Annotated in this window: 59 protein-coding genes (1 of these 59 only partly in view); 32 read left to right on the top strand and 27 right to left on the bottom strand. The window is 62.2% G+C overall.

Annotated features, from left to right (window positions below; translation table 11 throughout):
• The 4 genes from AAFO90_RS11995 to AAFO90_RS11980 all read right to left on the bottom strand — a co-directional run.
• Positions 1-52: the start of a hypothetical protein gene (locus AAFO90_RS11995; protein WP_274827580.1), read on the bottom strand. 971 nt of this gene lie to the left of the window's left edge; only the first 52 of its 1,023 coding nucleotides appear in the window; its start codon is at positions 50-52; its stop codon lies beyond the left edge, outside the window.
• 20 nt (positions 53-72) lie between these two features.
• A complete protein-coding gene (gene greA, locus AAFO90_RS11990; RefSeq protein ID WP_065272478.1) occupies positions 73-543 on the bottom strand; it encodes a transcription elongation factor GreA in 471 nt (156 codons plus the stop codon).
• 192 nt (positions 544-735) lie between these two features.
• Positions 736-906, bottom strand: a complete 171-nt coding sequence (locus tag AAFO90_RS11985; RefSeq protein WP_274837541.1) for a hypothetical protein — start codon at positions 904-906, stop codon at positions 736-738.
• The gene (locus tag AAFO90_RS11980) at positions 893-1,264 is read right to left on the bottom strand and encodes a VOC family protein (RefSeq protein ID WP_347509563.1); all 372 of its coding nucleotides are present in this window, start codon (positions 1,262-1,264) and stop codon (positions 893-895) included. The genes AAFO90_RS11985 and AAFO90_RS11980 overlap by 14 nt, the downstream gene beginning before the upstream one ends.
• Positions 1,265-1,359: 95 nt before the next feature.
• Between AAFO90_RS11980 and soxR the strand changes: the two genes are divergently transcribed.
• The 4 genes from soxR (at position 1,360) to AAFO90_RS11960 (ending at position 6,381) form a co-directional block, all read left to right on the top strand.
• Entirely contained in the window at positions 1,360-1,827 is a 468-nt protein-coding gene (soxR, locus tag AAFO90_RS11975; protein WP_347509562.1) for a redox-sensitive transcriptional activator SoxR, read from the top strand.
• 174 nt (positions 1,828-2,001) lie between these two features.
• Positions 2,002-3,651 carry an electron transfer flavoprotein-ubiquinone oxidoreductase gene (locus AAFO90_RS11970; RefSeq protein WP_347509561.1) on the top strand — a complete coding sequence of 550 codons (1,650 nt, stop codon included), beginning with the start codon at positions 2,002-2,004 and terminating at the stop codon, positions 3,649-3,651.
• Between the two features lie 161 nt (positions 3,652-3,812).
• On the top strand, positions 3,813-5,552 hold the full coding sequence (locus AAFO90_RS11965; protein ID WP_065273704.1) for a tetratricopeptide repeat protein: 1,740 nt from the start codon (positions 3,813-3,815) through the stop codon (positions 5,550-5,552).
• Positions 5,542-6,381 carry a 4-(cytidine 5'-diphospho)-2-C-methyl-D-erythritol kinase gene (locus AAFO90_RS11960; protein ID WP_347509560.1) on the top strand — a complete coding sequence of 280 codons (840 nt, stop codon included), beginning with the start codon at positions 5,542-5,544 and terminating at the stop codon, positions 6,379-6,381. Before AAFO90_RS11965 ends, AAFO90_RS11960 begins: the two co-directional genes overlap by 11 nt.
• Positions 6,382-6,649: 268 nt before the next feature.
• Here the strand turns inward: AAFO90_RS11960 and AAFO90_RS11955 are convergent, their stop codons facing one another.
• Positions 6,650-7,648 (bottom strand): polyprenyl synthetase family protein, encoded by a 999-nt coding sequence (locus tag AAFO90_RS11955; protein ID WP_274834634.1) that lies wholly within the window; start codon positions 7,646-7,648, stop codon positions 6,650-6,652.
• Between the two features lie 57 nt (positions 7,649-7,705).
• Here AAFO90_RS11955 and AAFO90_RS11950 point away from each other — a divergent pair, with 57 nt between their 5' ends.
• The 3 genes from AAFO90_RS11950 to AAFO90_RS11940 all read left to right on the top strand — a co-directional run bounded on the left by AAFO90_RS11950 (position 7,706) and on the right by AAFO90_RS11940 (position 9,201).
• A complete protein-coding gene (locus tag AAFO90_RS11950) occupies positions 7,706-7,921 on the top strand; it encodes a DUF2007 domain-containing protein (RefSeq protein ID WP_065272484.1) in 216 nt (71 codons plus the stop codon).
• The gene (locus AAFO90_RS11945; protein ID WP_347509559.1) at positions 7,918-8,700 is read left to right on the top strand and encodes a methyltransferase domain-containing protein; all 783 of its coding nucleotides are present in this window, start codon (positions 7,918-7,920) and stop codon (positions 8,698-8,700) included. The genes AAFO90_RS11950 and AAFO90_RS11945 overlap by 4 nt, the downstream gene beginning before the upstream one ends.
• Positions 8,701-9,021: 321 nt before the next feature.
• Positions 9,022-9,201 carry a DUF465 domain-containing protein gene (locus AAFO90_RS11940; RefSeq protein ID WP_065272486.1) on the top strand — a complete coding sequence of 60 codons (180 nt, stop codon included), beginning with the start codon at positions 9,022-9,024 and terminating at the stop codon, positions 9,199-9,201.
• A gap of 161 nt (positions 9,202-9,362) precedes the next feature.
• Here AAFO90_RS11940 and AAFO90_RS11935 read toward each other — a convergent pair whose 3' ends face one another.
• Positions 9,363-10,310, bottom strand: a complete 948-nt coding sequence (locus AAFO90_RS11935; RefSeq protein WP_274831429.1) for a transcriptional regulator GcvA — start codon at positions 10,308-10,310, stop codon at positions 9,363-9,365.
• A 115-nt stretch (positions 10,311-10,425) separates the two neighbouring features.
• Here AAFO90_RS11935 and AAFO90_RS11930 point away from each other — a divergent pair, with 115 nt between their 5' ends.
• Positions 10,426-10,572 (top strand): hypothetical protein, encoded by a 147-nt coding sequence (locus AAFO90_RS11930; RefSeq protein ID WP_347509558.1) that lies wholly within the window; start codon positions 10,426-10,428, stop codon positions 10,570-10,572.
• Between the two features lie 79 nt (positions 10,573-10,651).
• Here the strand turns inward: AAFO90_RS11930 and phbB are convergent, their stop codons facing one another.
• From phbB to AAFO90_RS11900, 6 genes are all read right to left on the bottom strand, one after another.
• Entirely contained in the window at positions 10,652-11,374 is a 723-nt protein-coding gene (gene phbB / locus AAFO90_RS11925) for an acetoacetyl-CoA reductase (protein ID WP_274827588.1), read from the bottom strand.
• A 190-nt stretch (positions 11,375-11,564) separates the two neighbouring features.
• Positions 11,565-12,740: an acetyl-CoA C-acetyltransferase gene (locus tag AAFO90_RS11920; RefSeq protein WP_065272489.1), complete on the bottom strand. Its 1,176-nt coding sequence runs from the start codon at positions 12,738-12,740 to the stop codon at positions 11,565-11,567.
• Between the two features lie 290 nt (positions 12,741-13,030).
• The gene (locus AAFO90_RS11915; RefSeq protein WP_347509557.1) at positions 13,031-13,870 is read right to left on the bottom strand and encodes an EAL domain-containing protein; all 840 of its coding nucleotides are present in this window, start codon (positions 13,868-13,870) and stop codon (positions 13,031-13,033) included.
• A 141-nt stretch (positions 13,871-14,011) separates the two neighbouring features.
• Complete coding sequence (locus AAFO90_RS11910; protein ID WP_347509556.1) at positions 14,012-14,959, bottom strand: sterol desaturase family protein; 948 nt, start codon at positions 14,957-14,959, stop codon at positions 14,012-14,014.
• 13 nt (positions 14,960-14,972) lie between these two features.
• On the bottom strand, positions 14,973-15,359 hold the full coding sequence (locus AAFO90_RS11905; protein WP_065272492.1) for a hypothetical protein: 387 nt from the start codon (positions 15,357-15,359) through the stop codon (positions 14,973-14,975).
• 109 nt (positions 15,360-15,468) lie between these two features.
• Positions 15,469-16,032, bottom strand: a complete 564-nt coding sequence (locus AAFO90_RS11900) for a TlpA disulfide reductase family protein (protein WP_197492318.1) — start codon at positions 16,030-16,032, stop codon at positions 15,469-15,471.
• Positions 16,033-16,052: 20 nt separating this feature from the next.
• Here AAFO90_RS11900 and argH point away from each other — a divergent pair, with 20 nt between their 5' ends.
• Both argH and AAFO90_RS11890 read left to right on the top strand, forming a co-directional pair.
• The gene (gene argH, locus AAFO90_RS11895) at positions 16,053-17,447 is read left to right on the top strand and encodes an argininosuccinate lyase (protein ID WP_347509555.1); all 1,395 of its coding nucleotides are present in this window, start codon (positions 16,053-16,055) and stop codon (positions 17,445-17,447) included.
• A gap of 99 nt (positions 17,448-17,546) precedes the next feature.
• On the top strand, positions 17,547-17,723 hold the full coding sequence (locus AAFO90_RS11890) for a hypothetical protein (RefSeq protein WP_274827590.1): 177 nt from the start codon (positions 17,547-17,549) through the stop codon (positions 17,721-17,723).
• Positions 17,724-17,891: 168 nt separating this feature from the next.
• Here AAFO90_RS11890 and AAFO90_RS11885 read toward each other — a convergent pair whose 3' ends face one another.
• Positions 17,892-18,785: an SDR family oxidoreductase gene (locus tag AAFO90_RS11885; protein WP_347509554.1), complete on the bottom strand. Its 894-nt coding sequence runs from the start codon at positions 18,783-18,785 to the stop codon at positions 17,892-17,894.
• A gap of 141 nt (positions 18,786-18,926) precedes the next feature.
• On the opposite strand from AAFO90_RS11885, the gene AAFO90_RS11880 reads away from it, so the two are divergent.
• The 3 genes from AAFO90_RS11880 (at position 18,927) to AAFO90_RS11870 (ending at position 23,569) form a co-directional block, all read left to right on the top strand.
• Positions 18,927-19,514, top strand: coding sequence for a TetR/AcrR family transcriptional regulator (locus AAFO90_RS11880; protein WP_065272495.1), 588 nt, complete (start codon positions 18,927-18,929; stop codon positions 19,512-19,514).
• Between the two features lie 74 nt (positions 19,515-19,588).
• On the top strand, positions 19,589-20,854 hold the full coding sequence (lysA, locus tag AAFO90_RS11875) for a diaminopimelate decarboxylase (RefSeq protein WP_274827592.1): 1,266 nt from the start codon (positions 19,589-19,591) through the stop codon (positions 20,852-20,854).
• A gap of 75 nt (positions 20,855-20,929) precedes the next feature.
• The gene (locus AAFO90_RS11870; protein ID WP_347509553.1) at positions 20,930-23,569 is read left to right on the top strand and encodes a TIGR02302 family protein; all 2,640 of its coding nucleotides are present in this window, start codon (positions 20,930-20,932) and stop codon (positions 23,567-23,569) included.
• A 102-nt stretch (positions 23,570-23,671) separates the two neighbouring features.
• Here the strand turns inward: AAFO90_RS11870 and AAFO90_RS11865 are convergent, their stop codons facing one another.
• Complete coding sequence (locus AAFO90_RS11865; RefSeq protein ID WP_347509552.1) at positions 23,672-24,607, bottom strand: zinc-ribbon domain-containing protein; 936 nt, start codon at positions 24,605-24,607, stop codon at positions 23,672-23,674.
• A 205-nt stretch (positions 24,608-24,812) separates the two neighbouring features.
• Between AAFO90_RS11865 and AAFO90_RS11860 the strand changes: the two genes are divergently transcribed.
• Genes AAFO90_RS11860 through AAFO90_RS11845 form a run of 4 tightly spaced genes read left to right on the top strand, consistent with a single transcriptional unit; the run spans position 24,813 to position 27,727 of the window.
• Positions 24,813-25,490, top strand: coding sequence for an ATP-binding cassette domain-containing protein (locus AAFO90_RS11860; protein WP_065273706.1), 678 nt, complete (start codon positions 24,813-24,815; stop codon positions 25,488-25,490).
• Entirely contained in the window at positions 25,487-26,398 is a 912-nt protein-coding gene (locus tag AAFO90_RS11855) for a cell division protein FtsX (protein WP_347509551.1), read from the top strand. Before AAFO90_RS11860 ends, AAFO90_RS11855 begins: the two co-directional genes overlap by 4 nt.
• A complete protein-coding gene (locus AAFO90_RS11850) occupies positions 26,395-27,144 on the top strand; it encodes a lysophospholipid acyltransferase family protein (RefSeq protein ID WP_347509550.1) in 750 nt (249 codons plus the stop codon). Before AAFO90_RS11855 ends, AAFO90_RS11850 begins: the two co-directional genes overlap by 4 nt.
• The gene (locus tag AAFO90_RS11845) at positions 27,122-27,727 is read left to right on the top strand and encodes a pyridoxamine 5'-phosphate oxidase family protein (protein WP_347509549.1); all 606 of its coding nucleotides are present in this window, start codon (positions 27,122-27,124) and stop codon (positions 27,725-27,727) included. Before AAFO90_RS11850 ends, AAFO90_RS11845 begins: the two co-directional genes overlap by 23 nt.
• Positions 27,728-27,809: 82 nt before the next feature.
• On the opposite strand, the gene AAFO90_RS11840 is transcribed toward AAFO90_RS11845, so the two are convergent.
• The 9 genes from AAFO90_RS11840 to AAFO90_RS11800 form a co-directional block, all read right to left on the bottom strand.
• Positions 27,810-28,337 carry a hypothetical protein gene (locus AAFO90_RS11840; RefSeq protein ID WP_347509548.1) on the bottom strand — a complete coding sequence of 176 codons (528 nt, stop codon included), beginning with the start codon at positions 28,335-28,337 and terminating at the stop codon, positions 27,810-27,812.
• Between the two features lie 54 nt (positions 28,338-28,391).
• A complete protein-coding gene (gene lpdA / locus AAFO90_RS11835) occupies positions 28,392-29,786 on the bottom strand; it encodes a dihydrolipoyl dehydrogenase (RefSeq protein ID WP_347509547.1) in 1,395 nt (464 codons plus the stop codon).
• 96 nt (positions 29,787-29,882) lie between these two features.
• Positions 29,883-30,272, bottom strand: a complete 390-nt coding sequence (locus AAFO90_RS11830; RefSeq protein WP_347509546.1) for an MAPEG family protein — start codon at positions 30,270-30,272, stop codon at positions 29,883-29,885.
• Positions 30,273-30,374: 102 nt separating this feature from the next.
• Complete coding sequence (gene odhB / locus AAFO90_RS11825) at positions 30,375-31,904, bottom strand: 2-oxoglutarate dehydrogenase complex dihydrolipoyllysine-residue succinyltransferase (protein WP_347509545.1); 1,530 nt, start codon at positions 31,902-31,904, stop codon at positions 30,375-30,377.
• An 11-nt stretch (positions 31,905-31,915) separates the two neighbouring features.
• A complete protein-coding gene (locus tag AAFO90_RS11820) occupies positions 31,916-34,867 on the bottom strand; it encodes a 2-oxoglutarate dehydrogenase E1 component (RefSeq protein WP_347509544.1) in 2,952 nt (983 codons plus the stop codon).
• A 41-nt stretch (positions 34,868-34,908) separates the two neighbouring features.
• Positions 34,909-35,199, bottom strand: a complete 291-nt coding sequence (locus tag AAFO90_RS11815; protein WP_347509543.1) for a hypothetical protein — start codon at positions 35,197-35,199, stop codon at positions 34,909-34,911.
• A gap of 288 nt (positions 35,200-35,487) precedes the next feature.
• Complete coding sequence (gene sucD / locus AAFO90_RS11810) at positions 35,488-36,375, bottom strand: succinate--CoA ligase subunit alpha (protein ID WP_274866917.1); 888 nt, start codon at positions 36,373-36,375, stop codon at positions 35,488-35,490.
• Between the two features lie 540 nt (positions 36,376-36,915).
• Positions 36,916-38,109: an ADP-forming succinate--CoA ligase subunit beta gene (gene sucC / locus AAFO90_RS11805; RefSeq protein WP_065272510.1), complete on the bottom strand. Its 1,194-nt coding sequence runs from the start codon at positions 38,107-38,109 to the stop codon at positions 36,916-36,918.
• A gap of 371 nt (positions 38,110-38,480) precedes the next feature.
• A complete protein-coding gene (locus AAFO90_RS11800; protein WP_274837556.1) occupies positions 38,481-38,894 on the bottom strand; it encodes a DUF4345 domain-containing protein in 414 nt (137 codons plus the stop codon).
• Positions 38,895-38,977: 83 nt separating this feature from the next.
• Between AAFO90_RS11800 and AAFO90_RS11795 the strand changes: the two genes are divergently transcribed.
• On the top strand, positions 38,978-39,565 hold the full coding sequence (locus tag AAFO90_RS11795; protein WP_347509542.1) for a TetR/AcrR family transcriptional regulator: 588 nt from the start codon (positions 38,978-38,980) through the stop codon (positions 39,563-39,565).
• 67 nt (positions 39,566-39,632) lie between these two features.
• Here the strand turns inward: AAFO90_RS11795 and mdh are convergent, their stop codons facing one another.
• Positions 39,633-40,595, bottom strand: a complete 963-nt coding sequence (gene mdh / locus AAFO90_RS11790) for a malate dehydrogenase (protein ID WP_065272512.1) — start codon at positions 40,593-40,595, stop codon at positions 39,633-39,635.
• A gap of 160 nt (positions 40,596-40,755) precedes the next feature.
• Here mdh and AAFO90_RS11785 point away from each other — a divergent pair, with 160 nt between their 5' ends.
• Positions 40,756-41,511 carry a sulfite exporter TauE/SafE family protein gene (locus AAFO90_RS11785; RefSeq protein WP_274827835.1) on the top strand — a complete coding sequence of 252 codons (756 nt, stop codon included), beginning with the start codon at positions 40,756-40,758 and terminating at the stop codon, positions 41,509-41,511.
• Positions 41,512-41,553: 42 nt separating this feature from the next.
• Here the strand turns inward: AAFO90_RS11785 and AAFO90_RS11780 are convergent, their stop codons facing one another.
• Positions 41,554-41,868, bottom strand: a complete 315-nt coding sequence (locus tag AAFO90_RS11780; protein ID WP_065272514.1) for a hypothetical protein — start codon at positions 41,866-41,868, stop codon at positions 41,554-41,556.
• Between the two features lie 412 nt (positions 41,869-42,280).
• On the opposite strand from AAFO90_RS11780, the gene AAFO90_RS11775 reads away from it, so the two are divergent.
• The 13 genes from AAFO90_RS11775 to AAFO90_RS11715 all read left to right on the top strand — a co-directional run bounded on the left by AAFO90_RS11775 (position 42,281) and on the right by AAFO90_RS11715 (position 53,918).
• Positions 42,281-43,135 carry a CoA ester lyase gene (locus AAFO90_RS11775; protein ID WP_347509541.1) on the top strand — a complete coding sequence of 285 codons (855 nt, stop codon included), beginning with the start codon at positions 42,281-42,283 and terminating at the stop codon, positions 43,133-43,135.
• 36 nt (positions 43,136-43,171) lie between these two features.
• Positions 43,172-43,720, top strand: coding sequence for an NnrU family protein (locus AAFO90_RS11770; protein WP_347509540.1), 549 nt, complete (start codon positions 43,172-43,174; stop codon positions 43,718-43,720).
• Positions 43,721-43,727: 7 nt separating this feature from the next.
• A complete protein-coding gene (locus AAFO90_RS11765; RefSeq protein ID WP_065272517.1) occupies positions 43,728-43,931 on the top strand; it encodes a DUF1737 domain-containing protein in 204 nt (67 codons plus the stop codon).
• Positions 43,931-44,977, top strand: a complete 1,047-nt coding sequence (locus tag AAFO90_RS11760; protein WP_065272518.1) for a MaoC family dehydratase — start codon at positions 43,931-43,933, stop codon at positions 44,975-44,977. Before AAFO90_RS11765 ends, AAFO90_RS11760 begins: the two co-directional genes overlap by 1 nt.
• A gap of 299 nt (positions 44,978-45,276) precedes the next feature.
• Positions 45,277-45,660: a succinate dehydrogenase, cytochrome b556 subunit gene (sdhC, locus tag AAFO90_RS11755; protein WP_065272519.1), complete on the top strand. Its 384-nt coding sequence runs from the start codon at positions 45,277-45,279 to the stop codon at positions 45,658-45,660.
• 21 nt (positions 45,661-45,681) lie between these two features.
• Positions 45,682-46,053: a succinate dehydrogenase, hydrophobic membrane anchor protein gene (gene sdhD / locus AAFO90_RS11750; RefSeq protein ID WP_065272520.1), complete on the top strand. Its 372-nt coding sequence runs from the start codon at positions 45,682-45,684 to the stop codon at positions 46,051-46,053.
• A gap of 15 nt (positions 46,054-46,068) precedes the next feature.
• Positions 46,069-47,874: a succinate dehydrogenase flavoprotein subunit gene (sdhA, locus tag AAFO90_RS11745; protein WP_347509539.1), complete on the top strand. Its 1,806-nt coding sequence runs from the start codon at positions 46,069-46,071 to the stop codon at positions 47,872-47,874.
• A gap of 119 nt (positions 47,875-47,993) precedes the next feature.
• A complete protein-coding gene (locus AAFO90_RS11740) occupies positions 47,994-48,875 on the top strand; it encodes a hypothetical protein (RefSeq protein WP_347509538.1) in 882 nt (293 codons plus the stop codon).
• 147 nt (positions 48,876-49,022) lie between these two features.
• Positions 49,023-49,802, top strand: a complete 780-nt coding sequence (locus AAFO90_RS11735) for a succinate dehydrogenase iron-sulfur subunit (protein WP_065272523.1) — start codon at positions 49,023-49,025, stop codon at positions 49,800-49,802.
• 121 nt (positions 49,803-49,923) lie between these two features.
• Positions 49,924-50,634 (top strand): divalent cation transporter, encoded by a 711-nt coding sequence (locus AAFO90_RS11730; RefSeq protein ID WP_065272524.1) that lies wholly within the window; start codon positions 49,924-49,926, stop codon positions 50,632-50,634.
• A 187-nt stretch (positions 50,635-50,821) separates the two neighbouring features.
• Entirely contained in the window at positions 50,822-50,986 is a 165-nt protein-coding gene (locus AAFO90_RS11725; protein ID WP_156767923.1) for a hypothetical protein, read from the top strand.
• 631 nt (positions 50,987-51,617) lie between these two features.
• The gene (locus AAFO90_RS11720; protein ID WP_347509537.1) at positions 51,618-52,796 is read left to right on the top strand and encodes a type III PLP-dependent enzyme; all 1,179 of its coding nucleotides are present in this window, start codon (positions 51,618-51,620) and stop codon (positions 52,794-52,796) included.
• 264 nt (positions 52,797-53,060) lie between these two features.
• Positions 53,061-53,918, top strand: a complete 858-nt coding sequence (locus tag AAFO90_RS11715) for a DUF1989 domain-containing protein (protein WP_347509535.1) — start codon at positions 53,061-53,063, stop codon at positions 53,916-53,918.
• 174 nt (positions 53,919-54,092) lie between these two features.
• Here the strand turns inward: AAFO90_RS11715 and deoD are convergent, their stop codons facing one another.
• A complete protein-coding gene (deoD, locus tag AAFO90_RS11710) occupies positions 54,093-54,797 on the bottom strand; it encodes a purine-nucleoside phosphorylase (RefSeq protein WP_274827610.1) in 705 nt (234 codons plus the stop codon).
• 24 nt (positions 54,798-54,821) lie between these two features.
• Positions 54,822-55,142, bottom strand: coding sequence for an H-NS histone family protein (locus tag AAFO90_RS11705; RefSeq protein ID WP_065272529.1), 321 nt, complete (start codon positions 55,140-55,142; stop codon positions 54,822-54,824).
• Positions 55,143-55,392: the final 250 nt, after the last annotated feature.

Here is a 55,392-nt window from a genome sequence, read left to right as displayed (position 1 = left end):
TGCCGAGCGGCTGGTTATGGGCGGTCTTTGAGGCGGGATCCGGTGCGGTCATGGCGGATGGGTTCTGTCTTGTCAGGAATAAACGATTTGCAAAATCTCATAAGCGCGCTCCCCGCCGGGGGTGCGTACCTCCACACTGTCGCCTTCTTCCTTGCCGATCAAGGCCCGGGCAATCGGTGATTTGATGTTCAGCAGGCCTGCTTCGATATTGGCCTCGTGCTCGCCGACGATCTGCCAAGTCTTTTCCTCGTCGGTGTCTTCATCCACCACGGTGACCTTGGCGCCGAATTTCACAGACCCCGACAGTTTCGCCGGATCGATCACATCGGCGAGGCTAAGAATGCCTTCGAGTTCCTTGATGCGGCCTTCGATGAAGGACTGTTTTTCGCGCGCCGAATGGTATTCGGCATTCTCCGACAAATCGCCGAGCTCGCGGGCTTCGGCGATGGCCTGGATGATGGCCGGGCGCTCGACGGATTTCAGGTTTTTGAGTTCCGCTTCGAGGGCCTGAAAGCCCGTCGGCGTCATCGGGATCTTTTCCATGGTCTGCTCCGCTTTCGTCTGGTCGTGCCGTGCATGTGCTACGGGTCTTTTGAACGTGACAGCCCCGCCGCAGGTGCGACGGGGCATTTATTCGTGTTGGCATTTACCTGACCCAATCGCGGGGCCAAATGCAAGGGGGACCTGCGGCCACGGGCAGAGTTTTGCTGCAGGGACCGGGACTTGCTGCGGGATTTATCGCCGCTTGATATGTCGCGGTGGCAGCGGGTCCGGCACCGGCAGATGCGCTTCGATGCGCCAGAACTGTGCCTCGGCCTGATCGCCGTGGAACCGCGTGGTGTGCCTGCCCCGGGGCCGCCTGTGTGCGTCGATCCCCAACAACTCAATCATATTAAACAAGCTCATATTCCACCCCCTCTCCATCCAAGAAATAGAACCGTCGTCCGGGTTCGTAATCGGCGTGGTTCATCGGCGTGAAGCCGACCTCCCGAACCGCCTCCTCGGCGCTGTCCAGATCCTCGACGATCAGCGCCAGATGGTTGAGCGTTCCCTTGTTGGCATAGCGGGGCAGCGGATCACCCAGGTCTTCCGGTGGCGTATAAAGCGCAAGATAGCTGTCCTTGCTGCCGACGTGGACCGAAAGGCCGCCGTGGATTGCCGGACCCTGCCAGCGGATCCGCCAGCCAAAGACCTTTTCCATCCAGGCGGCGGTGGCATGGGGATCGCTGACGCAGAGGTTCGCGTGTTCAAGAATGGCGGTCATTTCGAATCTCCTTTGATAATCTCTGCATCCTGTGTAATTTCTAAACCTAACTTTAGATCAAGGTATTTCTCATCACGTCAGGGAAGGGATCCGACATGGCAAAATCCGCAGGTGTTTCGATTGGCTATCTGGCAGAGCGCACCGGGCTGGCCGTCTCTGCCATCCGGTATTACGAGGCGCAGGGTCTGGTAGAGCCCTGGCGCAATGCGGGCGGGCAGCGGCGGTTCCTGCGCTCGGATCTCAGGCGGCTCAGCTTCATCATGATCGCGCAGCAGTTCGGGTTTTCCCTGCCGGAGATCCGCGAGTACCTGAAAAAACTGCCGGGCGGGCGCACCCCGACGCAAGAGGATTGGGCGGCGATTTCCTCGGACTTCCGCGCTCATCTGGATCAGCGAATCGAGACGCTTATGAAGCTGCGTGATAACCTTGATGGCTGTATCGGATGCGGCTGCCTGTCCTTGCCGAGATGCGCGCTATATAATCCGCAGGACAAGGCAGGAGAGAAGGGCACCGGCCCGCGCTATCTGATGGGGGACAGCCCAGAGGTTGAAAATGACGGATGAGCGTCGGAAATGAGTATGTTTTATACGGAAAAGCCCGTTCTGCTGGAACGTAACGCAGAGTATGGATTGACCTTTGTAATCCCCAAACGCTAAGCAACCGCGAAAGAAAATTGCGCCCAGGACCTTCTGTCCGATGGGGACAGAAACGAACGATAGCCAAGGAGCACATCATCTATGGCCGAGATTGAACGCGAAGCGATGGAATATGACGTTGTGATCGTCGGGGCCGGCCCTGCGGGTCTGTCGGCGGCGATCCGTCTGAAGCAGTTGGACAGCGACCTTGAGGTCGTGGTGCTGGAAAAAGGCTCCGAAGTGGGCGCGCATATCCTGTCGGGCGCGGTTCTGGATCCCTGCGGTCTTGATGCGCTGATCCCCGACTGGAAGGAAAAGGGCGCGCCGCTCAACACGCCGGTCAAGGAAGACAACTTCTACATGATGGGCGAGTCGGGCGAGGTGCGGATCCCCAACTTCCCGATGCCGCCGCTGATGAACAACCACGGCAACTACATTGTCTCCATGGGCAATGTCTGCCGCTGGATGGCTGAACAGGCCGAGGAACTGGGCGTCGAGATTTTCCCGGGCATGGCCTGCTCCGAGCTGATCTACGGCGACAACGGCGAAGTCAAAGGCGTGGTCGCCGGTGTCTTCGGTCTGGAGGCCGACGGCTCTTACGGTCCCAACACCGAGCCGGGCATGGAACTGCACGGCAAATATGTCTTCCTCGGCGAAGGCGTACGTGGCTCGCTGTCCAAGGAAGTGATCGCCAAATACGGCCTGTCCGATGGCAAGGAGCCGCAGAAATACGGCGTCGGCATGAAAGAGATCTGGGAGATCGACCCGGCCAAGCACAAGGAAGGCACCGTCACCCACACCATGGGTTGGCCGCTGAATTCCAACGCTGGCGGTGGCTCCTTTATCTATCACCTGGACAACAATCAGGTTTACGTGGGCTTCGTGGTGCACCTGAACTACAAGAACCCCTACCTGTTCCCCTACATGGAATTCCAGCGGTTCAAGCACCACCCGATGGTCGCCGAGCTGCTGGAAGGCGGCAAGCGCGTGGCCTATGGCGCCCGCGCCATCACCGAAGGCGGCTGGCAGTCGATGCCGAAGCTTGTGGCACCTGGTGTGGCGCTGCTGGGTTGCGCCGCAGGCATGGTCAACGTGCCGCGCATCAAGGGCAACCACAACGCCATGCTGTCGGGCAAGGCCGCAGCCGAAGCCGCATATGACGCCATCAAGGCCGAGCGTTCCGGTGACGAGTTGTCCGCCTATGAGACAGACGTGCGCGAAGGCGCTATCGGCAAGGACCTCAAGATGGTCCGCAACGTCAAGCCGATGTGGTCGAAGTGGGGTCTCACCGCCTCGCTGATGCTGGGTGGTCTGGATATGTGGACCAACAACATCCTTGGCCTGTCCTTCTTTGGCACCCTTGGTCACGGCAAGAACGACGCCGAAGCCACCGAAGAGGCCAGCAAGCACAAGCCGATTGATTACCCGAAACCCGATGGCACCCTGTCCTTTGACCGGCTGACCAACGTCTCCTTCGCGATGACCAATCACGAGGAAAGCCAGCCTTGCCACCTGCACCTTGGCAATGCGGATACGCCGATCTCGGTCAACCTGCCAAAATACGACGAACCGGCGCAGCGCTATTGCCCGGTCGGCGTCTACGAGGTGGTCGAAAAGGACGGCAAGCCGGAGTTCGTGGTGAACTTCCAGAACTGCGTGCACTGCAAGACCTGCGACATCAAGGACCCGAGCCAGAACATCACCTGGACCACGCCGCAGGGCGGTGACGGGCCGAACTATCCCAATATGTGATCCGGTTTGGGCAGATTTGCCCGCAGCCGGGCGGATTTCCTCCGGTTTTGCCGGAAATAACGCAAAAGTGGGGCGCCTTCCGAGGCGCCCCATTGCGTGTTGTCAGCGCCCGGATTACCCTTTTTCACAATCACGAATACATACCCTTGGGGGAGGTCCCGGTGCCGGTTCAAAATCTTCGCAACCTGTCATCCGCGGCGCTGGTTGCGCTGTCTGTTTCGGTCACATCCACGCTGGGCCTTGCGGCGCCAGTTGCAGCTAACGGATTGGCGGGGGCGTACCTCGCTGGTCGGGCCGCCACCTATGAGAGTGATTTCTCGGCAGCTGCCGAATATTACACCCGCGCTCTGGTCCGCGATCCGAAGAACCCCGTGTTGATGGAAAATGTGGTCTTTGCCCAGCTGGCGCAGGGCGATCTGGATCGTGCACTGCCAGTGGCACAGCGCCTGTGGGAGATGGAGCTGCGCAGCCAGGCGACGAATATGGTCATGGTGGGCGATTTCGCCCGCCGCGGCGCCTTTGTCGACATTCTGGCGCGGGATCTGGCGATCCGCGATATTCACCCGCTGGTGGATGGGTTGCTGACAGCCTGGGCGCATATGGGCGAAGGGGCTGTCTCCGCCGCGATGCAGAGTTTCGAAGCCCTTGCCGAAGACCAGAACCTGCGCCCCTACGCGCAGTTTCATCAGGCGCTGGCGCTGGCCTCGGTCGGGGACTACGAGGGCGCAGAGGCGATGTTCGCGGCCGAGGATGGCAAGCTGACCCGCCTGTCGCGCCAATCGGTTCTGGCGCGGATGCAGATCCTGTCGCAGCTGGGGCAGAACGAAAAGGCGCTTGAGGTGCTGAGCGGGGCTTTCAGCAGCGGCTTTGATCCGGCGCTTGCGGATTTGCGGGGCCGACTTGAGGCAGGCGAGGCGCTTGGCTTTACCATGGCGCCCGGCCCGGTCGAAGGGATCGCCGAAGTCTTTTTCACCATGGGATCGGCGCTGAATGGGCAGCAGGCGGATGACTATGTGCTGATGTATGCCCGCATGGCCTCGGTCCTGAACCCGGATCACGTCGATGCGGTTCTGCTAAGCGCGGAGCTCTTGGACAAGCTGGGCCGCTTCCCGCTGTCGATTGCCACCTATAAACAGGTGCCGCGCAGCCATCCCGATTATTATGCCGCTGAAATGGGCCGCGCCGAGGCGCTGCGCCGCTCGGCCAAACCGGACGCCGCAGCCGAGGTATTGGCGCAACTGGCAGAGATCTATCCTGAACTGCCTCAGGTTCAGGTCAGCCTGGGCGACCTGCTGCGACAGCAGGAAGACTACACTGGCGCCGTGACCGCCTATGACAAGGCGCTGACCTACACGCCTGAACAATCGCCGAGCCGCTGGTTCCTCTATTATGCCCGCGGCATCTGCCACGAAAGGCTGGATAACTGGGCCGAGGCCGAGGCCGATTTCCGTGCCTCTCTGGCGCTGGAGCCGAACCGCCCGCAGGTGCTGAACTACCTTGGCTACTCGCTGGTGGAAAAGCAGAAGAACCTGGATGAGGCGCTCGACATGATCGAGCGCGCCGTCGCAGCACGTCCCGAGTCGGGCTATATCGTCGATTCGCTGGGCTGGGTGCTGTATCGTCTTGGTCGTTATAGCGAGGCGGTGGGCCACATGGAGCGCGCGGTGGAATTGATGCCGGTGGATCCGGTGGTGAATGACCATCTTGGCGATGTTTTCTGGGCAGTAGGCCGCCAACGCGAAGCGGAATTCCAGTGGAAACGAGCGCTGTCCTTCATCCACTCTGGCGAAGGCGATGGTGAAGCCGATCCCGAACGGATCCGCCGCAAGATCGAGGTCGGTCTGGATGTGGTGCTGGAAGAAGAAGGTGCGGATCCCCTGAAGGTTGCCAATGGCGGTTGAGGCTTTCGCCCCGGCCAAGATCAACCTGACCCTGCATGTGACCGGCCAGCGCGCCGATGGTTATCACCTGCTGGATTCGCTGGTGGCGTTTTGCGATGTCGGGGACCAGGTGCGGGTGCGCCCGGCTGAGGATCTGTCCCTGCATGTGACTGGGCCACGGGCGGCTGGCGTGCCCACGGACGGTTCCAACCTTGTGTTGCGGGCGGCAGAGGTTTTGAAACCTGCCGGGCCGGGCGCTGAGATTACTCTGGAAAAACATCTGCCTGCAGCGGCTGGCATTGGCGGCGGCTCTTCGGATGCGGCGGCAACGTTGCGGGCACTATCGCAGCTATGGGATGTGGAGCTCCCCGGTGAATCGGATTTGCTAAGCCTCGGCGCAGATGTGCCTGTCTGCATAGCGCCGGGAGCCTGGCGCATGGCGGGGATTGGCGAGGATCTGACGCCGCTGCCGCCCTTGCCCCCCTGCGATATCCTGCTGGTGAATCCTGGTGTGGCGGTTTCTACCCCGGTGGTCTTCCGCGGGTTGGTCTGCCGCCAGAACCCCGCAATGCCGCAGGACCTGCCGGTCTGGGGCGATGCGGTGGAGCTGTCGGAATGGCTGGCGGGGCAGCGCAACGATTTGCAGGCCCCCGCGGTGGCGGCTGCGCCCGTGATCGGAGAGGTTCTGGACGCGCTGCGTGGCTCGGGGGCGCTGTTTTCGGCCATGTCCGGCTCTGGCGCCACCTGTTTTGCGCTGTTCGAACCTGACGAGGAGCAGGCGCAAAACGCGGCAGAGGATATTCGTGCGAAACACCCTGACTGGTGGGTGGCTTCGGGGCGCTTGCTCTAGGCGCGGGGGGCCTCCCGCGCCTGTATCGCCGCATCAAAGATGCAGCAAACAGCCTTGGGCCCGGCAGCGCGCCTGCGGCGCGCTGTTTTCCAGATCTGCTGAGAGGGCCTGAAGCGCAGGTCTGCGCTGCAGGCGCTACATCGAGTGTGGAGTTCCAAAACCCGCCTCAAGGGCAAGCCGCGCGGGGCGCGGAGGCTGACGCCTCCCTTGACCCGGATTTTGGAAGAAAGGGGCTGACATGCCCGCTTTGGCGGGTTGCTCCGGCGGGTTAGTGCAGCCGCGCCACCACGTAATCGGCGAGATCATGCAACATCTGGCGGATCGGGTGCTCCGGCAGGCTTTGCAGCGCGGTCTTGGCCTTTTCGGCCCAGGCCATGGCGTCGTCGCGGGTGGCCTCCAGCGTCTTGTACTTGCCCATCAGCGCCAGAGCGTGGTCGAGATCTCCCTCTTCCTGGCGACCCTTTTCGATGGTGCGGGTCCAGAAGGCGCGTTCCTCATCGGTGGCCTGCGCCACTGCCTTGATCACCGGCAGGGTCAGCTTGCGTTCGCGGAAATCGTCGCCGACGTTCTTGCCAGTTGCCTTGCTGTCGCCCTGATAATCCAGAAGGTCATCGGCGATCTGGAAAGCGATGCCCAGGGCATCACCGTAATCGAACAGCGCCTTGATCTGCGCTTCCTCCACCCCGGCGATGACGCCACCGACCTCGGTTGCGGCGGAGAACAGCGCTGCCGTCTTGCCGCGCACCACCTGCAGGTAGATCGCTTCGTCGGTTTTGAGGTCGGTTGCTGCGGTCATCTGCAGCACCTCGCCCTCGGCGATGGTGGCGGCGGCATTGGCAAGGATGTCCAGCACACGCAAAGAGCCGGTTTCCACCATCAGCTGGAAGCTGCGGGCAAAGAGGTAATCGCCGACCAGAACCGAGCTTTTGTTGTCCCACAAGAGGTTGGCGGTGGGGCGGCCGCGGCGCTGGCCGCTTTCGTCGACCACATCGTCGTGCAGCAGGGTAGCGGTGTGGATGAACTCCACTGTGGCCGCCAGTTTGACGTGATTGTCGCCCTCGTAGCCACACATGCGCGCCGCCGCCAGGGTCAGCATCGGGCGCAGGCGCTTGCCGCCGGCCTCGACCAGATGGGCGGTCACCTCGGGGATCCGGGGCGCGTGCTCGGAGGCCATCCGTGTGCGGATCAGCGTGTTTACCGCCGCCATCTCGTCGCTGAGGGTGGCTGCCAGCATTTCATGCGGCTTTTGCGTCATGACTTGGTCCATTGCTTTCCCGGCTTTCAGGCTCGACAAGGTATTGCCCTTGCTCTTAGATCCATCCCCATGAAGGAACTTCTGCGCAGCACCGATCCAACCGTCCTGGCCTTTGCCTCAGCCCTTCTTGAGGGAGAGGATATAGACTGCTTTCAGTTGGACGTAAATATGAGCATCCTCGAGGGCGGCATCGGAATTTTTCCGCGCCGTTTAATGGTGCATCCGGATGATTATGACCCGGCTCTGCGGGTGATGCGCGACAATGACATCCCGCTGGGCCAATGAGCAATTTTGCCGACGCGGATCTGACCTGTAACGAGTTCCTGGGCGGCCGGGTGCGGCTGTATCAGCCCGTCAAAGGCTACCGTGCCGGGGTTGATCCGGTGCTGCTGGCGGCCGCTGTTCCGGCGCGGGCGGGGGAGCATGTGCTGGAGCTCGGCTGCGGTGCGGGGCAGGCGCTGCTGTGCCTTGCGGCAAGGGTGCCGGGGCTGCGCCTTACGGGCGTGGAACTGCAGGCCGCCTATGCCGACCTGGCGCGGCGCAATGGCGCGCTGAACGGGCAGGATGTCGATGTGATCGAGGCGGATCTGGCGCAGTTGCCGGTGTCTTTGCGCCAGACGCAGTTCGCCCATGTGATTGCCAACCCGCCTTACTACCGGGCAGGGGGGCACAGCCCGGCGCAGGATGCCGGGCGGCGGGTTGCCCTCGGAGAAGAGACACCGCTGCAGGACTGGATCGCCGTTGCCGCCAAACGGCTGGCGCCGCGTGGATACCTGCACATGATCCAGCGCGCGGACCGGTTGCCGGATATGCTGGTGGCCTGTGCCGGGAGGCTGGGGTCGCTGGAGGTGCTGCCGCTGGCGCCGCGACAGGGGCGGGCGGCAGAGCTGGTGATCCTGCGCGCGCGCAAGGAGGGGCGGGCGGAGTTCCGGCTGCACGCGCCGCTGATCCTGCACAAGGGTGCGCGGCACGAGCGGGACGGTGAAAGCTATCAGGAAGAGGTGGCCGATGTTCTGCGGCAGGGGGCGGCCCTGCCCTGGCCCGGGGAAAAGCGGCCAGCCTGAGGAGCCAATCCTCTATCGCGGCGAGTCGGTCGCCAAGGCGGTGACGTGGTATCGGGGACTGCCATCAGAGCGTTGCCGGGCCTGTCTGACCGGACGCCCATATGGGTAGGACCCTTGCGTCTTTCAAGCGTTACATAGTCGTTTTACCGTGGCTTTGCGCCTTTATTGCAAGGCTGAGCGGCGGTTTTTGGCAGTCTTCAGCCGATGCAACAAATTGATGACAAAACTGTGCGCCTGCAGCGTGACAGACGCATTTTCTTATGCTCCACTTGAGGTGTCCTGCTGACGCAGGGCGTATTTTGCTCAAAAAGGAGGAACGGCATGAGCCTCAGCTCGCATCTCACGGAACTGAAGAAGAAGCACGAGCACCTCAGCATGGAAGTCGAACAGGCCCAACGTGCACCCAGTACCGACGGTCTGGAAGTCGCTGCCATGAAAAAGCAGAAACTGAAGCTCAAGGAAGAGATTGAGCGATTGTCCGCAAGCGAACTGGCGCACTGACGCGCGAGCAACTCGGGCGCAGCCGCAAACCGGAGCAAAACCGACACGGGCGGCGCGCCCACGATATGTCTGATGAAATTGGGCTGCCAGATCTGGTGGCCCTTTTGCTTTTGAAAGGGCGGTCAGGGCGAACCGCGTGCGAGTGGTCAGGAATGCTGCATTCAGGGCTGGGCGATATCGGTGACCGGGATGATATCGAACCGCTCAGACACATAGGATGTCTTGTCGATCTCACCCATGAACCAGTCGCGGAACGCCTTGATCTGGGGGCGATCCTCGGTGCCCTTGGCGCAGACAAAGCGAAACCGTCCTTCGGTTTCAATCGCAGTCGCGAAAGGGGCCACCAGACGCCCGGCGTGCAGATCGGTCACCACCATGGCGCGGCGGCCAAGCACGACGCCCGCCCCGGTCAGGGCGGCATCCACCGCATGGTCGGCCTGCGAGAAATGCGCGCCATGCGTGGGGGCAAAATCGATTCCGACAGCGGCGAACCATGCTGGCCAGTCGCAGGGCGGCTGCAGGAAGTTCAGGGATTCGTCGAACAGAAGCGGCGCCTCGGTCAGGCTTTCGGGGGTTTTGTATTTCTCTGCCAGTTCCGGCGTCATCACCGGTGTCATCCATTCCTTGCGCAGGGGCAGGGACCAAAGGCCCTCGTCCGGGCCGACGCCAAACCGGATTGCCACATCGACCTCGTCACGCTGGAAGTCCATTTGCCTGAGTGTCGCGGAAAAGCGCAGGTCGATTTCGGGATGGGCGCGGGCGAATTCATAAAGACGCGGCGCCAGCCATTTCGCGGTAAAGCCTGGGCCAGCGGTCACCGTCAGTGTGCTGTTGTCCTGCAGCCGCCGGGTGGCGCGCCAGGCATCTCCCAGAACCTCGAACCCCTCGGCGGCGCCTGGGGCCAGCGTGCGGCCGGCCTCGGTCAGCTCCACCGCACGGTTGAGTCGACGGAACAGCTGCGCGCCGAGGTGCTCCTCAAGCGATTTGATCTGAAAGGACAGCGCCGCCGGGGTTACGTTCAGCTCCTCTGCCGCCTTGGCAAAGGACATGTGGCGGGCGGCGGCATCAAAAGCGCGCAGGGCTGTCAGGGGGGGCAGGCGTTCTGGCATAGTCACATAAGTAATACTTAACTGAATGAATGAAAAGTCTCGTTTGTAAGTTTTTTCACCCGCAATCATATTGGTGTCAGGTTAATGATGCTGATCCGAAACGGAGGTTTGCGAGATGGAATATACAGTCAACGCCGATATCAAACTGGCCATGCAGCGTGCACATGAAGAACGCGGCCAGGTGCTGAAATCCTTCTGGGCGCGCCTGTTCCGCCGTGGCAAGTCTTCGCTGGTCAGCACAAGAGTTTCCCGCTGGGCATAGTGCACATGTCCTTACGGGATTGAAAAAGGGCCGGTCCATCAGGACCGGCCCTTGTTGTTTTTACCATTGCGCACTCGGATCAGACGAAGAACTGACCGCCGTTGGCGGAAATGGTCGACCCGTTGATGAAGCCTGCGTCGTCAGAGGCCAGGAAGGTCACGCAGCGGGCGATTTCCTCGGGCTCGCCCAGGCGGCCGGTCGGGATCTGTGCGATGATCGAATCACGCACCTTTTCGGGCACGGCCATCACCATTTCAGTGGCGATATAGCCCGGGCAGATCGCGTTGGCGGTGATGCCTGCGCGGGCGCCTTCCTGCGCCAGGGATTTGACGATGCCCAGATCGCCTGCCTTGGTGGCAGCATAGTTTACCTGAGCGAACTGACCTTTCTGACCGTTGATCGAGGAGATCACGATGATACGGCCGAACTTGCGCTCGCGCATGCCGGGCCAGATCGGGTGAATGGTGTTGAAGACGCCGGTCAGGTTGGTGTCGATCACCTGGTGCCACTGCTCGGGCGTCATCTTGTGGAAGGGGGCATCGCGGGTGATCCCAGCATTTGCCACCACGACGTCAATGGGACCCAGATCGGCTTCGACTTTTTCGATACCCGCCTTGCTTTCTTCGTAGTCGCCCACGTTCCACTTGTAGGTCTTGATGCCGGTTTCCTCGGTGAATTTGGCCGCGGCTTCGTCATTGCCGGCATAAGTGGCTGCGACGTCATAGCCTTCGGCCTTCAGAGCCTTGGAAATTGCTGCGCCGATGCCGCGGGAGCCGCCTGTGACGAGTGCAGTTCGTGCCATTGAGTTGTCCTCCAGTGATTCATTTACTTGGTAATCTTGCTACATGCAGAGGTTAGTTTGAGCAACAATATTGCGCAACGGATTTTGCTGCGCCGCCGCATAAATTGTCGCACCCCTGACAAACCTTTGAAGCCTAAAAGAAAAGGGCGCCAACATGGCGCCCTTAGATATGTCCGGTTACGAGGCCACGTTACGGGCGCTCCACGCACATGGCGACGCCCATACCGCCACCGATGCAAAGCGTGGCGAGGCCTTTCTTGGCACCGCGCCGCTTCATTTCAAACAGCAGCGTGTTCAGAACCCGGCAGCCCGAGGCGCCGATGGGGTGGCCGATGGCGATGGCGCCACCGTTGACGTTGACGATGCTGGGATCCCAGCCCATTTCCTTGTTCACGGCGCAGGCCTGCGCGGCAAAGGCTTCGTTGGCCTCAACCAGATCCAGATCCGAGGCGCTCCAGCCTGCCTTCTCCAGCGCCTTGCGGGAGGCGTGGATCGGGCCGACGCCCATGATCGAGGGATCGACGCCAGCGGTGGCATAAGAGGCGATGCGGGCCAGCGGCTCGATACCGCGTTTCTCTGCTTCATCGGCGCTCATCAGCAGGGTGGCCGCAGCACCGTCGTTCAGGCCGGAGGCGTTGGCAGCGGTGACAGATCCGTCCTTGGTGAAGGCGGGGCGCAGTTTCTGCATGGCTTCGATGGTGGCGCCGTGACGGATGTATTCGTCGCTGTCCACCACGATGTCGCCCTTGCGGGTTTTCACGGTGAAGGGGGTGATTTCATCAACGAACTTGCCCGCCTTCTGGGCGGCTTCGGCCTTGTTCTGGCTGCCGACGGCGAATTCGTCCTGCTGATCGCGGGAGATCTGCCACTGTTCGGCGACGTTTTCAGCGGTCTGGCCCATGTGGTAGCCGTTGAAGGCATCCCACAGGCCGTCACGGATCATGGTGTCGATATACTTCATGTCGCCCATCTTGTGACCGGCGCGCAGATTTGCGGCGTGGGGCGACAGGGTCATGCTTTCCTGGCCACCGGCGCAAACGATGGCGGCATCGCCCAGCTGGATGTGCTGTGCGCCGAGGGCCACGGCGCGCAGACCGGAGCCGCAGACCTGGTTGATGCCCCAGGCGGCGCTTTCGATGGGCAGGCCGGCATTGATATGGGCCTGACGGGCCGGGTTCTGGCCCTGAGCGGCGGTCAGAACCTGACCGAGAATGGTTTCAGAGATCTCGCTTTTGTCGACGCCGGCGCGAGCAACAACGGCCTCCAGAACAGCGGCACCCAGATCATGGGCGGGCGTATTGGCGAACGAGCCGCCAAAACTGCCGACGGCGGTCCGTGCGGCGGATGCGATTACAACATTGGTCATTGATATGGGTCCTCTGCCATCAATTAACTCCGGAGATGTTGCATCCGCGCGGTCGGTGGTGAAATCAAAACCCCGCGATGGCAAACACGTCCTCCCGTACTCCGGGGCAGGCATAGCGTATTGCTGCACCTGCAGCAATCGACAGGGTGTCCCAGCGGCTGACGGGAAGTCAACCGGCATAAACGCAAAAAACCACCGGTGACGGTGGCTCTTTTTTGGGGGTCATGCGGTCAGATGCACAGAAGGCTCTGAAACAAGGAGGCTATTTCCGAGCGCTGCAGTGCAGCGGATCAGGCGCGGCTGCGTTCCTTCAGTTCCTCCAGCCAGGGCGGGCTGACCGTCGGGGCGCCGAACAGGAAGCCCTGCATGCAGTCAACGCCGATGGAAACAAGGTATTGCGCATCGGCTTCGGATTCCACCGACTCGGCCACCACCAGCATGTCGAACTGCTTGGCAATGCCGACCAGAGCGCAGGTCACGGACTGATTGTCCGGATTGCCGCTGATGCCGCGGATGAACTGACCGTCGATCTTGACCGCGTCAAAGAAGAATTCGCGAAAGTGAGCGATGGCCGTGGTGCCGGCCCCGAAGTTATCCAGCGCAAAGGCGATGCCGTGTTTCTGCAGCCGCTCCATGAAGTCGATGACCAGCTCTGGCGCGGCCATGGCCGAGGCTTCGGTGATTTCCAGAACCAGACGTTCGCCAATGGTGGAGTCTTTCTTCAGGAAGCGGTTCAGCACGTCCATCCAGCGGCCGTAGCCGATGGAGCGCGCCGACATGTTCACGGACAGGCGGATCTGGGGCGATTTCATCAGCGCCCGCAGCCCGTGCTGCAGCGCCAGACAGTCCAGTGCGCGGCCGATTTCCTTTTCCTCGACCACATGCATGAAGTCACGGGCAGGAATCACCCGACCGGTGGCATCCAGAACCCGGATGTAACCCTCATAAAAGGCGGTCTGATGCGGGGGCATGGCCTGCATGACCGGCTGGAAGGCCAGCATCGTCTGGTCATGCTTCACCGCCTCGGCAACCATATCCAATGTGGACCGGTCGCGGGATACTACCGCTGCGTTCAGTGGGTTTTCTGAGCCTTCTGGCAGGTCCGCTTTTTTCCAGCGACTGTGTTTCACTGTTTTGCCCCCTGGCTATACCTGTGCCTGATCATGTGCATGGAAACTATGCGTTGCTTTGCACTCTCGGACAAAAGGGTGAACCATGGATTAAAGTTAAAACTTTAGGAAAAGTCGCATCTGATGTCGCGGCCCGGTCTGTCAGGTCGGGTCGGCTGGTTGTTCAAATCCCGGCGTGCCGCGGTCACCCGGGTTTCGGGCCAGGTATTTCGCCTTGATGGTTTCGCTGGTGTCGCGGCTGCCATCGTGGCTGTAGCCGGGCGGCGCCAGCGCATAAAGCAGCCGTTGTTTCAGGGTCAGGCCGGGCTGGGTCATGTCACGGAAAATCCCCACCCATTCGTGAAAGGCGACCCGTAGCGGATTGAAGGTGCCGATGTTGTGGACAAGGCCGTAATCGACGCGGTCGTTCTCCTGTTCAGGGACGAAGGTGCCGAACATCCGGTCCCAGATGATGAAGACGCCGGCATAATTACAGTCCAGATAGCGCGGGTTGCGGCCATGGTGAGCGCGGTGGTGGCTGGGGGTGTTCATCACTGCCTCGAACCAGCGGGGCATCTTGCCAATCGCTTCGGTGTGGATCCAGAACTGGTAGATCAGGTTGAGGCCACCGACGAACAGTACCAGCGCCGGGTGGAATCCCAGCAGCACCAGCGGCGCGCGCACCACCATCATGAAGGTGAAGGTGCCGGTCCAGGTCTGCCGCAGCGCGGTGGTCAGGTTGTAATGCTGGCTGGAGTGATGGTTCACATGACTGGCCCAGACCCAGCGTACCCTGTGGCCGAACCGGTGCACCCAGTAGTACCGCAGATCATCCAGCATGAAACAGACCAGCACCGCCCAGATAGACGTCCCCATATCAAGCGGCGTGAGCCGCCACAGAACCATGAAGAACGCCCAGGCGATGAAACCCAGCAGGATCCCTGCCGCGACGCTGCCCGCCCCCATGATCAGCGAGGTCAGCGCATCGCGGGTTTCATAACGACCGCCCCGGCCTTTGATCGCGATCCACAGGAACTCGGCCAGGATCGCCGCGATGAAAAACGGCACCGCATATTGAGTCACATCGGGGTAAGAGATCGGATCGCTCATCGGCGGGGTTCCTTCAGGACGGGATCATCATCTGTTGCCAGTCTGCGCGTTCGTGCGGCGCAAGAGAGAGCGAGACGCCCGGCGTGCCAAAATCGTGGAACTCCAGCCTGAGGCCGGTTCCGGTTTCAAAGACATCAAAATCAATCAGATGGCGCGCCACGGTGTCGGCGCCAAAGGCCCAGAGAAGGCCGGTTCCGCCTTCGGTCTGAACCAGCGCGGCGTGGCCGTTTTCGGCGATCAGCACCTGGTGGATCACATCATCGGGGAAATGGCGATGCCACTCGGCGCGGGCGTCCTCGACCGACAGCACCGTCTGCGCCGAGCGGCCCGACAGATGCAGGATCGCGGCGACCGCGCTGACGCCGCCGATAACCATGATCAGCAGGATCTCTAGTGGCATATGCTCCTCCCTGATCCCTACATTGGCGGACCGGGAAGGAGCCTGTCAAAGGTCGCGTGAGGTCAAGCCGTGATCGGGGCGCGGCCGGACCCGTTGCGGGATGCGCAGATCAATGCGTTGCAATCATCTCTTTGATGATCGCCTTGGCGCTGTCGCTGTTCCATTCCGCATCGCCCAGAAGGCGGGCAACCTCTTCGCCTTCGCGGTTGATCAGAACGGTGATGGGCAGGCCGATCACTGCCATGTTGCGGGCCAGCGCCTGTTTCGGATCGGTGTGGCGGGGCAGGCCGGTGATACCGTTTTCCTCGAAGAACTTGACGATACCAGCAGGGGAATTGCGCCCGGTGGCGATGGTCAGAACCTCGAAGTCCTCGCCGCCGAACTCTTCCTGCAACTCGGCGATTTGCGGCATTTCCTTGCGGCAGGGGGCACACCAGGTCGCCCAGAAGTTCAGCAGAACGATCTTGCCCTGATAATCGGTCAGCGTGGCGGTGCCGCCATCGTTTTCCAGAAAGAACTCCGCGTCAGAGACGGGGCGCGGCTCGGAATGGACGACCAGCCGTTTCAGACTGTCGGCGCGCAGCGCCTCCAGCGTCGCGACATCTGCGGCGAAGGCGGCATTTGCACCCAAGGCAAGGGCCATATAAAGGGTGAGGTGACGAAACAGACGCATGTTATCTCCGGGGTTCAGCCATGACAGATCAATCCTCAAACCAGATGTGGGGCGGCCGCTTTGCCGCTGGCCCTGACGCGATCATGGAGGCAATTAATGCCTCGATCGGGTTTGACAAGCGTATGGCAGCCCAGGACATCGCAGGCTCAAGAGCCCATGCCGCCATGCTGGCCGCGACAGGCGTCATTACGGATAACGACGCCGAGGCCATTCGGGAAGGGCTACTCACGGTCTTGTCAGAGATCGAAAGCGGCAGCTTCCAGTTCTCTACCGCGCTGGAAGACATCCATATGAACGTCGAAGCGCGCCTGAAAGAGGTGATCGGAGAGCCCGCCGGGCGTCTGCACACCGGCCGGTCGCGCAATGATCAGGTGGCGACCGATTTCAAACTCTGGGTGCGCGATCAGTTCGACGCTGCCGAAAAAGGCCTGCTGGCGCTGATCAAGGCGCTGGTAGATCAGGCCGAGGCAGGCGCCGACTGGGTGATGCCCGGCTTTACCCACCTGCAGACCGCGCAGCCGGTGACCTGGGGCCATCACATGATGGCCTATGTGGAAATGTTCGGCCGCGATCTGTCCCGCGTGCGTGATGCCCGCGCCCGGATGAACGAATCGCCCCTGGGTGCGGCGGCGCTGGCTGGCACCTCCTTCCCCATCGACCGTGACATGACCGCATCGGCGCTGGGCTTTGACCGTCCTGCGGCAAACTCGCTCGATGCCGTGTCGGATCGCGATTTCGCGCTGGAGTTCCTGAGCACCGCATCGATCTGCGCCGTGCACCTCAGCCGTTTTGCCGAAGAGCTGGTGATCTGGTCCTCGGCCCAGTTCCGCTTCGTGACGCTCTCGGATCGCTTCTCCACCGGCTCCTCGATCATGCCGCAGAAGAAGAATCCCGACGCCGCCGAGCTGATCCGCGCCAAGGTGGGCCGGATCTTCGGCGCCAATACCGCGCTGATGATGGTGATGAAGGGCCTGCCGCTCGCCTATTCCAAGGATATGCAGGAAGACAAGGAACAGGTCTTTGATGCAGCCGACAACTGGATGCTGGCGCTGGCTGCGATGGAAGGCATGGTCAAGGATATGACTGGCAACCGCGAGTCGCTGGCTGCCGCCGCAGGTTCGGGTTTCTCCACCGCCACCGATCTGGCCGACTGGATGGTGCGGGTGCTGAAGGTGCCCTTCCGCGATGCCCACCATGTCACCGGCGCCTTGGTCGCAATGGCCGAGGGCCGTGGCTGCGATCTGCCTGACCTCAGCCTTGAGGACATGCAGGGCGTGCACGACGGCATCACCGAGGATATCTTCACCGTTCTGGGAGTCGAAAACTCGGTCAACTCGCGCATGTCCTATGGTGGCACCGCGCCCGCGCAGGTACGCGCGCAGGTGAAGCGCTGGAAAGAGATCCTGGCGGGCTAAGCAGCCATTCGCCGAGATCCTGTGGCGGGGGCGCTTGTGATTGGCCAGCGCCCCGCCCATATTGAATGAATACCCACCCGAGCTGAGGGCTTCACTCTGATGCGCGTTCTTGTTGTTCTTTTCGTCGCTGCCACAACACTCGCGGCCTGTGGCGTGGATGGAGAACCGGTGCGCCCCACACTCAATGCCGGGGTCGGGGTCTCTACCAGCGGTGTCCATGCCGGGGGCAGTGTGGGTGTGCAGCAGGGACCGTTCAGCCTTCTTCTGGGCTTCTGATGCCTTCTCGCGCGGCCTGCGCCGTCCTCTGGCTGCCGGTCGTGATCGCTTTGGCGGGATGTGAGCCGCTGGCCTCTGAACGCACTGCGGGTACCGCAAGCGGTAGCTCTGCGTCTCAGACACCCGGGTCGGGTGTGACAGTTTCGGGGTACGCCCGGGTTGGCGTTTCTATCGGGAACTGAACGCCGAAACCTTTGTCCCGGCACGATTTGAACAAATCCCAGCATAGTGATCGCCCAGCGACCGGCTGCCATATTGCGGTCCGATGGCGTCCTGCTGGCAGGAGGTCAGGAAAAACTCGAACGGCCCCCAGACATGACGCGGGGTGCAACGTTTCATCACTGATAGGGCCGCATGGCCCAGCCACAGTGGCAGGTGGGTAATCCGGGCGGGTTTACCGAGGGCGTCAAAGGCCAGTTCTGCGATCTGATCGAGGCTCAGCACCTGGGGCCCGCCGATCTCCACATCCGCCTCCCCGGCTTCGATGGCATCAAGAATGGCACAGGACAGATCGCGGGCATGAATCGGGTTGATCCGCTCCGAACCGTCACCGATTAGCCAGACCCGGCCCTTTTTCGCCATCGACAGGATCTCTTCCATATCGGCAAAGAACCCGTTGGGGCGGATGACGCACGCCTGCAGCGGGGCGGTTTGCAGCACGCCGACGAACCGCGATTTGGCCGCCACTAGATCAGAGGTGGGGGTGCCCCGGGTCAGCACATGCACATAGGCAAACTGACCGACCCCGGCGTTCACCGCCTCTTTCAGCAGGTTGAGGTTGGCCTGATAATCCACATCCAGATAGGTCACACGGTCGGTCTGCCGGGTCAGCCCCAAGGCCGAGACAACGAGTTCCACCCCATCCATAAGTCCGCTGAGGCTGGCCGGGTCGGTGGCCTCTGCGGTGACGATTTCAACACCTCGGGGAAACCCGGACGTATCCGAGCCGGACCGGACCAGTGCCCGCACGGAGTAGCCCCGGGCCGACAGTTGCGCCACCAGATGGCGCCCCAGATGGCCAGTTGCACCGGCGACAAATGCAATCTTCTGATTTTCACTCATTGACACTAATCCATTTTTGACCAATTGGTCAGATATAGCGCGCTATCTAGGGGCCGCATGACTGACCCGCAAGTCATTTATATGCCGGGACAGGTCAACCCCGCTATGCATTCCGTGCAATCAGGCCCAAAAGGAACGGCAATGCCGAAGATCGTCGACAAGGATAAAATGAGGGCTGAGATCCTCGAGGCGGCGATGATGTGTTTTGCGCGCACGGGCTATCAGGCCACCAAAATGACCGATATTGCCAGGGCCGCGGGCGTGGCCAAGGGCACGCTCTATCTTTATTGCGACGGCAAGGATGACCTCATCCTGAGCTTGATCGGGCAATATTTCGACGGGCTGAGGGGCCAGATCACCCTGCTGCCCGCCCCGCAGACGCTTGAGCTTTATCTGGATGGCCTGCGCCAGACGGTGATCCTGGCGCAGCGTGATATGACATCGCTGATCTTTGAAGTGCTGGGACCGGGGTTCAAGGATCCCCGTGCCGTAGAGATCATCGACGGGTTTTTCGATTGGCTGGCCCGGCACTGGGCAGAACATTTCGCAGACCTTGCCGAAGCGCAGGAAATCCGCGCCGACTGCGATCCGATGGCGCTGGCGCGGGCGGTGATCGCGATGCTGGACGGGGTTTTCCTGCATCTGAGCCTGTTCGATGCGGGGTCCAAGATCGCCACCCTGCGGCGCGAGACCGCCTTTACCATGATCGCATCGGGGCTGCGGGGATAAACGCGCAGTGGACAGCGCTGTAGCAGGACAAATTCCATTGATCCGGCGGCCTCTTTTGGTCTAATCGCCAAGACATGGATCATTTTCTTTACCGCGATGGCGCGCTCTGCGCCGAGGACGTTCCGGTGGCTGAAATCGCCGCCGCCGTAGGCACGCCGTTCTATGTCTATTCCACCGCGACGCTGCTCAGGCATTTCCGCCTGTTCGACGAGGCGCTGGAAGGCACGGAGCATCTGGTCTGTTTTGCGATGAAGGCGGCCAGCAACCAGGCCATCCTGCAGACGCTGGCGCAGGCGGGCGCGGGCATGGATGTGGTCAGTCAGGGCGAATACCTGCGGGCCAAGGCGGCTGGTGTGCCTGGCGACAAGATCGTCTTTTCCGGCGTTGGCAAAACGGCCGAGGAAATCCGCTGCGCCCTGTCCGGTGGCATCCGCCAGTTCAACGTGGAATCCGAGCCCGAGATGGAGGTGATCAACGCGGTTGCGCTGGAACTTGGCACGCGCGCCCCGATCACCATCCGCATCAACCCCGATGTCGATGCAAAGACCCACGCCAAGATCGCCACCGGAAAATCCGAGAACAAATTCGGCATCCCGATTTCCCGCGCCAGCGAGGTCTATGCCCATGCCGCCAGCCTGCCGGGGCTGGAGGTGATCGGGATCGACGTGCATATCGGCTCGCAGCTGACCGAGCTGGCCCCGTTCGAGGCCGCCTATCAGAAGGTTGCGGAGCTGACCGAAACCCTGCGCGCCGAAGGTCATGATATCCGCCGCCTCGATCTGGGGGGTGGGCTTGGCATTCCCTATACCCGCTCGAACGAGGCGCCGCCGCTGCCGGTGGAGTATGGCGCCCTGATCAAGCGTACGCTGGGCCACCTCGGCTGCGAGATCGAGATCGAACCGGGTCGCCTGATCGCGGGCAATGCCGGGCTGATGGTCAGCAAGGTGATTTATGTGAAATCCGGCGAGGGCCGTGATTTCCTGATCATTGACGGCGCCATGAACGATCTGATCCGCCCCGCCATGTACGAGGCGCATCACGATATCGTGCCGGTGATCGAGCCGGAGCCGGGCGTCGAAAGCCAGCCTTATGATATCGTCGGGCCGGTCTGCGAATCCGGCGATACCTTTGCCAAGCAGCGCGATATGCCGCCGCTGGCTGCCGGGGATCTGATCGCCTTCCGCAGCGCCGGAGCCTATGGCGCGGTGATGTCGAGCGAATACAACTCGCGCCCCCTGATCCCCGAGGTACTGGTGCATGGGGATCAATTCGCGGTTATTCGCCGACGTCCGACCTTTGACGAAATGATAAACCGCGATACCATTCCGGAATGGCTCTGATCGCGGCTGCGGACTTTTCGCGGTCGGGGCACCCCCGCAACCGCGCCCGCACCCGCGCAGAGAGGCATCGCCGAAATGGCCGCATCCGACGCTGCATTCCCCAAGGCTGACCCGCGTCTGAAACCGCTGCGCTGGCCCCTGCGCCTAACGCGGGCGGGCATGATCGCGGAGCAGCTGCTGCGCGCCCTTTGGCCTGCGGCCTCCGTGCTGATGCTGGCGCTGGCGGCGGTGATGCTGGGGCTGCACGATGAATTACCGGTCGAACTGGTCTGGTCTGGTGCCGTGCTCAGCGCGCTAGCGCTTGGGCTGGCGCTCATCTGGGGCATCAAACGGTTTTCCTGGCCAAGCCATGCGTCGGCGCTGGCGCGGCTGGACGCAACCCTGCCGGGGCGACCAGTCAGCGCGCTTCTGGATAGTCAGGCGATTGGCGCTTCCGACCCGGCCTCGGCGGCCCTATGGCAGGCGCATCAGCAGCGCATGGCGACAGCGGCGCGGCAGGCCCGCGCGCCCTCTCCAAATCTGAAAATCGCAGCGGCGGATCCCTTTGCCCTGCGGTATATGGCGCTGCTGGCGCTGGTAGTGGCGCTGGTCTTTGGCTCGTTCTGGCGGGTCAGCAGCCTCAGTGGCATGACGCCCGGCGCAGCCTCGGCGATGAACGGGCCGACCTGGGAAGGCTGGATCGCACCGCCGCGCTATACCGGCTTGCCGGTTCTTTACCTAAACGATCAGCCCGAAGGGGCGCTGACCCTGCCCGAGGGCAGTCAGATTACCCTGCGGTTCTATGGTGAGATCGGCGCATTGACGCTGGATGAAACCGTTTCCGCCCGCACAGGCGAACTGCCCCCGGCGACCGATCCGCAGCAGGAATTCGAGGTCCGTCAGGAAGGTCAGCTAGCCATCGCCGGGCAGGGTGGGCGCGATTGGCTGGTCTCGGTGACGCCGGATGCACCGCCTGCAGTTGCGGTGGCGGGCGCGCCGGATCTAGGCCCCGAAGGTGCGCTGAACCTGCCATTCGCGGCGCAGGATGATTACGGCGTCGTCGGCGGAACCGTGCGGATTTCTCTGGACCTTGCGGCGCTGGACCGGCGGCACGGGCTGCAGATCGCCCCGGACCCGCGCGAGGATATCGTACTGGACCTGCCGCTGCCTCTCACCGGCGGGCGCAGCGATTTTACCGAACGCCTGATCGAGGATTTCTCGCAGCATCCCTGGGCCAATTTGCCGGTCACTTATACCTTCACCGCGCAGGACGCGGCGGGGCAGAGCGGCACAGCGGCTCCATTTGGCGCGCCGCTGACAGCGCGGCGCTTTTTTGATCCGCTGGCCGCCTCGGTGGCCGAGCAGCGCCGTGATATCCTCTGGGCGCGGGCCAATGCGCCGCGGGTGGCGCAGATCCTGCGGGCGGTGTCGCATCGCCCCGATGGGATTTTCCGCGATGCGGGCAGCTATCTGCGCCTGCGTGGCATTCTGCGGCGGCTGGAAAGCCATCTGGCCGAGGGTGCGCTCACGGCTCCTGCGCAGGCAGACATCGCGGCGGCGCTGTGGGATCTGGCCATCGCGCTGGAGGAAGGTGACGTGGGCGACGCGCTGGAGCGGATGAAACGCGCTCAGGAGCGGCTGAGCCAGGCCATGCGCGAAGGCGCCAGCGATCAGGAGATCGCCCGGCTGATGCAGGAGCTGCGCGAAGCAACCGACGATTACCTGCGACAGCTGCAACGGCAGGCTGAACAGGATGGCGAGATGATGGAACCGGGTGAGATGCCCGAGGACATGATGCAGCTCAACCAGGACGACCTGCAGGCGATGATGGACCGCATTCAGGAACTGATGGAACAGGGCCGCATGGCCGAGGCCGAGCAGGCCCTGCGCGAATTCCAGCAGATGATGGAAAACATGCGCATGACCCGCGGCCAGCAAGGCCAGCAGGGCGGTGATCAGGGACGGCAGGCCATGGAGGGTCTGGCCGAGACCCTGCGCGAACAGCAGGGCCTCTCCGATCAGGCCTTCCGCGATTTGCAGGAACAGTTCAACAGCGATGCACAGCGCGGTCAAAGCCAGGGCAACGAGGGCCGCAACGGCGGTCAGGGCCGTGGACAGAGCCACGATGGAACCGGCGGTACCGGTGAGGGTGGCGAACAATCCGGCCAGCAGCAGGGTGGCGGCGGCGATCCGGGACAAAGCCAGCCGGGGCAGGGCGGCTCTGGCGCGGATGGCAATCCCAGCGCGGGGGATCTGGCTCAGCGTCAGCAGGCCCTGCGGAACGAGCTGGAACGTCAGCGCGACGGGCTGCCCTTTGGGGGCGAGGAAGGGCGCAATGCCCGCGATGCGCTGGATCGGGCAGGCCGCGCCATGGAGGGTGCCGAAGAGTCGTTGCGGAACGGCGATCTGGCCGAGGCCATCGACCAGCAATCCGATGCGATGGAGGCCCTGCGCGAAGGCATGCGCTCGCTTGGCGAGGCTATGGCACAGCGCCAGCAGCCGGGACAGAACCAGGGACAGCAGGGACAGGCCCAGCCCAATGGCTCGGCCGAGGGGCTGGATCCGCTGGGACGCGCCAGCGGCATGGACAATGGCGACAGAGGTGCGGTTCCGGACCGGGGTTCGGCGCATGGCCGGGCCTGGGATCTGTTGGAGGAAATCCGTCGCCGGTCGCAGGATCGCAGCCGTAGCGAGGAAGAGCGCAACTATCTGCAGCGGCTGTTCGACCGGTTCTGAAGCGGCTAGGGGGGGAATTGAGACCCTATGCACGGCATTCCCTAAGGAAATGACGGTCTCAAACGCAGTTGATCAATGCGCCTGCTGGACCAGCAGCGGTGATCAGGGCTGCGGTGTTTGCAGCGCCTTGACCTGCGCATCCAGCCACAGCCGCGCCTGATCGACCCAGGTGACATAGCTGCTGAGGTAAGGATCGGCCTGCGGTACCGCCTCGGCGATCTTGGCGGCGTTGGTGTAGATCATCATCAGGATCAACGCGAGCAGGATGGTCAGCGCAAAACCGCGTGCAAAGCCGCTTTTGCGTGGTACTGGCGTGTCCTCGGCTGCGGCCTGAACGGCGGCGGCATCCCCGGCGCGCAGGGTCGAGTTGATCTCTTCGATATCCGGCAGCACGCCCCGGCGTTGTCCGCTGGCTTCGGCTGCCAGTTGACGCGGGTCCTGCCCCTTGATCCGGGCCATCCGGTCCTTGGCCTGACGGGCGCGCAGGGCCTGTTCGTTTTCGGGCAGATCATCCAGACCCAGATTGGGCTGGCTCTCCAGCCCCTGTGCAGGCGCAGAGGCCGCGCGGAGGGAGGCTTCGCGCTCTGCCTCTTCGCGCAGGATGTCCGATAGCGCCGGGTCCAGGCCCCGCTGCCGCCGCGCGGCGCGTTCGGCTTCGTCGTCCATGTCAGGGGCGGGGGCAGGCTCTTCCGGCTCGTCCTCTTCCTCGGCTGGCAGCTCCTCGGAGGTGGTCAGATCCTCTGCCTCCTCGGGTATCTGCTCTTCTTCAACATGGGGAGCGTGTTCTGGGGGAGGTGTTTCCTCGGCTGCGGCCTCTGATGTGATGGCTTCTTCTGTGGCGACCTGTTCGGATACCTCTGGTCTGCCCTCAGGCTCTGGGGCTGTGTCCTCGGCCACAGGGGGCTCTGCGCTGGCGCCTGCAGCGGGTTGGAACCAGGTGGTGCCGCAGCTGGAGCACTGAACATCGCGTCCTTCTTCCGGGATAACGTCATCCGGCACTTCGTACTGGGCAGCGCAATTCGGACATGTCAGGCGCATTCTCGGTCTCCTTGGACCCGGAGTCTTCCGGGTGCAATTCAGCGGTATTTTCAAATGACCATAGGGAGTTCGGGGCCATCAAGGAAGGGGCAATTGCGCGGGGCGCCGCGCACGCGGGCGTGACCGGCGGCGCCCGCACGGCTGCGGGCCATTGAAACTGGCGGTGCTCTGGGGCAAAACGAGCAAGCAGCACCAGGGGGACGCCGTGATCGAGCTGGACAACGTAGGCTACAATTATGGCGGCGGAGAGCTGCTGAGCAATCTGTCGATGCAGCTGGCGCCGGGATCCTTCCATTTCCTGACTGGTCCTTCGGGCACCGGCAAGACGACCCTGCTGAAGCTTTGCTATGGCGCGCTGACCCCGACCTCGGGGCGGGTGCGCGTCTTCAACATGGATGTCAAAGGGCTGGACCGCGACCAGATGGCCTTTCTGCGCCGCAGGGTCGGCGTGGTGCATCAGGATTGCCGGTTTCTGGACCACCTGCCGGTGATCGAGAATATCGCTCTCCCGCTGACCGTCTCGGGGCGGGATCTGGGGCAGGAGCAGGCGAACCTGCGCGAATTGCTGAACTGGGTCGGACTTGCGGAACGTTCGGATGCGCTGCCGCCAGAGCTGTCCGGCGGCGAACGCCAGCGCGCGGCTCTGGCGCGGTCGGTGATCCTGTCGCCGGATGTGATCATCGCCGACGAGCCGACTGGGAACGTCGATTGGGAAATGTCGCAACGGCTGCTGCAATTGCTGGTCGAGCTGAACCGCATGGGCAAGACCATCCTTGTGGCAACCCATGACCTGTCGCTGATCCGGGCGGCCAAGAACCAGGTTCAGGCCCGGGTGCTGAGGATTTACGACAAACAGCTGCATCTTGCGGGAGCGGATCTATGAGCAGGGACGGCTTTGGCGGGCGCCTGCGGGCGCTGATCAGCGGCGATGCACAGGCCGACCGGGTGGTGCCCCCCAGTGGCTTCACGGCGCAGCTGACCCTGTTTGCCGCGGGCGCGATGGCGTTTCTGGCGGTCTTTGCGCTGGCGCTGTCGCTGGCCTCGGGGCGGCTGGCGGATCGCTGGGCGGATGAACTGGCCCGCGCCGCGACCCTGCGCATCAATGCTCCCGCCGAACAGCGTGCCGCCCAGACCGAGGCGGCCCTCACCATTTTGCGGCAGACGCCGGGCGTGGCCTCGGCACGCGCCTTTACCCCCGAGGAACAGGCGGCGCTGCTGGCGCCCTGGTTCGGCGCCTCGGTGCCGATTGATGCGCTACCGGTGCCGCAGCTGATCGAAGTGATCGAGGATGATCCCGGCTATGATGCCACAGGGCTGCGCCTGCGCCTGCAGGCCGAGGTGCCCGGTGCGGTGCTGGACGATCATACCCGCTGGCGTGCGCCGCTGGTGGATGCGGCGCAATCGCTGCGGCGTCTGGCGGTGGTGTCGATCCTGCTGATCGGTGGCGCCATGGGAGCGATGATCTCGCTTGCGGCCAATGCGGCGCTTGCGGCCAATGCCCAGGTGATCGAAGTGCTGCGCCTTGTCGGCGCGCAGGACAGCTATATCGCGCAGGCCTTTATCCGCCGCTTTACCCTGCGGGCCTTCAGCGGCGCGATTGTGGGGATGGGATTTGGCATGCTGGGCGTCTGGCTGATGCCGGCCGCCTCGGACGAGGGCGGCTTTCTGACCGGGCTTGGCTTTCAGGGCTGGGGCTGGCTGCTGCCGCTGGTCATTCCGGTGCTGGGGGCGCTGGTGGCCTATGTGGCGACGACCCGCGCGGCCAACAAACGTCTGGGAGAATTGACGTGAAGGATGCAATTCAATGGCTGCGCTCGCTGCTGTTCGTGGGCCAGATCTATCTGATGATGCCGGTGATTGGCCTTGCCTTTGCGCCCTGGGCGATCTTCAGCAAGCGCGGCGCGCGCGTCTGCTGCAAGACCTATTCGCGCTGGGTGTTCTGGAGCGCCCGCTGGATGGTCGGTATCCGCTGCGAGGTGCGCGGCACCCCGCCATCGGGTGAAGCGCTGATCGCGGCCAAGCATCAGTCGTTCCTTGATATCATGATGATCTTCACCGCGCTGCCGACGGCCAAGTTCATCATGAAAAAGGAAATCCTGCGCACTCCTGTGATCGGTCAATACGCCAAGCTGTTGGACTGTGTGGCGGTGGACCGGGGCAAGCGCGGCGCCGCCATCCAGAAGATGGTTGCCGACGTGCATGCCGGGCGGCAGGAGGCGGGCCAGTTGGTGATCTATTCGCAAGGCACCCGCGTGGCCCCGGGCGTGAAGGCCGAGTATAAGGTCGGCACCGGCGTGCTCTACGAACAGCTGCAGCAAACCTGCGTGCCGGTGGCCACCAACGTTGGTGTGTTATGGCCGCGCAAGGGTATTATGCGCCGCCCCGGCGTTGCAGTGGTGGAGTTCCTGGGCCCGATCGAACCGGGGCTGGAGCGGCAGGAATTCATGAAGATATTGGAAGAACGGGTCGAAGAGCGATCCGATGCATTGATGCGCGAAGCGGGGTTTGAACCGGATGGATTACATCGAAACACTTGAAGATCTGGAGGCGCTTTACGGGGAACCGGGAGCGCCTTCTTTACGAAAAGTGGCGCGTCGGATGACGCCGCTCTATCGCAAATGGATCATGGCCTCGCGCCTGTGTGTGCTTTCCACTGTCGGCCCCGAAGGCACCGATGCCAGCCCGCGCGGCGACGATGGCCCCTGCGTGCTGGAGCTGGACCCCGGCACCCTGGCGCTGCCCGATTGGCGCGGCAACCAGCGGATCGATTCACTTCGCAATATCGTGCGCGATCCGCGGGTATCTCTGATGTTCTTTGTGCCGGGGTCCAACAACGTGGTGCGTCTCAATGGTCAGGCACGGATCGCCGCCGACAAAGCCCTGCGCGCCCGGTTTGACAGGCAGGGCAAACAGCCCGCCACGGTTCTGGTGATCGCCATCGACGAGATCTACAGCCAATGCGCCCGCGCCCTGATGCGGGCGGGAACCTGGACGGCAGGCGATCAAAGCCAAGACCTGCCCACCATGGGAGAGATCCTTGCCGAGCAGACAAATGGCGAGGAGGGTGGCAAACCCTATGACGACGCCTGGGGCGCACGGGCTGCAAAGACCATGTGGTGAGAGGCTGTGTTCTGTTCCAACGCGAAACAACACAGTCCGGCTAGATGTCCAAGAGGCTTGGGCTCGAACTGACAAGCGTGGCTTAGCTGTCGGGCTGCGGTGCCCTGATCCAGAGCCAACTGCTGTCCCCGTCTGGATTATCCGGAAAGGCCGCAAAGAACACGCCCCAGCGCGCAAGGGAACCGCGCGGCCCAGTCAGCCATCCCTTTGAGACGCTATTTCCTCCGACGGCCGCATCCGGATCCACCGGCAGATCGGGCAATGCACTTGGAACAATGGTTTCTAGCCTTGTCAGCACGTCTTCGGCCTCTGGTCGGCTAAGTGCATGCGGAGCATGAGCTTCGATAGTGCACTTGGCTTTCTCGAGCCGCAGGAAAACACCAGTTGTCGGGTCGATCCATACCACATCCCTAAATCCATCCAACACATCTACAAGACCGTAGTCGTCTGGGGTGCCGAAATCGCGATCAAAATGGCGTGCAACGCAGATCTCTTTGAACAGCATGGTAATCCGCTCAGTGCGGCTTGGCCCCGGCCACAAGGTAGAAGCCGCGGCGAAGCCGAAGGTAAATCCGATGACTACAATAGGGGCAAGAATACGAAGCTTCAAAATCAATTCCAGATAGGCTTCGCCCCGGCAAGAAAACCGGAGCGAAGAAAGAGTTTAGCTGTGGATCGCGCCGTCGCCGCAGGCGAGCGCCGCTTCGCGCACGGCTTCGGAATAGGTCGGGTGCGCGTGGCAGGTGAGGGCCAGATCCTCGGCAGAGGCGCCGAATTCCATGGCAACGCAGATCTCGTGAATCAGATCACCGGCGCCGGGGCCGATGATGGCTGCGCCCAGAATGCGGTCGGTTTCCTTGTCCGCGATCAGTTTGACGAAACCTTCGCCCTGGTGCACGGCCTTGGCGCGGCCATTGCCCATGAAGTTGAACTTGCCGACCTTCAGCTTGCGGCCTTCGGCCTTGAGCGCGTCCTCGGTGGCGCCGACGGTGGCAACCTCGGGCGTGGTGTAGACGACGCCGGGGATGACGCCATAGTTCACGTGGCCATGCTTGCCCGCGATCACCTCGGCCACCGCCATGCCTTCGTCCTCTGCCTTGTGGGCCAGCATCGGGCCCTCGATTACGTCGCCGATGGCGTAGATGCCCGGCAGGCTGGTGGCCCATTTCGCATCGGTCGCGATCTGACCACGTTCGGTCAGTTTGACTCCCAGCGCATCAAGGCCTAGCCCCTCGGCATAGGGTTTGCGGCCGGTTGCAACCAGCACCACATCGGCGTCCAGAACCTCGGCATCGCCGCCTTTTTTCGGCTGGTAAGTCACCTTGCCCTTGGTCTTGGTGGTCTCGACGCCCTGAACGGCGGCGCCCATGATGAAGTTGAGGCCCTGCTTTTCAAGGATCCGCTTGAAGGTACGCTGCACGTCCTTGTCCATGCCGGGGCAGACCGCGTCCATGTACTCGACGACGGTCACCTCCGAGCCAAGGCGGGCATAGACCGAGCCAAGCTCCAGCCCGATGACGCCCGCACCGATGACGACCATCTTCTTCGGCACCTTGGGCAGCTCCAGCGCGCCGGTGCTGTCCACCACGATGCCCTTGTCGTTGTCCACGGTCACACCGGGCAGCGAGGAGGGCACGGAGCCAGAGGCGATCACGATATTCTTGGCTTCATGCACATCGTCGCCAACCTTGACCTGACCGGCAGCGGGGATCGACGCCCAGCCTTTCAGCCAGTCGATCTTGTTCTTCTTCATAAGGAATTCGACGCCACCGGTGTTCTGGCCGATGACATCGTCCTTGTAGGCCTTCATCTGGTTCCAGTCGACGGAGGGGCTTTTGCCCTTCAGACCCATCTTGGCAAAGTTGTGCTCTGCCTCGTGCAGGGAGTGCGTCGCATGCAGCAGCGCCTTGGACGGAATGCAACCCACGTTGAGGCAGGTGCCGCCAAGGGTTTCACGCCCTTCGACGATAGCGGTCTTCAGACCCAGCTGGGCGCAGCGGATGGCGCTGACATAGCCGCCGGGGCCGGCGCCGATGATGATCACGTCATAGGAAGCCATGGGAGGTCCTTTCGTTGGAACTAAGGAGAGGGCAGGGGCGATGGTCATGCACCGCCAGCGGCCCGTATGCGGGAATATGAGGAGGAGCGCCGCGCATCAGATCAGCGCCGCGATCAGCATGAGGGTGGTGGCCAGGAAGCCGACCGACCAGACGACCGACCGCCAGGGCGTGAGGCCGAATGCATAGGCGGGCACGTACAGAACCCGGCTCAGCACATAGACCCAGCCGCAGGCGGCGGTGAAGGGGGTGGACTGGCCGCCAAGGGTCACCACCACACATGCGATGGTGAAGAGGATCAGCCCTTCGAAGTGATTGTTCAGCGCCCGTTGTAGGCGGCCTGCCGTGCCGGTCAGTTGCACCGGCGTGTCACGCGGCCCCATTGCTACCTTGGGGCCGACCTGCCGGTTGGCGGTGATGGAATAGACGAAGAACTGCAGAACCTGCAGCAGGGCGGCAAGTGTGAGGGCGGTGAGTTCAGCGGTCATTCCTAGCCTCTTCGTTTGCCCGGCAGTGCCGGGCAGCGCCCGACCCTCCCCACGGGAGGGCGCTTTCGCACCCACCCAGGGTCGGGCGCTGCCCTATGTTCTTTACAGATCCATCAGCAGGCGGCGGGGATCTTCCAGGGCTTCCTTGACGCGCACCAGGAAGGTCACGGCGCCTTTGCCGTCGACGATGCGGTGGTCATAGGACAGCGCCAGATACATCATCGGGCGGATTACCACCTCACCGTTGATGGCCATCGGACGGTCCTGGATCTTGTGCATGCCAAGGATACCCGACTGCGGCGGGTTCAGGATCGGCGAGGACATCAAGGAGCCATAGACACCACCGTTGGACAGGGTAAAGGTGCCGCCCTGCATTTCCGCCATCGACAACTTGCCGTCACGGGCGCGCTTGCCTTTTTCGGCGATTGCCTTTTCGATCTCGGCAAAGGACATGCTGTCCGCATCGCGAATGACCGGAACCACGAGGCCGGTGGGGGTACCGGCGGCAACGCCCATATGCACGAAGTTCTTGTAGACGATGTCGGTGCCGTCGATTTCGGCGTTGACCTCGGGAACTTCCTTCAGCGCGTGGCAGCAGGCCTTGGTGAAGAAGGACATGAAGCCGAGACGCACGCCGTGCTTCTTCTCGAACTGGTCCTTGTACTGATTGCGCAGGGCCATCACCTCGGTCATGTCCACCTCATTATAGGTGGTCAGCATGGCGGCGGTGTTCTGGCTGTCCTTCAGACGCTTGGCGATGGTCTGGCGCAGGCGGGTCATCTTCACCCGCTCTTCACGCGCAGCATCATCGGCAGCAACCGGCGCGCGCGGTGCGGCCGGGGCAGCAGCAGGCGCGGGGGCCGAGGCTGCGGCGGCCACGGCGCGGGCAACGTCATCCTTCATGATGCGGCCATCGCGGCCGGTGCCTTCGACATTGGCGGCGGAGATCCCGGCCTCGGCCATGGCCTTTTCCGCCGAGGGCGCATTGGCGACGTCCTTGGACGCGGCGGCAGGTGCCGCAGCAGCAGCGGGCGCAGCAGCCGGGGCCGCCGCTGCCGCTGCACCGGAGCCGGAGATCACGCCGAGTTTCGCCGAGGCATCCACGGTGGTGCCTTCGGGCGCGGTGATTTCGGCCAGAACGCCAGCGGCGGGCGCGGGCACTTCGACAGAGACCTTGTCGGTTTCCAGCTCACACAGCATTTCGTCCTGCGCGACGGTGTCGCCGACTTTCTTGAACCAGGTGGAGACGGTTGCCTCGGTCACGGATTCGCCCAGGGTCGGCACCATCACGTCGGTGGAGGCGCCGCCAGCCGCGGCGGTCTCATCCCCGCCTGCGGGGGCTGCTTCGGCCTGGGCTGCGGCCTTGGGCTGCGGCGTTTCGGAGCCGGCACTGCCTGCTTCGGAGATATTCGCCAGCAGCGCATCAACGCCCACTGTGTCGCCTTCGGCGGCAACGATCTCGGCCAGCACCCCAGCGGCGGGGGCGGGCACTTCGACGGTGACCTTGTCGGTCTCCAGCTCGCAGAGCATTTCATCGGCAGCAACCGCATCACCGGGTTTCTTGAACCAGGTGGCCACGGTTGCCTCGGTCACGGATTCACCCAGGGTGGGTACGCGCACTTCGGTGGTCATATCTCTTTTCCTCAGATGCTCAGCGCTTCATTCACAAGCGCGGCTTGTTGGGCTTTGTGTTGGCTGGCCAGGCCCGTCGCGGGCGAAGCCGAGGTGGCGCGGCCGACGTATTTGGGCCGGGTGTGCTTGGAGCCGATGCGGGTCAGCACCCATTCGATATTGGGCTCGATAAAGGTCCAGGCGCCCTGGTTCTTGGGCTCTTCCTGGCACCAGACCACTTCGGCACCCTTGAACCGTTCCAGTTCCTTCACGAGGCTGATCGCCGGGAAGGGGTAATACTGTTCGATCCGCATCAGGTAGACGTCGTCGATGCCACGGGCGTCGCGCTCTTCCAAGAGGTCGTAATAGACCTTGCCCGAGCACAGCACGACGCGCTTGATCTTGTCATCGGCGGCCAATTTGGTTTCCGAATTGCCCTGCTGGGCGTCATCCCACAGCACCCGGTGGAAGCTGGAACCGGTGGTGAATTCCTCGGTCTTGCTGACCGCCAGCTTGTGGCGCAGCAGCGACTTCGGCGTCATCAGCACCAGCGGCTTGCGGAAGGTGCGGTGCAGCTGACGGCGCAGGATGTGGAAGTAGTTCGCCGGCGTGGTGCAGTTGGCAACGATCCAGTTGTCCTGGCCGCACATCTGCAGGAAGCGTTCCAGACGTGCCGAGGAGTGCTCGGGGCCCTGGCCTTCGAACCCATGCGGCAGCAGGCAGACAAGGCCGGACATCCGCAGCCATTTGCTTTCACCGGAGGAGATGAACTGGTCGAACATGATCTGGGCGCCGTTGGCGAAATCGCCGAACTGGGCTTCCCACAGGGTCAGCGCGTTGGGCTCGGCCAGCGAATAGCCGTATTCAAAGCCCAGAACCGCGTATTCCGATAGGGCGGAATCGATCACCTCGTATTGCGACTGGCCCGCCCGGATGTTGTTGACCGGGTAGTAGCGTTCTTCGGTGTCCTGGTTCACGATGCCGGAATGGCGCTGCGAGAAGGTGCCGCGGGTGGAGTCCTGCCCGGCCAGACGCACCGGGTAGCCTTCGGTCAGGAGCGAGCCAAAGGCCAGTGCCTCGCCGGTAGCCCAGTCGATGCCTGCGCCGTTTTCGAACATCTTGGCGCGTGCATCAAGGAAGCGGCCGATGGTCTTGTGCACCGGGAAGCCCTCGGGCAGGCGGGTCAGGGCGCCGGAGACCTCTTTGAAGGTCTCTTCGCTGATCCAGGTCTGGCCGCGCTGATAATCGTCCTTCTGCTTGTCGAGATGCGACCAGCGGCCATCCAGCCAGTCAGCCTTGTTGGGTTTGAAGTCCTTACCGGCCTCAAACTCCTCGTTCAGCTTGGCCTGGAAGGCGGCCTTCATGTCCTCGATTTCGCCCTCGGGGATCAGACCGTCCCGGACCAGACGCTCGGTATAGAGGCTGAGCGTGGTCTTATGGCTCTTGATGTTCTTGTACATCAGCGGGTTGGTGAACATGGGCTCGTCGCCCTCGTTGTGACCGAACCGGCGGTAGCAGAACATGTCGATGACCACGTCTTTGCCGAACTTCTGACGGAACTCGGTCGCGACCTTGGCGGCGTGCACCACGGCTTCGGGATCGTCGCCGTTGACGTGGAAGATCGGCGCCTCGACCACCAGCGCGTTGTCGGTGGGGTAGGGCGAGGAGCGCGAGAAATGCGGCGCGGTGGTGAAACCGATCTGGTTGTTCACCACGATGTGGATGGTGCCGCCGGTCTTGTGTCCGCGCAGGCCCGACAGGGCGAAACATTCCGCCACGACGCCCTGACCGGCAAAGGCCGCATCGCCGTGCAGCAGGATCGGCAGAACCTTGGTGCGGGTGGCGTCACTCTTCTGGTCCTGCTTGGCGCGGACCTTGCCCAGAACCACCGGGTTCACCGCCTCAAGGTGCGAGGGGTTGGCGGTCAGGGACAGGTGAACGGTGTTGTTGTCGAACTCGCGGTCCGAGGAGGCGCCGAGGTGATATTTCACGTCGCCCGAGCCATCCACGTCTTCGGGCTTGAAGCTGCCGCCCTGGAATTCGTTGAAGATGGCGCGATAGGGCTTCTGCATCACGTTGGCCAGAACCGACAGGCGGCCACGGTGCGGCATGCCGATGACGATTTCCTCGATGCCGAGGTTGCCGCCACGCTTGATGATCTGCTCCATCGCCGGGATCAGGCTCTCGCCGCCATCCAGGCCAAAGCGCTTGGTGCCCATGTATTTGACGTGCAGGAACTTCTCGAAACCTTCGGCCTCGACCATCTTGTTGAGGATCGCCTTGCGGCCCTCGCGGGTGAACTGGATTTCCTTGCCGAAGCCCTCGATCCGCTCTTTCAGCCAGGAGGACTGCTCGGGATCCGAGATATGCATGTATTGCAGCGCAAAGGTGCCGCAATAGGTGCGCTTCACGATGTCGATGATCTGCCGCATCGAGGCGACCTGAAGCCCCAGCACGTTGTCGATGAAGATCGGCCGGTCCATGTCCGCATCGGTGAAGCCATAGGTCTTGGGGTCCAGCTCCGGGTGCGGGGTCTGGCCGCGCATGCCCAGCGGGTCCAGGTCGGCGGCCAGATGGCCCCGGATCCGGTAGGCGCGGATCAGCATAAGGGCGCGGATCGAATCCAGCACCGCGCGTTGGATCTGTTCGTCCGAGACTTCAACCCCGGCCTTGGCGGCCTTTTCTGCGATCTTCTTGCCTGCGGCCTTGGCCTCCACCGGAGCGGGCCATTCGCCGGTCAGCGCACCGGTCAGATCGTCATTGGGCGCGGGCGGCCAGTCGCTGCGGGCCCAGGACGGGCCTGCGGCCTCGGCTTTCACGTCAAGCTCGGCATCGCCCATCTGGCGGAAGAACTCGGCCCAGGCGGCATCTACCGCACTCGGGTCATTGGCATACTGGGCATAAAGCTGCTCCAGATATTCCGCATTGTGTCCTTGCATGAACGAGGACGCATGGAAAATGTCATTTGGGCTTTGGTCGGTCATCTATAACTCCCGAAGAGTCGGTATGCGGTTGTGGGGTCAGATCAGGGTTCGCACTGGAACGTGACTTGTTCCTTGGTCGGGTCAAGCGCCGGTTCCGGGCCGGAGGTAATTGTTATGGAACTGGCGCCTTTGCAGATTTCGTTTGCGAGGCGGGCTTTGATGTTCTCGATGGGGGTGCCGGGTTCGAAATTCAGAACACCCTGCATCGGGGCGGTGATGGCCGCAGCGGAGGTTGCGGTCAGCACGGAAAGACACAGCGCGCCTGCAGTGGTGTGCAGCCGCGTGCGGAATGAGGACGCAGGGAAGACATCATCTGGGTTGTGTTCAGTCATTTGGGCGCCTCTTGCAGGGTGGAACCGTGTGCGACTTGGCCTGTGGTCATTCGGAGCAGACTGGCCGACCCGGGTTTCCGAAAGGTGAAGCCGCAACGGGACGCTGCTGCAAAAGACGCCGGGATGGCCTCTTCAGCAACAGGGTCCGGGTGAATGTGATTTGTCAAAACTGAAGACACCGCCCGGCGGCAACGCCGGGCAGCGCCCAACCCACTCCATGGGAGGGCGCTTTCGCACCCCCCCAGGGTCGGGCGCTGCCCGTGGCTGATATGGTCAGCCGCAGACACGTCAGCCCAGCTCGATCGCTTTCAGCACCGCTTCGCCCAGGCCCGCGGGGCTGTCGGCGACCACGATACCGGCCGATTTCATGGCTTCGATCTTGTCTTCGGCGCCGCCCTTGCCGCCGGCGACAATCGCGCCCGCGTGGCCCATGCGGCGGCCCGGAGGGGCGGTACGGCCGGCGATGAAGCCAGCGGTCGGCTTCCAGCGGCCCTTTTTCTTCTGCTCGGCGAGGAAGGCTGCGGCTTCCTCTTCGGCGGAGCCGCCGATTTCACCGATCATGATGATCGACTGGGTCTCGTCGTCATCGAGGAACATGTCCAGCACGTCGATATGCTCGGTGCCCTTGATGGGGTCACCGCCGATGCCAACCGCAGAGGACTGGCCGAGGCCGATATCAGAAGTCTGTTTCACGGCTTCGTAAGTTAGGGTGCCGGAACGGCTCACAACACCCACGCTCCCGCGTTTGTGAATGTGACCGGGCATGATGCCGATCTTGCAGGCGTCGGGCGTGATGACACCGGGGCAGTTCGGGCCGATGAGGCGCGATTTGGAGCCTTCCAGCGCGCGCTGCACCTTCATCATGTCCAGAACCGGGATGCCTTCGGTGATGCAGACGATCAGTTCCATCTCGGCGTCGATCGCCTCGAGGATGGAGTCCGCTGCGAAGGGGGGCGGCACGTAGATGACGGATGCATTTGCTTCGGTCACGTGCTTGGCCTCGTGGACCGAGTTGAAGACCGGCAGGTCAAGGTGGGTCTGACCACCTTTGCCGGGGGTCACGCCGCCGACCATCTTGGTGCCATAGGCGATGGCCTGTTCAGAGTGAAAGGTGCCCTGCGAGCCGGTGAAGCCCTGACAGATGACCTTGGTGTTTTCGTCGATGAGGACTGCCATTTTTAGGAGTCTCCTTGATTATTCAGATACGTAACGCATCGTAATGTTGTAGAAAGATGGACCGTTAGGCGAACCGCTGGACACTACACCGCCTAACTCAACCGTCGCGTCCGTCTTGCCGTAGCTTCGAAGGACTGGGAACCGATCCAACCCCTCGATACTTGGGTAGCGCACGTCAGCGAGCTTTTCCGGCCTCTTGTCGAAAGTTGCAAACGTGACCGAGCAAGAAAAGCCTGGCTTACTACTTTGAGTGAAGGCGCCGGTTTGTTGGCGTTGTGTGAAAGTGCCGGTTTTTATGCCCATGAGGAGGTTGGGTGAACGCTTCCGACCATAGTCATCTGTTGTCCAGTCCTGTGGAACCTTGGCAGATGCCGTCGAAAAATCAGGCAACGACCCACCGCAGACCTTTTCGAAGAACTCGAAGGCGGCTTCGGTGCTAATGGGCTCTCTAGGCAAACGAGTGCCAGAGGGAGTGCTCGTCGTTTGGCACGCCCCCAGTACAATTGCCATTGGCCAGGTTAGAAGCAATCCACGCACGTTTCAGCCCTTAACCGCTTTCACGATCTTCTCGGCGCCGTCGGACAGGTTGTCTGCCGCGATCACATCGAGGCCGGAGGTGTTGATGATCTCCTTGCCTGCTTCGACGTTGGTGCCTTCCAGACGCACGACCAGCGGAACCTTGAGGCCGACTTCCTTCACCGCGGCGACAACGCCCTCGGCGATGACGTCGCAGCGCATGATGCCGCCGAAGATGTTGACCAGGATGCCTTTGACGTTGGGGTCAGAGGTGATGATCTTGAACGCCTCGGTCACTTTCTCCTTGGTGGCGCCGCCGCCCACGTCGAGGAAGTTGGCAGGCTCAGCGCCGTAGAGTTTGATGATGTCCATGGTGGCCATCGCCAGACCCGCGCCGTTCACCATGCAGCCGATCTCACCGTCCAGCGCGATGTAGTTCAGGTCATACTTGGAGGCTTCGAGTTCTTTGGGGTCTTCTTCGGTCTCGTCGCGCAGGGCGGCCACATCGGGGTGGCGGTAAACGGCGTTGCCGTCAAAGCCCAGCTTGGCGTCAAGCACCTTCAGATCGCCGCCATCGGTCACGATCAGCGGGTTGATCTCCAGCATCTCCATGTCTTTTTCGACGAAGGCTTTGTAGAGCTGACCCATCAGCTGCACGCACTGCTTGACCTGCGCGCCCTTGAGACCGAGCGAGAAGGCGATGCGGCGGCCGTGGAACGGCTGGTAACCGGTGGCCGGATCGACGGAGAAGGAGAGGATTTTTTCCGGGGTCTCTGCCGCGACTTCCTCGATGTCCATGCCGCCTTCGGTGGAGCAGACAAAGGAGATGCGCGAGGTCTGGCGGTCCACCAGCAGCGCCAGGTACAGTTCGGTCTCGATGCCAGAGCCGGCTTCGATGTAGATGCGGTTGACCTGCTTGCCCGCCGGGCCGGTCTGGTGGGTCACAAGGGTGCGTCCCAGCATCTTCTTGGCTTCTTCGGCGGCTTCTTCGACCGACTTGGTCAGGCGCACACCGCCTTTTTCACCGGCGTCGGCTTCCTTGAAGGAACCCTTGCCGCGACCACCTGCGTGGATCTGCGCTTTGACAACCCAGAGCGGGCCGTCCAGCTCGCCGGCTGCGGTTTTTGCTTCATCGGCTTTCAGCACCACGCGCCCGTCGGACACCGGAGCGCCGTAGCTGCGGAGAAGGGCCTTGGCCTGATATTCGTGGATGTTCATAGAAAACTGTCCCGTCTGGCTAAATTGGTCGTCACTATAACGCCGTCATAGAGCAAAGGTTTAAAGGGTTTTCTGACGGCAGTCCGAGAAATGATGAAGTTTTTTCGCATTTGTGATCACACGTTTGAGGGCTGTGATCACAAATTTGACGGCGCGGCGCTTGATTCGTCTGGCGCTGAAAATTTATTCAAAATACCGAATGTCGTCACCCTCGCACGGGCAGCTCCGGCAAAGCCTGTCGCCATGATCCCCTCCGGATCAACGCATCGGTCAGATCGTCAGCGCAATCCCGGACAGCAAAACGGGTCTCATCCACCTAATAAATTATGATGGGATGAGACCCGCAAGACCCGGTTCTGGAGGTGGGTGGGTTAGTGCGCCGCCATCGGTTGGGCCGTGTCGACAGATCGCCCGCGCCGCAGCAGGATCAGCGCGCCAAGGACAAACGCCCATTCGGTCACAGTCACGATGATCAGTGCGGCATCTGGGGTGCCGTCAAATCCGATGCTGACGATGCGGCCCAGCCCGTAGCCTGCATAGATCAGCAGGGACAGCAGCAGGGCAGGTTGCATATCCCGTCCGCGCAGCGCCGCGCCCAGCACGAAAAGGCCGGAAATCAGTACCACCACCCCGCCTGCGCGCAGGTCCGATCGGATCATGGTGCTATCCGGCAGGATCTGGGCTGAGCTGGCATAAAGCGCTTCGGGCGCAAAGCTGAGCATCACCCCGACGAAGAGCAGGACTGCAGCGGACAGAAACAGATAGGGTTTCACGAATTTCGACATGAGAATGCCTCCTTTGACACGGTGTAAGATTTGTGATCTTGTGACGCATAATCTTACATCGTGTCAAGCTGGAATCTTACATCGTGTCAAATAAGCGCGTGCAAACCCGCAATCTACTCCTTGAAACCGTCCTATCGTTGCTTCTGGCCCCCGGGGGATCGCCCCTGCGGATGGTGGATGTGGCCAAGGCTGCCGGGGTGACCCGGCAAACGGTCTATGCCCATTTTTCTAATCGTTCGGAGATGCTGATCTCGGCGATCCTGCATTTCGGCGATCAGCTCGATATAGAGGCGCGGCTGGCGCCCAGCCGCACGGCGCCGGACGGGCGCAGCCGCCTAGAGGCCTACACTCGGGCGATGCTGGAGTTCTTTCCGGAGATCTACCCACTGAAACAGTCGTTGATGCGGATGGGCGCGAGTGATGAAGAGGCGAAATCCGCTTGGCAGGACAGGATCCGTGCCATGAAGGAAGGCTGCGCCGAGGCGGTGAAGGCGCTGAAATCCGATGGCGACCTGCTGGATCATCTGAGCGAAGAACAGGCGACGGATCTCTACTTCACCCTGCTCAGCATGGATGGATGGGCGCATTGCGTGCTGGAAAACGGCTGGTCCGATGTGGGCTACCTGGCCGAGATGCAGCGGGTGATCACCCTGGCGCTGGTCAAGCAGTGAGCCGCTGATCCGCAACGAAAAAGGGCCCGGAAAACCGGACCCTTTTCCAAATCGCTTGATGCTGGTCTTAGGCCAGCGAGGCGTCGATGCCTTTGCAGGCGTCGACCAGACCTTTGACTGCGTTGACCGAGTTGTCGAACATGGCTTGCTCGTCTTTGGTCATCTTGATGTCGATGACGCGCTCGACGCCGCCGGCGCCGATCACGGTGGGCACGCCCACGTACATGCCGTTAAGGCCCAGGGCACCGTCCACATAGGCGGCGCAGGGCAGAACGCGCTTCTGGTCTTTCAGGTAGGCTTCGGCCATTTCGATTGCCGAGGTCGCCGGTGCGTAGAAGGCGGAGCCAGTTTTCAGCAGGCCAACGATTTCGGCGCCGCCATCACGGGTACGCTGCACGATGGCGTCCATCTTCTCTTGCGTGGTCCAGCCCATCTGCACCAGGTCGGGCAGCGGGATACCGGCAACGGTGGAGTAGCGGGTCAGCGGAACCATGGTGTCGCCGTGGCCGCCCAGAACAAAGGCGGTGACGTCTTTCATGGATACCTTGAATTCTTCGGCCAGGAAGTGGCGGAAGCGGGCGGAGTCCAGCACGCCGGCCATGCCGCAGACTTTCTCGTGGGGCAGGCCCGAGAATTCGCGCAGAGCCCAGACCATCGCGTCCAGCGGGTTGGTGATGCAGATCACGAATGCGTCGGGCGCGTTGTCGCGGATGCCTTCGCCAACGGATTTCATGACTTTCAGGTTGATACCCAGCAGGTCATCGCGGCTCATGCCCGGCTTGCGCGGCACGCCGGCGGTGACGATGCAGACGTCTGCGCCCGCGATATCGGCATAGCTCTGGGTGCCCTTCAGCGAGGCGTCAAAGCCTTCGGAGGGACCGGATTCTGCGATATCCAGCGCTTTGCCTTCCGGGGTGCCTTCGGCAATATCGAAAAGAACGACGTCGCCGAGTTCTTTCAGAGCTGCGAGATGGGCAAGGGTGCCACCGATCTGACCTGCGCCGATAAGGGCGATTTTGGGTCGTGCCATGGGGATGTCTCTCCGGTCCGGTTGAATTTGCAGCGATGCCTAAGCCCTAACGCGCCGCCACGCAAGCCTTCTGCGCTGCGGCGTGGGCTTTACGCGGCTTGCGGGCCTGCCGATGGGCGGGCTAAATGATTTTGAAATAAAGGAGTTCTGCTGCGTGCCGATGGTGGATGTCAGCCCGATGTTTTTCGCCGTTGCGGTGCCTGCCGTGGTCTTTGCCGGGGTGTCCAAGGGCGGCTTTGGCTCGGGCGCGGCCTTTGCCGGAGCTTCGATTCTTGCGCTGATTGTCGAGCCGGGTCAGGCGCTTGCGCTGATGCTGCCGCTGTTGATGCTGATCGATGTGGCGTCTCTCAGACCCTATTGGCGGCGCTGGAATGGGCGCGATGGTCTGTTGCTGATCGCGGGCGGGTTGCCGGGGGTGGCGCTGGGGGCCTGGCTGTTCTCCGCAATCGAGGCCGATACCATGCGGCTGTTGATTGGGGGGCTGTCGATTGCCTTTGTGATCTGGCAATTGCGCGGCCGCATCGGGCTGGCCATGCGGGCGCAGCGCGATCTGCCGGGCTGGAGCGGGGTCCTGGCCGGGGGCGTTGCGGGCTTCACCAGCTTCGTCAGCCACGCGGGCGGGCCGCCCGCCGCGGTCTATCTGCTGAGCCGCCGCCCAACGAAAACCGAATATCAGGCAACCACGGTGCTGGTCTTCTGGGTGCTGAACATCGCCAAGGCCGTACCCTATGCCGGGCTGGGCCTGTTCAGCGCCGAGACGCTGAAACTGGATCTGATGCTGGCGCCCTTTGCCCTATTCGGGACATGGGCGGGGGTGCGGCTGCACCACAGCATTCCCGAACGGGTATTCTTTGCCTTGGCCTATGTCCTGCTGACGGTGACGGGCGTCAAACTGATCTGGGACGGGCTGACCTGAGGGCTACGCCCTGCGCATCACGGCCCGTGTCAGCAGGCCGTATCAGGCGTCGTTGTCTGCGTTGGGCAGGGCTTCGGCCAGCGCCTCGTAGGATTGGCCCGAGGCCATCAGGCAAGTCATGCCATTGGGCATCGTCACGGTGATGGTCCAGGTGCCGGATTCGGTCGAGGCAAAGGTCTCCATCACCACGCCCTGACCGCCAATGCCGATGCTTTGGCGGCTTTCGCCGTATTTCTCGGCCAGTCGTCCGACGACGACCTCGCGCGGGGCGCAGTTGCGGCCCTGGGCGAAGGATTGCGTTGCGGTCAGCACCAGGATGGCCAGACCTGCGGTTGTTTTGAACATCGTCTTCTTCATGGGTTTTACCCTTTCCCGAACGGCCTGACAGGGAAAGAGAAAGCAACCTGCGCTCTTCCGAAGTCCCATGTGTGGGCCGGTGTGTGAGTGACGTAATCGTTATGCGGGCCTTTGGCCCAGGGGAGTGCTGCGGACCGCCGGGTCAGCAGGTTCAATGCAGGCCATTCCGGCCCCGTGCGGGCGGATCACAGTCGGACTGAAATGGGCTGGCCGTGATCACCTGCGCGATAGGTAAACTGTGCCAAGAAGGTGCTGATAACAGGTTAACCCTGTGCGCGCCCACGATTCGGTTGGAAATTCAAGGACTTTGTTGCGCGGATTTTGTGCTTTCTGCACTGCGGCAGGATTTTTCTTGAAAGTATCTGGCCGAATCTGTACCGGTTTGCGCAACAAAATAACTTGGAGAGATCAGATGGACCCGCGCACCCGCCCTTATCGTTCGGTTCTGTATATCCCCGGCTCAAAGCCGCGCGCGCTGGACAAGGCTCGCAACCTGCCGGTTGATGCGGTGATCTTTGACCTCGAGGACGCGGTTTCGGTCGAGGAAAAGGAAAACGCCCGCGACACACTGGCTGCCGCGCTGGCCGAAGGGGGGTATGGCGCCCGGGTGCGGATCGTGCGGATCAACGGGCTGGACACCCAGTGGGGCCGCGCCGATGCCGAGGCGGCGGCAAAGATGGATTGCGATGCGATCCTGCTGCCGAAGGTTTCCTCGCCGGCTGATCTGGACGCGCTGGCCGAAATCACCGGTGACAAGCCGCTCTGGGCAATGATGGAAACCCCGCGCGGCATGCTGAATGCGGCGGAGATCGCAGCGCATCCCAAATTGCAGGGCATGGTGATGGGCACCAACGATCTGGCCAAGGAGTTGCAGACCCGGTTCCGCGCCGACCGCCTGCCGATGATGGCCGGGCTGGGCCTGTGCCTGCTCGCGGCCAAGGCCGAAGGTAAGATCATCGTCGATGGCGTCTACAATGCCTTCAAGGATGATGAGGGGCTGAAAGTTGAATGCGATCAGGGCCGCGACATGGGCTTTGACGGCAAGACGCTGATCCACCCCGCGCAGGTTGATGTGACCAACACCGCCTTTGCCCCGTCTGAGGCCGAGATTGATCTGGCCCGCCGCCAGATTGCCGCCTTTGAAGAGGTCGAAGCCTCGGGGCAGGGCGTGGCCGTGGTTGATGGCAAGATCGTCGAGAACCTGCACGTTGCGACAGCGCGGGAGATTCTTGCAAAAGCGGATGCAATCGCAGCCATTTCGGCCTAGGTGTGAATCAGTTTAACACCTAAATCGGAGACTGATATGGCACTTCTGGTCCTGGGCATCCTGCTTTGGTGGGGCGGGCATATGTTCAAACGCCTCGCCCCCGACGCGCGCGCCTCCCTTGGCGATAAAGGCAAGGGGATCACCGCATTGGCCATCGTGGCGGGCATTGTCCTGATGGTCATCGGCTATCGCGCTACAGATTTCATCTACGTCTGGGCGCCGCCGTCCTTCATGGTGCATATCAATAACCTGCTGGTGCTGATCGCCATCTATATGATGTCTCCGGCCCCGAAAAAGGGCGCCCTGCTGTCCGGTATGCGGCATCCGATGCTGACGGGTTTCGCGCTTTGGGCGATTGCGCACCTTCTGGTCAATGGCGATCTCGCCTCGATCGTGCTGTTTGGCGGTATGCTGCTTTATGTGCCGGTGCAGATGATGCTGATCAACCGTGCAGAGCCGCAATGGACGCCCGGCCCCAAGGGCAGCATCGCCAAGGATGGCATGTTCTTTGTCGCCTCGATCGTGCTGCTCGCGGTGATCGGCTATATTCACAGCCTGATCGGCCCCTCACCATTTCCGGGATAACTGAGCCATGAAACTTTACCGCTTTCTGAGCGAAGACGACACTTCTGCCTTTTGTCACAAGGTGACCGATGCGCTGAACAAGGGATGGGAGCTGTATGGCAGTCCCACCCAGACCTTTGACCCGGTCAAGGGCATCATGCGTTGCGGCCAATCCGTGGTGAAAGAGGTGGAGGGCACATACACACCTGACACAAAACTAGGAGAGCACTGATGGCCAAGACCACAGCTGCGAAAACCAATCCGGGGCGCTTTTTCGAAGACTACAAAGTGGGGGATGTGATCGCCCACGCGGTGCCGCGCACCGTTTCGGGGGGCGAACGGGCGCTGTATCACGCGCTCTATCCGGCGCGTCATGCGCTCTATTCCTCGGATGAATTTGCGCGCGGCTGTGGTCTGCCTGCAGCGCCGCTGGATGATCTGGCGGCCTTCCACATTGTATTCGGCAAGACGGTACCGGATATCTCGCTCAATGCCGTGGCGAACCTGGGCTATGCCGAGGGCCGCTGGCTCTTGCCGGTCTATGAGGGCGACACGCTGCGCTCGGAATCCGAGGTGATCGGGGTCAAGCAGAACTCCAACGGCAAATCGGGCGTGGTCTACGTGCGGACCCGCGGGCTGAACCAGAACGACGATGTCGTGATGGAATACGTGCGCTGGGTGATGGTGCGTAAGAAGGACCTTGATGCGCCCGCGCCCGAAACTGTGATCCCCGAGCTGAGCAAAGTGATCCCGGCCTCGGATCTGAAGATCCCTGGCGGGCTTGATTTCAGCGACTACGATTTCACCTTGGCGGGTGAGGCGCATCGCTGGGGCGACTACGAGGTGGGCGAGACCATCGACCACGTCGATGGTGTGACGGTAGAAGAGGCCGAGCATATGCTGGCCACCCGTCTGTGGCAGAACACCGCCAAGGTGCATTTCGACGCCACCGCGCGGCCCGATGGTACTCGGCTGATCTATGGCGGTCACGTGATCTCCATGGCGCGGGCGCTGTCCTTCAACGGGTTGGCCAATGCGCAGATGATCGTCGGGCTCAACGGCGGTGCGCATGCGAACCCCTGCCTGTCCGGCACCACCATCCGCGCTTGGTCCGAGGTACTGGACAAGGCCGATACCGAAGCCCCCGGCGTCGGTGCCATCCGCCTGCGCCTGGTCGCCACCAGCGGCGGCGCCCCCTTCGCGCTGAAGGGCGAAGACGGCAAATACCTGCCCGAGGTCCTGCTGGATCTCGACTACTGGGCGCTGATGCCCAAGTAAGCTCAAAAGGCACGCCCCCGCTTGCGACCCGGCTGTTGCCCGGGACGGTGCGGGGGCACTACACTTCTGACATCGAAATACGGATATATCGTCGGCCAGGCGGAGCAGAAGCGCCGCAGCCGTGATTCTGCGCAATTTTTGGGAAACCAAGATTTGTGATCACTTATCTGACCCGCGTGATCACAAAATCCGGCTTTTCTGCGATGCAGTACAAATATGACCCGATTTTTACCACTCGTTTGCGTGACAGCGCGCAAAAATCCGCTAAAACGTGAGCAGCTAACCGGAAAGGAGCCAACATGGCCGATGTAAATCGGGGCAATCGCCCGCTTTCGCCGCATCTGTCGATTTACCGCCCGCAGATCACCTCTGTCACCTCGATCCTCACGCGGATCACAGGCAACGCCCTGATCGTGACCGCATTGCTGGTTGTCTGGTGGTTCCTCGCTGCGGCGACCTCTGCTGAATATTTCGCAATCGCCAACGGAGTGCTGACCAGCTGGTTCGGCGATCTGGTCCTCAGCCTGTCGGTCCTGGGCATGTGGTATCACCTGCTGGCCGGTGTGCGTCACCTGCTCTGGGACAACGGCAAGATGATGGATCTGGAACCCGCGCAGAAACTGGGCTGGGTTGTCGTCATCGGGTCGGTCGTCCTGACCGCCATCACCCTGATCATCGTCTGACGCCAAGGGAGAGAGAAAGCTATGCGATATCTTACAGACCGCAAGCGCGCCATTGGCATGGGCGCCGCGAAATCCGGAACCGAGCATCATTGGTCGATGCAGGTCAGCTCGGTCGCGCTGCTGATCCTGGTGCCGCTGTTCATCTTCACCTTCGGCTGCGCGCTGGGCGGATCCTACGAAGAGATCACCGCCTATTACGCGCGTCCTTTCCCGGCGATCATCGCCGCGCTGACCATCTGGGTCGGCATGATGCACTTTAAATCGGGTGCGCAGATCATGCTTGAGGATTACGTCCACGGCTTCAAGGGCCGCTTGGCGATCATCCTGATGACCTGCCTGTCCTACGCCGTCGCCGTGACCGGGGTTTACGCCCTCGTCCGTCTGGCCCTTTAATCCCCGAGGTTCCCAATGGCTGCTTACGAATACGAAACACATGACTATGACGTGGTCGTGGTGGGTGCCGGCGGCGCCGGTCTGCGCGCGACCCTCGGCATGGCCGAACAGGGTCTGCGCACGGCCTGTGTGACCAAGGTTTTCCCGACCCGCTCCCACACGGTTGCGGCGCAGGGCGGTATCGCCGCCTCCCTGTCGAACATGGGCCCGGACCACTGGCAGTGGCACATGTATGACACCGTCAAAGGCTCGGACTGGCTGGGTGACACCGACGCGATGGAATACCTCGCCCGTGAAGCGCCCAAGGCGGTTTACGAGCTGGAACACTATGGCGTGCCGTTTTCGCGTACCGAAGAAGGCAAGATCTACCAGCGTCCGTTCGGTGGCCACACCACCGAATTCGGTGAAGGCCCCGCCGTGCAGCGGACCTGTGCCGCGGCTGACCGGACCGGTCACGCCATCCTGCACACGCTTTATGGTCAGAGCCTCAAGAACAACGCTGAGTTCTACATCGAGTATTTCGCCATCGACCTGATCATGTCCGAAGACGGGCAGTGCCAGGGCGTTGTCTGCTGGAAACTCGACGACGGCACCATGCATGTCTTCAACGCCAAGATGGTCGTTCTGGCCACTGGTGGTTATGGCCGCGCCTATTTCAGCGCCACCTCGGCCCACACCTGCACCGGCGATGGTGGCGGCATGGTGGCCCGTGCGGGTCTGCCGCTGCAGGACATGGAATTCGTGCAGTTCCACCCGACCGGCATTTACGGTTCCGGCTGCCTGATCACCGAAGGCGCGCGCGGCGAAGGTGGCTATCTCACCAACTCCGAAGGCGAACGGTTCATGGAGCGTTACGCGCCCCAGTACAAGGACCTTGCCCCGCGCGACTATGTCTCCCGCTCCATGACCATGGAGATCCGCGAAGGCCGCGGTGTGGGCGAAAATGGTGATCACATTCACCTGAACCTGTCGCACCTGCCGCCCGAGGCCTTGGCCGAACGTCTGCCGGGCATCTCGGAAAGCGCCAAGATCTTTGCCGGTGTCGATGTCACCAAGGAGCCGATCCCGGTTCTGCCGACTGTGCACTACAATATGGGCGGCATTCCGACCAACTACTGGGGCGAAGTTCTGAACCCCACCGCCGAAGACCCCACCGCCGTGGTGCCGGGCCTGATGGCCGTGGGCGAAGCGGGCTGTGCGTCGGTGCACGGTGCTAACCGTCTGGGATCGAACTCGCTGATCGACCTCGTCGTGTTCGGCCGCGCCGCTGCGATCCGCGCCGGCAAGGTGGTCGACGCAGACGCGCCGAACCCGGTGCTGAACCAGTCCCAGATCGACAAGGCCTTTGATCGCTTCGACGGGCTGCGCAACGCGAGTGGCGGCATCCCGACCGCGGATCTGCGTCTGGAAATGCAGCGCACCATGCAATCGGATGCGGCCGTGTTCCGTACCTCGGAAACCATGGCCGAAGGCGTCGAGAAGATGACTGCCATCGCTGCGAAACTGGGCGACCTCAAGGTTACCGACCGCTCGCTGGTCTGGAACTCTGACCTGATGGAAACGCTGGAGCTGACCAACCTGATGCCGAACGCGCTGGCCACCATTGTTGGCGCAGAGGCCCGCAAGGAAAGCCGCGGCGCCCACGCGCATGAGGATTTCACCACCCGTGACGACGAAAACTGGCGCGTCCACTCGGTTGCCCGCGTCGAAGGCAACTCGGTCGACCTCAGCTATCGTCCGGTGGTCGTGGATCCGCTCAGCACCGAAGCCGAGGGCGGCATCAGCCTCAAGCGGATCGCGCCCAAAGCGCGGACCTTCTGAGGCAGAACACCCATGCCTCTGGTCGCATATCCCTTGCTTCATGCAGCGCGTCCCCTTCCGGGGGGGCGCCTGCCTGCATGCGGGGCTATGCGGGCCTGTGACAGTGCGGGGGGCATCTGATGGCCTCTGTCGCATCGCAACCGGTCTCTGCATGGCAGCAACTGGGGATCATTCCGGGCGTTGCCCTGCGCCTGTTCGGCATGCGCCGCTCGGGCAACCACGCCATCGTGGGGTGGATGCAACGCAATGCGCCGGGCGGACGGTCGGTGTTCCTTAACAATTGCAAGCCGGGCAGCGATCCGTTCCGGTCCTTTCGCGGGATCGAAGTGGATGGTGCCCACGCGCCCCAGCACAAGGCGCTGCGTGACATGGCTTCGGTTGCAGGTACGGCAGGCAATGGTGCTCTTCTGGTGATGTCCTACGAGGATACCTCTCCGGCTGAATTCACCGGCGAGCGGCAGGTCTCTGGTCCCTTTGATGAGGGGCTCTTGACCCGCAACGTGGTGATCTATCGCAGTTTCCTAAACTGGTCCGCCTCGCTTTTGAAAAAGATGCAGGGCAATTCCGGGTACAGCCTGGTGCGGCGCAACGCGATCCTGCTGCGCGCCATGGACACCTATACCCGGCTGCTGGGACTGGTCGAACAGGCCCGCGATCTGGCGATCAGCTGCATCTCTTATGATCGCTGGTGCGGTGACGCGGCCTATCGCGCCGCGTTGCTGGGTGAGTTGGGTCTTGAGGCGCGCGACAATACCCTTGGCACGGTGCAGCGCTATGGCGGTGGCTCCTCTTTCCAGAAAGAGGCGCAGAGCGCCGAAGACCTGCAAACCGATCAACGCTGGCGCCAGATGGCCGGGGATGCGGAATATCAGGCGGTGCTGCACCTTGCGGCGCGCGATACCGCGCTCACCGACCGGCTGTCGCGCCTGTTCCCCGCAGATGCTGCCGTGCTGTCCGGCATCGCGGCCAAGGCGCCAATGGCAAACGGAGGGCTGGCATGATGGCCCCCGCAGATAACAACGCTGACGCCCTTTTGGGCGCAACACTCGCTTTCCGGCAGGGTCGCCCCGCGCCGGTTCATCCGATCTCCTGTCTGCAGGCACCGCTTTGGTCCCTGACGATGGGCGGCTAAGCAAGGAGACAGATCTATGGTCGAATTCGCACTTCCGAAAAACTCCAAGATCACCACGGGTAAGACGTGGCCCAAGCCTGAAGGCGCAACCAATGTCCGCAAGTTCCAGATCTATCGCTGGAACCCGGATGACGGCAAGAACCCGCAGGTCGACACCTATTTCCTGGACATGGACAAATGCGGTCCCATGGTTCTGGACGCGCTGATCAAGATCAAGAACGAGATCGATCCGACGCTGACCTTCCGCCGCTCCTGCCGCGAAGGCATCTGTGGCTCCTGCGCGATGAACATCGACGGGATCAACACGCTGGCCTGTATCTATGGCCTTGATGAGGTGAAGGGCGATGTGAAGATCTACCCGCTGCCGCATATGCCGGTGGTGAAGGATCTTATTCCCGATCTCACCCATTTCTACGCCCAGCATGCCTCGATCATGCCCTGGCTGGAAACCAAGACCAACCGCCCCGCCAAGGAGTGGAAACAGTCCATCGAGGACCGCAAGAAGCTGGACGGTCTTTATGAATGCGTGATGTGCGCCAGCTGCTCGACCTCCTGCCCGAGCTACTGGTGGAACGGTGATCGCTACCTCGGCCCGGCCGCGCTGCTGCACGCCTACCGCTGGATCATCGACAGCCGCGATGAAGCCACTGGCGAGCGTCTGGATCAGCTGGAAGATCCGTTCAAGCTTTATCGCTGCCACAGCATCATGAACTGCGCCAAGACCTGCCCGAAGGGCCTGAACCCGGCCAAGGCGATTGCTCATATCAAGCAGATGATGGTCGAACGCGCCGTCTGATCCCAAAAACGGTTTTGAAATCTGATCCGCCGCGACGAGTCCCTCGTCGCGGCGGTTTCTTTTGGGCTGGGGGCGCCGCTCCTCCTTGCCGCGCTTTGCCAAACCTGTCTAAGTCACCGGCATGGATCCTTTCATCTCTGCCCTTGTTCTGGCTGGTTTTGCCGGCTTGGCGCTGCCGATTGGTGGTGTGCTGGCGTGGATCGAGAACATCCGCGATGCAGAGCTTCACAAAGCGGTGCTGTCCTGGGTTACCTCCTTTGGCGGTGGCGCCCTGCTGAGCGCGGTAGCGCTGGTGCTTATCCCCGAGGGAACAAGAATGCTGACGCCGATGGAAGCCCTGTTCTGGCTGGGGGCAGGCGGGCTCGCGTTCTACTGGATCGACAAGGGCATGTCCCGGGGGCAGGGCAGCCTGGCGCTGCTGTTTGCCATGCTGCTGGATTTCCTGCCTGAGGCGCTGGCCCTTGGCGCCATGTTGAGTGCGGAGGACGGCACCGCGCTGTTGCTGGCGCTGATGATCTTTTTGCAGAACGTGCCCGAAGGCTTTGCCGCATTCCGCGATATCTGGCGTTGCGACAGTCCTGCCTGGCACGTGCTGCTGCTGTTTGTCGGCCTGGCAGCCCTTGGCCCGCTTTGTGCCGCAGTGGGGCTGATCTGGCTGGAACAGCAGTCGCATATCCTGGACGTGATCATGGTCTTTGCCTCGGGCGGGATCCTGTATCTGCTGTTTCAGGACATTGCTCCGAAAGTGCATGAGGCGGGCAGTTCGGCGCCGTCTCTGGGGGCCGTGGCAGGCTTTGCGCTTGGGCTGGCCGGGCATCTGCTGATCGGATGATGTGCGGGCTGTTCAGCCATGGCCCGTTTGTGGGGCGGCAGAGTTGCCGCCGCGCCAGGTCTTCTTGGATCAAAGGTTTGTCATTTCTGCATGGCGACTTTGCTCAAAAGCGACCTGCTCACGCCTGCGTTCCTTGCATATGTTCTGGCCAAGGGAGGAAGCAGCCTGAACACAAGGACATGTTTCCATGGAAAATACCGTCGCACAGACCGCCAAACTCATCGAAGACAAAGCCGCCGCAGCGCTCAAGGATCTGGAGCAGGCATGGGCCTATTTCACCCCCGCTGCCCTGCCGCAGCCGCGTGAAGAGCAGCCGGTTGCCGCCTACGCACCTTACTACGAGGCAGCCTGACCCGGGCACCTTGGCTGAGGCCGGATTGATAGGCTTGCAGGAGGGCGCTAGACAGCGCGTATGCCCATTCTTCTGCTGATCCTTCTCGCCGGTGTCTTTGCTTATTTCATTTGGCGCCATAACACGTCTTCGCTGACCCGCAACTGCCGCTGGCGCGCCGAGCGCAGCAAGGGCCAGTGGCGCTGCACCTTTTGCGGAGCGGTGCAGCCGGGCGATGCGGCGCCGCGCCAATGCCTAAACCCCGCAAGACAGAGTGGGGCAGGGCGCTGATCGGGGCGCCGGGGGATCTCCCGCGCACGATACGGCAGCCAGAGGCTGCCTTTCGCCCTTGGGCGTAGCGCCGCGCGATGCGCGGCGCGGGACACGCGGCAGATGGCGTATTTCTGACGCGAGGGTTGCACCTCTGGGGTAGGGCCGGGCGTTGCCGATTCAGTGCAGCTTTCGGGGCGCTGAAAAAATCCGCAGCCTCGTGCAGAAAACCACTTGAACGACTCAAAGGTTTGCCCGATATGCGCGCTTAAGACGCCAACGCACGCGCCTCTGTCGAAAGGGTTCAGATCCCTAGGGTTACGTAGCGACGGTAACGTCTCTGATGGAACTGAGCGGTCATATATGGCCGGGTCTTTTGGAGATGACCATGAATGTAAATGTGACCGGACCGGATGTCCGCGACGACGCGCACCCTGTCCCCCGCCACCTCACCTACATTGCCAACACCTGTTTTGAGCGCCCGACGCTGGTCATCGACAGTGAGGCAGTGGCGCGTCAGTATATGGGGCTTGCCCGTGGTCTGGGCCGTGCCCGCATCCACTATGCTGTGAAGGCCAACCCGGCGCCTGACATCCTGCGCCGGCTGTGCGCGCTGGGCTCGAACTTTGATGCCGCCAGCCGCGCCGAGATCGAGATGTGCCTGGCCGCCGGTGCCGCGCCGCATCAGATCACCTTTGGCAACACCATCAAACGCCCGGCTGACATCGCCTTTGCCCATGGCATTGGCATCCGCCATTTCGCGGTCGACGCGGTGGAGGAACTGGAGAAACTGGCCGAACATGCCCCCGGCGCCCATGTCTGTGTGCGTCTTCTGGTGGATGCGACCGGCGCGGACTGGCCGCTCAGCCGCAAGTTCGGCTGCACCCCGGATATGGCGCTGGCGCTGATGGATCGTGCGCGCACGCTGGGCCTCGTGGCCGATGGTCTGTCCTTCCATGTCGGCTCGCAGACACGTGACCCGATGATGTGGGGGGCGACGCTCGATCAGGTCCACGTTGTCTGGCAGGCCGCAAAAGATGCAGGCCATTCCATGCGCCTTCTGAACATCGGTGGCGGTTTTCCGGCGTCTTACGTCAATACTGTGATGGGGCCGAGTAATTATGCCAGCGCGGTGATGGCGCAGGTTGATGCACGTTTCCCCGATGCGTCCGAGGTGATGGCCGAGCCGGGCCGCGGTCTGGTGGCCGAGGCAGGCGCCATTGTGGCCGAGGTGCTGCTGGTGTCGCGCAAACACGACAGCGACCTGCACCGCTGGGTTTATCTGGATATCGGAAAGTTCTCGGGGCTGGCGGAAACCATGGATGAGGCGATCCGCTATCGCATCACCTCTGACCGCGATCATGAGAGCACTGGGCCTTGCGTTCTGGCGGGGCCCTCCTGCGACAGCGCGGATGTGCTTTATGAAAAGCAGCCCTACCAGCTGCCGCTTGGCCTCAAGGCAGGGGATCGCGTGGTGATCCATGCTTGTGGTGCCTATACCTCGACCTATGCCTCGGTCGGGTTCAATGGCTTCCCGCCGCTGGATGTGGTGGTGATCTGACCCCGGCGCGGGCCATGATCAGGGAAATTTGAAGGTCGCAAGGGCGTTCGGGGCTTGTACCCGGACGCCTTTGGTTTTTTGAATGCAGAGAACGACAACCGGACACCGCGCCCATCGTCGCAGATCGACCGCTTGTTCGGCCATAGGCCGGACAGCCCCCGCCCGCCCCCAAGGCGGGGGCTTTGCCCCCACCACGGGCGAGGCCTGTCCTGCGCGCAATGGAAGAGGACACACGGTACCCAGACACGAGGAGCCCTTGCGACCATGACCCATACCCATCATCCCGCCCCGGCAGACGCCGAGGCCCGCAAGGCCGTCAAACCGGTCATCTGCTATCCCAATGAAACACTGCCGGTGCCGGATCTACCGCTCTACCGGGCAGCGCGCGAGGGCGCGGAGAAGACCGGCGAGGTGCTGGTTCCGGCCCGCGATGCCGCTTGTTTCGAAGTGCCCGCCGGGCATTTCTTCCGCATCTCCTCGGTCGAGGGGCCGCAGGTGGGGGATCTCAACCTGTGGAACCGCAATGACCTGTCCGAGCGTTTCTATTCCGGCAAGAGCCGCGCCCTGCATGGCGCCCACCTGACCAGCGGGGAGCGCATGTGGACCGGTTTCCCGTATCTGCGCCCAATGGCCACCATCACCGAGGATACGCTGGAGTGGTACGGCATGGATGCCTATGGCGGATCGGTGCACGATGTGATCGGCACCCGCTGTGATCCCTATACCGGCAATCTGCTGGCGGGCAGCCAGTACCACCATTGTTGCCACTCCAACCTGACCCGGGCGCTGGCCGATCATCTGGGCGTGAGCCTTGTGGAGGCCGAACCACATGTGCATGACGTGCTGAACGTTTTCATGTGCACTGGCTTTACCCGCGACACCGGGCAGTATTTCATGAAGGCCAGCCCGGTGCGCCCCGGCGATTACCTGGAGTTTTTTGCGGAGATAGACCTGCTGGGGGCGCTCAGCGCCTGCCCCGGCGGGGATTGCTCCTCCGAGCATTCCAGCGATACCGCCGCATGCCATCCGCTGCTGGTAGAGGTCTTTGCCCCCGCTGCGGGCGCGTTGGAGGGATGGAGCAGCCCGCCGGTGAATGGCTACGACCGCAGTCACGGCCGCTAAAGCGGGCTCTCCCGCGTCTCTTTGCAGCCCCCTGCCGGGGGCCGCAAAAGCCTTGGGCCCGGCAGCGCGCGTGCCGCGCGCTGCGCCATCGCCTGACGCAAGCACATGAAAAAAGGCAGCGGAGGCGATCCGCTGCCTTTCTTATGTTCCGTAGAGGTCGTGGCCGCGCCAGTCTCAGGCGAAGGCGGCTTCCAGCGCGATTTCCACCATATCGCCAAAGCTGCGCTCGCGCTGATCCGACGGCAGCGCTTCGCCGGTTTGCAGATGGTCCGACACTGTCAGAACCGCGAGCGCCCGGCAGCCATAGCGCGCCGCAAGAGTGTAGAGCTCGGCGGCTTCCATCTCGACGCCCAGAATGCCGTGGCGCACCATCTGTTCATTGAGGTCCGGCCGTTCGTCATAGAAGGTATCCGAAGAATAAATCCCGCCCACGTGGGTGGTGACATCACGTGCCTCGGCGGCCCGCGCAGCGGCCTGCAGCAGCGACCAGTCAGCGCAAGGGGCGAAATTGACCTCTTTGAAGATCGTGTCCGAGGGGGATCCAGCAGTGGTGGCCGTCATCGCGAGGATGACATCTCTCAGTCCAACCGTTTTCTGCATGCCACCACAGGAGCCGATACGGATCAGGGTTTTGGCGCCAAAATCCCGGATCAGCTCATTTGCGTAAATGGAAAGCGATGGCATTCCCATGCCGCTCCCCTGAATTGTCACCGGATTGCCGTTCCAGCTGCCGGTAAATCCCAGCATGCCCCGGACGTCATTTACCAGACGGGCGTCCTGTAAAAAGGTTTCTGCCGCCCATTTCGCGCGATAAGGATCGCCGGGCATCAGAACCGTTTCGGCAATCTCGCCATTTTTGGCGCCAATATGGATTGTCACTGCGTTTCTCCAGTCCGGTCAGGATCAGATTTCCAGATCCGAGATATCCATTCCGGCGGTCAGGGCAGCATGCACCCAGTGCGGTTTACGGCCACGGCCGCTCCAGGTTTCTTCGGGATTGTTCGGATTGCGGTATTTGGCGGCCGCTTTTTGTTTTTTACCGCCGCCACGCTGGTTGCCACCGGTAATCTCTTCCAGAGCAAAACCGTATTTGGCAGCAGCGGCTTCGGCGGCTTTCAGGGCTTCCTGACGTTCGCGGATTTCTGCCGATTTAATTGCCGCATCAATTTGAGATTTCAGCTCAACAAGTTCGCTGCGCGACATGGAAGAAAGATCAATGCTCATTGTGATACTCCGGATCGTTAGGGCCACACCCGATTTTTCGTGCGGCCCTATATGACGATATTGACCCGGAAATATTAGCGGAATTTTCCCCATTTTGGGAAAAAAATCGTGATCAACCCATTAAGCCCACATTCCCCAAGTAGATCGCTGATTTCGCTGTCTTGACCGTTGTATTTCACATATAAATCATAGTGTTGGCGGCTGATAGGGGCGTGTTTCATGGGTCACCCAGAGGGTGTAGGCTTGCAGC

This window comes from Phaeobacter sp. CAU 1743, from assembly GCF_039839315.1.
Lineage (GTDB): Bacteria > Pseudomonadota > Alphaproteobacteria > Rhodobacterales > Rhodobacteraceae > Phycobacter > Phycobacter gallaeciensis_A.
The sequence above is the reverse complement of the archived record's forward strand: the minus strand, read 5'-3'. Positions and strand labels throughout refer to the sequence as shown.

Bases quoted from the DNA above. Each gene is read 5' to 3' on its own strand.
- greA (WP_065272478.1), bottom strand. From the start codon at position 543: ATGGAAAAGATCCCGATGACGCCGACGGGCTTTCAGGCCCTCGAAGCG.
- AAFO90_RS11985 (WP_274837541.1), bottom strand. From the start codon at position 906: ATGAGCTTGTTTAATATGATTGAGTTGTTGGGGATCGACGCACACAGG.
- AAFO90_RS11980 (WP_347509563.1), bottom strand. From the start codon at position 1,264: ATGACCGCCATTCTTGAACACGCGAACCTCTGCGTCAGCGATCCCCAT.
- soxR (WP_347509562.1), top strand. From the start codon at position 1,360: ATGGCAAAATCCGCAGGTGTTTCGATTGGCTATCTGGCAGAGCGCACC.
- AAFO90_RS11970 (WP_347509561.1), top strand. From the start codon at position 2,002: ATGGCCGAGATTGAACGCGAAGCGATGGAATATGACGTTGTGATCGTC.
- AAFO90_RS11960 (WP_347509560.1), top strand. From the start codon at position 5,542: ATGGCGGTTGAGGCTTTCGCCCCGGCCAAGATCAACCTGACCCTGCAT.
- AAFO90_RS11955 (WP_274834634.1), bottom strand. From the start codon at position 7,648: ATGGACCAAGTCATGACGCAAAAGCCGCATGAAATGCTGGCAGCCACC.
- AAFO90_RS11950 (WP_065272484.1), top strand. From the start codon at position 7,706: ATGAAGGAACTTCTGCGCAGCACCGATCCAACCGTCCTGGCCTTTGCC.
- AAFO90_RS11945 (WP_347509559.1), top strand. From the start codon at position 7,918: ATGAGCAATTTTGCCGACGCGGATCTGACCTGTAACGAGTTCCTGGGC.
- AAFO90_RS11940 (WP_065272486.1), top strand. From the start codon at position 9,022: ATGAGCCTCAGCTCGCATCTCACGGAACTGAAGAAGAAGCACGAGCAC.
- AAFO90_RS11935 (WP_274831429.1), bottom strand. From the start codon at position 10,310: ATGCCAGAACGCCTGCCCCCCCTGACAGCCCTGCGCGCTTTTGATGCC.
- AAFO90_RS11930 (WP_347509558.1), top strand. From the start codon at position 10,426: ATGGAATATACAGTCAACGCCGATATCAAACTGGCCATGCAGCGTGCA.
- phbB (WP_274827588.1), bottom strand. From the start codon at position 11,374: ATGGCACGAACTGCACTCGTCACAGGCGGCTCCCGCGGCATCGGCGCA.
- AAFO90_RS11920 (WP_065272489.1), bottom strand. From the start codon at position 12,740: ATGACCAATGTTGTAATCGCATCCGCCGCACGGACCGCCGTCGGCAGT.
- AAFO90_RS11910 (WP_347509556.1), bottom strand. From the start codon at position 14,959: ATGAGCGATCCGATCTCTTACCCCGATGTGACTCAATATGCGGTGCCG.
- AAFO90_RS11905 (WP_065272492.1), bottom strand. From the start codon at position 15,359: ATGCCACTAGAGATCCTGCTGATCATGGTTATCGGCGGCGTCAGCGCG.
- AAFO90_RS11900 (WP_197492318.1), bottom strand. From the start codon at position 16,032: ATGCGTCTGTTTCGTCACCTCACCCTTTATATGGCCCTTGCCTTGGGT.
- argH (WP_347509555.1), top strand. From the start codon at position 16,053: ATGACAGATCAATCCTCAAACCAGATGTGGGGCGGCCGCTTTGCCGCT.
- AAFO90_RS11890 (WP_274827590.1), top strand. From the start codon at position 17,547: ATGCGCGTTCTTGTTGTTCTTTTCGTCGCTGCCACAACACTCGCGGCC.
- AAFO90_RS11885 (WP_347509554.1), bottom strand. From the start codon at position 18,785: ATGAGTGAAAATCAGAAGATTGCATTTGTCGCCGGTGCAACTGGCCAT.
- AAFO90_RS11880 (WP_065272495.1), top strand. From the start codon at position 18,927: ATGCCGAAGATCGTCGACAAGGATAAAATGAGGGCTGAGATCCTCGAG.
- lysA (WP_274827592.1), top strand. From the start codon at position 19,589: ATGGATCATTTTCTTTACCGCGATGGCGCGCTCTGCGCCGAGGACGTT.
- AAFO90_RS11870 (WP_347509553.1), top strand. From the start codon at position 20,930: ATGGCCGCATCCGACGCTGCATTCCCCAAGGCTGACCCGCGTCTGAAA.
- AAFO90_RS11865 (WP_347509552.1), bottom strand. From the start codon at position 24,607: ATGCGCCTGACATGTCCGAATTGCGCTGCCCAGTACGAAGTGCCGGAT.
- AAFO90_RS11855 (WP_347509551.1), top strand. From the start codon at position 25,487: ATGAGCAGGGACGGCTTTGGCGGGCGCCTGCGGGCGCTGATCAGCGGC.
- AAFO90_RS11845 (WP_347509549.1), top strand. From the start codon at position 27,122: ATGGATTACATCGAAACACTTGAAGATCTGGAGGCGCTTTACGGGGAA.
- lpdA (WP_347509547.1), bottom strand. From the start codon at position 29,786: ATGGCTTCCTATGACGTGATCATCATCGGCGCCGGCCCCGGCGGCTAT.
- AAFO90_RS11830 (WP_347509546.1), bottom strand. From the start codon at position 30,272: ATGACCGCTGAACTCACCGCCCTCACACTTGCCGCCCTGCTGCAGGTT.
- odhB (WP_347509545.1), bottom strand. From the start codon at position 31,904: ATGACCACCGAAGTGCGCGTACCCACCCTGGGTGAATCCGTGACCGAG.
- AAFO90_RS11820 (WP_347509544.1), bottom strand. From the start codon at position 34,867: ATGACCGACCAAAGCCCAAATGACATTTTCCATGCGTCCTCGTTCATG.
- AAFO90_RS11815 (WP_347509543.1), bottom strand. From the start codon at position 35,199: ATGACTGAACACAACCCAGATGATGTCTTCCCTGCGTCCTCATTCCGC.
- sucD (WP_274866917.1), bottom strand. From the start codon at position 36,375: ATGGCAGTCCTCATCGACGAAAACACCAAGGTCATCTGTCAGGGCTTC.
- sucC (WP_065272510.1), bottom strand. From the start codon at position 38,109: ATGAACATCCACGAATATCAGGCCAAGGCCCTTCTCCGCAGCTACGGC.
- AAFO90_RS11800 (WP_274837556.1), bottom strand. From the start codon at position 38,894: ATGTCGAAATTCGTGAAACCCTATCTGTTTCTGTCCGCTGCAGTCCTG.
- mdh (WP_065272512.1), bottom strand. From the start codon at position 40,595: ATGGCACGACCCAAAATCGCCCTTATCGGCGCAGGTCAGATCGGTGGC.
- AAFO90_RS11785 (WP_274827835.1), top strand. From the start codon at position 40,756: ATGGTGGATGTCAGCCCGATGTTTTTCGCCGTTGCGGTGCCTGCCGTG.
- AAFO90_RS11780 (WP_065272514.1), bottom strand. From the start codon at position 41,868: ATGAAGAAGACGATGTTCAAAACAACCGCAGGTCTGGCCATCCTGGTG.
- AAFO90_RS11775 (WP_347509541.1), top strand. From the start codon at position 42,281: ATGGACCCGCGCACCCGCCCTTATCGTTCGGTTCTGTATATCCCCGGC.
- AAFO90_RS11770 (WP_347509540.1), top strand. From the start codon at position 43,172: ATGGCACTTCTGGTCCTGGGCATCCTGCTTTGGTGGGGCGGGCATATG.
- AAFO90_RS11765 (WP_065272517.1), top strand. From the start codon at position 43,728: ATGAAACTTTACCGCTTTCTGAGCGAAGACGACACTTCTGCCTTTTGT.
- AAFO90_RS11760 (WP_065272518.1), top strand. From the start codon at position 43,931: ATGGCCAAGACCACAGCTGCGAAAACCAATCCGGGGCGCTTTTTCGAA.
- sdhC (WP_065272519.1), top strand. From the start codon at position 45,277: ATGGCCGATGTAAATCGGGGCAATCGCCCGCTTTCGCCGCATCTGTCG.
- sdhD (WP_065272520.1), top strand. From the start codon at position 45,682: ATGCGATATCTTACAGACCGCAAGCGCGCCATTGGCATGGGCGCCGCG.
- sdhA (WP_347509539.1), top strand. From the start codon at position 46,069: ATGGCTGCTTACGAATACGAAACACATGACTATGACGTGGTCGTGGTG.
- AAFO90_RS11740 (WP_347509538.1), top strand. From the start codon at position 47,994: ATGGCCTCTGTCGCATCGCAACCGGTCTCTGCATGGCAGCAACTGGGG.
- AAFO90_RS11735 (WP_065272523.1), top strand. From the start codon at position 49,023: ATGGTCGAATTCGCACTTCCGAAAAACTCCAAGATCACCACGGGTAAG.
- AAFO90_RS11730 (WP_065272524.1), top strand. From the start codon at position 49,924: ATGGATCCTTTCATCTCTGCCCTTGTTCTGGCTGGTTTTGCCGGCTTG.
- AAFO90_RS11725 (WP_156767923.1), top strand. From the start codon at position 50,822: ATGGAAAATACCGTCGCACAGACCGCCAAACTCATCGAAGACAAAGCC.
- AAFO90_RS11720 (WP_347509537.1), top strand. From the start codon at position 51,618: ATGACCATGAATGTAAATGTGACCGGACCGGATGTCCGCGACGACGCG.
- AAFO90_RS11715 (WP_347509535.1), top strand. From the start codon at position 53,061: ATGACCCATACCCATCATCCCGCCCCGGCAGACGCCGAGGCCCGCAAG.
- AAFO90_RS11705 (WP_065272529.1), bottom strand. From the start codon at position 55,142: ATGAGCATTGATCTTTCTTCCATGTCGCGCAGCGAACTTGTTGAGCTG.